The organism is Streptomyces sp. NPDC016459, assembly GCF_040632845.1.
Lineage (GTDB): Bacteria > Actinomycetota > Actinomycetes > Streptomycetales > Streptomycetaceae > Streptomyces.
Window position 1 is genome coordinate 1 of record NZ_JBEYCR010000019.1, and the last position, 57,671, is coordinate 57,671.

At 73.7% G+C, this 57,671-nt stretch carries 46 protein-coding genes and 2 pseudogenes (1 of these 48 running past the window's edge); 21 read left to right on the plus strand and 27 right to left on the minus strand.

Annotation, left to right across the window (positions count from 1 at the left end; translation table 11 throughout):
• The first annotated feature begins 246 nt into the window (after positions 1-246).
• Positions 247-1,200: a terpene synthase family protein gene (locus ABZ567_RS29010; RefSeq protein ID WP_360795294.1), complete on the plus strand. Its 954-nt coding sequence runs from the start codon at positions 247-249 to the stop codon at positions 1,198-1,200.
• Positions 1,201-1,630: 430 nt separating this feature from the next.
• On the opposite strand, the gene ABZ567_RS29015 is transcribed toward ABZ567_RS29010, so the two are convergent.
• On the minus strand, positions 1,631-2,467 hold the full coding sequence (locus ABZ567_RS29015) for an alpha/beta hydrolase (protein WP_360795297.1): 837 nt from the start codon (positions 2,465-2,467) through the stop codon (positions 1,631-1,633).
• Between the two features lie 607 nt (positions 2,468-3,074).
• Positions 3,075-3,998 carry an NADP-dependent oxidoreductase gene (locus tag ABZ567_RS29020; protein WP_360795300.1) on the minus strand — a complete coding sequence of 308 codons (924 nt, stop codon included), beginning with the start codon at positions 3,996-3,998 and terminating at the stop codon, positions 3,075-3,077.
• Between the two features lie 127 nt (positions 3,999-4,125).
• On the opposite strand from ABZ567_RS29020, the gene ABZ567_RS29025 reads away from it, so the two are divergent.
• Both ABZ567_RS29025 and ABZ567_RS29030 read left to right on the plus strand, forming a co-directional pair.
• Positions 4,126-5,175, plus strand: a complete 1,050-nt coding sequence (locus tag ABZ567_RS29025) for a helix-turn-helix domain-containing protein (RefSeq protein ID WP_360795303.1) — start codon at positions 4,126-4,128, stop codon at positions 5,173-5,175.
• Positions 5,176-5,204: 29 nt separating this feature from the next.
• Positions 5,205-6,344, plus strand: a complete 1,140-nt coding sequence (locus ABZ567_RS29030) for a YihY/virulence factor BrkB family protein (protein ID WP_360795306.1) — start codon at positions 5,205-5,207, stop codon at positions 6,342-6,344.
• Between the two features lie 479 nt (positions 6,345-6,823).
• On the opposite strand, the gene ABZ567_RS29035 is transcribed toward ABZ567_RS29030, so the two are convergent.
• The 3 genes from ABZ567_RS29035 to ABZ567_RS29045 all read right to left on the minus strand — a co-directional run bounded on the left by ABZ567_RS29035 (position 6,824) and on the right by ABZ567_RS29045 (position 9,727).
• The gene (locus ABZ567_RS29035; RefSeq protein WP_360795309.1) at positions 6,824-8,005 is read right to left on the minus strand and encodes a PP2C family protein-serine/threonine phosphatase; all 1,182 of its coding nucleotides are present in this window, start codon (positions 8,003-8,005) and stop codon (positions 6,824-6,826) included.
• 138 nt (positions 8,006-8,143) lie between these two features.
• Positions 8,144-8,284 carry a hypothetical protein gene (locus ABZ567_RS29040; RefSeq protein ID WP_360795312.1) on the minus strand — a complete coding sequence of 47 codons (141 nt, stop codon included), beginning with the start codon at positions 8,282-8,284 and terminating at the stop codon, positions 8,144-8,146.
• 234 nt (positions 8,285-8,518) lie between these two features.
• Positions 8,519-9,727 carry an aromatic acid exporter family protein gene (locus tag ABZ567_RS29045; RefSeq protein WP_360795315.1) on the minus strand — a complete coding sequence of 403 codons (1,209 nt, stop codon included), beginning with the start codon at positions 9,725-9,727 and terminating at the stop codon, positions 8,519-8,521.
• 303 nt (positions 9,728-10,030) lie between these two features.
• Between ABZ567_RS29045 and ABZ567_RS29050 the strand changes: the two genes are divergently transcribed.
• Both ABZ567_RS29050 and ABZ567_RS29055 read left to right on the plus strand, forming a co-directional pair.
• Positions 10,031-10,513, plus strand: coding sequence for a MarR family winged helix-turn-helix transcriptional regulator (locus ABZ567_RS29050; protein ID WP_360795318.1), 483 nt, complete (start codon positions 10,031-10,033; stop codon positions 10,511-10,513).
• Positions 10,514-10,673: 160 nt separating this feature from the next.
• Positions 10,674-12,272 carry a DHA2 family efflux MFS transporter permease subunit gene (locus ABZ567_RS29055; protein ID WP_360795321.1) on the plus strand — a complete coding sequence of 533 codons (1,599 nt, stop codon included), beginning with the start codon at positions 10,674-10,676 and terminating at the stop codon, positions 12,270-12,272.
• A 136-nt stretch (positions 12,273-12,408) separates the two neighbouring features.
• Here ABZ567_RS29055 and ABZ567_RS29060 read toward each other — a convergent pair whose 3' ends face one another.
• From ABZ567_RS29060 to ABZ567_RS29095, 8 genes are all read right to left on the minus strand, one after another.
• Positions 12,409-12,714: a hypothetical protein gene (locus tag ABZ567_RS29060; RefSeq protein ID WP_360795324.1), complete on the minus strand. Its 306-nt coding sequence runs from the start codon at positions 12,712-12,714 to the stop codon at positions 12,409-12,411.
• Complete coding sequence (locus tag ABZ567_RS29065; RefSeq protein ID WP_360795327.1) at positions 12,675-13,016, minus strand: squalene/phytoene synthase family protein; 342 nt, start codon at positions 13,014-13,016, stop codon at positions 12,675-12,677. Before ABZ567_RS29065 ends, ABZ567_RS29060 begins: the two co-directional genes overlap by 40 nt.
• Before the next feature lie 11 nt (positions 13,017-13,027).
• On the minus strand, positions 13,028-13,978 hold the full coding sequence (locus ABZ567_RS29070) for an FAD-dependent monooxygenase (RefSeq protein WP_360795330.1): 951 nt from the start codon (positions 13,976-13,978) through the stop codon (positions 13,028-13,030).
• Between the two features lie 4 nt (positions 13,979-13,982).
• Complete coding sequence (locus ABZ567_RS29075; protein ID WP_360795333.1) at positions 13,983-14,348, minus strand: hypothetical protein; 366 nt, start codon at positions 14,346-14,348, stop codon at positions 13,983-13,985.
• Positions 14,349-14,603: 255 nt separating this feature from the next.
• Positions 14,604-15,062 (minus strand): TIGR03618 family F420-dependent PPOX class oxidoreductase, encoded by a 459-nt coding sequence (locus ABZ567_RS29080; protein WP_360795336.1) that lies wholly within the window; start codon positions 15,060-15,062, stop codon positions 14,604-14,606.
• Between the two features lie 59 nt (positions 15,063-15,121).
• The gene (locus tag ABZ567_RS29085; protein ID WP_360795339.1) at positions 15,122-15,307 is read right to left on the minus strand and encodes a hypothetical protein; all 186 of its coding nucleotides are present in this window, start codon (positions 15,305-15,307) and stop codon (positions 15,122-15,124) included.
• Positions 15,308-15,466: 159 nt separating this feature from the next.
• Positions 15,467-15,703, minus strand: coding sequence for a hypothetical protein (locus tag ABZ567_RS29090; protein WP_360795342.1), 237 nt, complete (start codon positions 15,701-15,703; stop codon positions 15,467-15,469).
• A gap of 49 nt (positions 15,704-15,752) precedes the next feature.
• Positions 15,753-17,129 carry a DUF5685 family protein gene (locus ABZ567_RS29095; RefSeq protein WP_360795345.1) on the minus strand — a complete coding sequence of 459 codons (1,377 nt, stop codon included), beginning with the start codon at positions 17,127-17,129 and terminating at the stop codon, positions 15,753-15,755.
• A gap of 479 nt (positions 17,130-17,608) precedes the next feature.
• Between ABZ567_RS29095 and ABZ567_RS29100 the strand changes: the two genes are divergently transcribed.
• Positions 17,609-18,406, plus strand: coding sequence for a DeoR/GlpR family DNA-binding transcription regulator (locus tag ABZ567_RS29100; RefSeq protein WP_360795348.1), 798 nt, complete (start codon positions 17,609-17,611; stop codon positions 18,404-18,406).
• Positions 18,407-18,540: 134 nt separating this feature from the next.
• Here ABZ567_RS29100 and xylB read toward each other — a convergent pair whose 3' ends face one another.
• Positions 18,541-20,022: a xylulokinase gene (gene xylB / locus ABZ567_RS29105; RefSeq protein ID WP_360795478.1), complete on the minus strand. Its 1,482-nt coding sequence runs from the start codon at positions 20,020-20,022 to the stop codon at positions 18,541-18,543.
• A gap of 203 nt (positions 20,023-20,225) precedes the next feature.
• Between xylB and xylA the strand changes: the two genes are divergently transcribed.
• Together xylA and ABZ567_RS29115 are read left to right on the plus strand one after the other, a co-directional pair.
• Positions 20,226-21,395 (plus strand): xylose isomerase, encoded by a 1,170-nt coding sequence (xylA, locus tag ABZ567_RS29110; RefSeq protein ID WP_360795351.1) that lies wholly within the window; start codon positions 20,226-20,228, stop codon positions 21,393-21,395.
• Positions 21,396-21,528: 133 nt separating this feature from the next.
• On the plus strand, positions 21,529-22,743 hold the full coding sequence (locus ABZ567_RS29115; protein WP_360795353.1) for an ROK family transcriptional regulator: 1,215 nt from the start codon (positions 21,529-21,531) through the stop codon (positions 22,741-22,743).
• Positions 22,744-22,771: 28 nt separating this feature from the next.
• Here ABZ567_RS29115 and yicI read toward each other — a convergent pair whose 3' ends face one another.
• On the minus strand, positions 22,772-25,054 hold the full coding sequence (yicI, locus tag ABZ567_RS29120) for an alpha-xylosidase (RefSeq protein WP_360795355.1): 2,283 nt from the start codon (positions 25,052-25,054) through the stop codon (positions 22,772-22,774).
• A complete protein-coding gene (locus ABZ567_RS29125) occupies positions 25,051-27,912 on the minus strand; it encodes a glycoside hydrolase family 3 C-terminal domain-containing protein (protein ID WP_360795358.1) in 2,862 nt (953 codons plus the stop codon). Before ABZ567_RS29125 ends, yicI begins: the two co-directional genes overlap by 4 nt.
• Before the next feature lie 212 nt (positions 27,913-28,124).
• Here ABZ567_RS29125 and ABZ567_RS29130 point away from each other — a divergent pair, with 212 nt between their 5' ends.
• The 7 genes and pseudogenes from ABZ567_RS29130 to ABZ567_RS29160 all read left to right on the plus strand — a co-directional run.
• Entirely contained in the window at positions 28,125-30,110 is a 1,986-nt protein-coding gene (locus tag ABZ567_RS29130) for a beta-galactosidase (protein ID WP_360795361.1), read from the plus strand.
• A 266-nt stretch (positions 30,111-30,376) separates the two neighbouring features.
• Positions 30,377-31,093 carry a hypothetical protein gene (locus ABZ567_RS29135; protein WP_360795364.1) on the plus strand — a complete coding sequence of 239 codons (717 nt, stop codon included), beginning with the start codon at positions 30,377-30,379 and terminating at the stop codon, positions 31,091-31,093.
• Between the two features lie 440 nt (positions 31,094-31,533).
• Complete coding sequence (locus ABZ567_RS29140) at positions 31,534-31,785, plus strand: hypothetical protein (protein ID WP_360795367.1); 252 nt, start codon at positions 31,534-31,536, stop codon at positions 31,783-31,785.
• 119 nt (positions 31,786-31,904) lie between these two features.
• Positions 31,905-32,684 (plus strand): HlyD family efflux transporter periplasmic adaptor subunit, encoded by a 780-nt coding sequence (locus tag ABZ567_RS29145; RefSeq protein WP_360795370.1) that lies wholly within the window; start codon positions 31,905-31,907, stop codon positions 32,682-32,684.
• Entirely contained in the window at positions 32,681-34,954 is a 2,274-nt protein-coding gene (locus tag ABZ567_RS29150) for an NHLP family bacteriocin export ABC transporter peptidase/permease/ATPase subunit (protein WP_360795373.1), read from the plus strand. Before ABZ567_RS29145 ends, ABZ567_RS29150 begins: the two co-directional genes overlap by 4 nt.
• Before the next feature lies 1 nt (position 34,955).
• Positions 34,956-37,907 carry an NHLP bacteriocin export ABC transporter permease/ATPase subunit gene (locus ABZ567_RS29155; protein ID WP_360795376.1) on the plus strand — a complete coding sequence of 984 codons (2,952 nt, stop codon included), beginning with the start codon at positions 34,956-34,958 and terminating at the stop codon, positions 37,905-37,907.
• Positions 37,908-38,234: 327 nt separating this feature from the next.
• A pseudogene (locus tag ABZ567_RS29160) lies at positions 38,235-38,489 on the plus strand (ATP-binding protein); the annotation flags it as partial.
• Positions 38,490-38,508: 19 nt separating this feature from the next.
• Here ABZ567_RS29160 and ABZ567_RS29165 read toward each other — a convergent pair.
• From ABZ567_RS29165 to ABZ567_RS29205, 9 genes are all read right to left on the minus strand, one after another.
• Entirely contained in the window at positions 38,509-39,138 is a 630-nt protein-coding gene (locus ABZ567_RS29165) for an LUD domain-containing protein (RefSeq protein ID WP_360795379.1), read from the minus strand.
• Positions 39,135-40,871 carry a lactate utilization protein B gene (locus ABZ567_RS29170; protein WP_360795382.1) on the minus strand — a complete coding sequence of 579 codons (1,737 nt, stop codon included), beginning with the start codon at positions 40,869-40,871 and terminating at the stop codon, positions 39,135-39,137. Before ABZ567_RS29170 ends, ABZ567_RS29165 begins: the two co-directional genes overlap by 4 nt.
• Positions 40,868-41,635 carry a (Fe-S)-binding protein gene (locus ABZ567_RS29175; RefSeq protein WP_360795384.1) on the minus strand — a complete coding sequence of 256 codons (768 nt, stop codon included), beginning with the start codon at positions 41,633-41,635 and terminating at the stop codon, positions 40,868-40,870. Before ABZ567_RS29175 ends, ABZ567_RS29170 begins: the two co-directional genes overlap by 4 nt.
• A gap of 120 nt (positions 41,636-41,755) precedes the next feature.
• On the minus strand, positions 41,756-42,499 hold the full coding sequence (locus tag ABZ567_RS29180) for an FCD domain-containing protein (protein ID WP_360795387.1): 744 nt from the start codon (positions 42,497-42,499) through the stop codon (positions 41,756-41,758).
• Positions 42,500-42,630: 131 nt separating this feature from the next.
• A complete protein-coding gene (locus ABZ567_RS29185) occupies positions 42,631-43,281 on the minus strand; it encodes an SDR family oxidoreductase (RefSeq protein WP_360795390.1) in 651 nt (216 codons plus the stop codon).
• Entirely contained in the window at positions 43,272-44,558 is a 1,287-nt protein-coding gene (locus ABZ567_RS29190) for an NAD(P)/FAD-dependent oxidoreductase (protein WP_360795393.1), read from the minus strand. Before ABZ567_RS29190 ends, ABZ567_RS29185 begins: the two co-directional genes overlap by 10 nt.
• Positions 44,559-44,694: 136 nt before the next feature.
• On the minus strand, positions 44,695-46,251 hold the full coding sequence (locus ABZ567_RS29195; RefSeq protein WP_360795396.1) for an FAD-dependent oxidoreductase: 1,557 nt from the start codon (positions 46,249-46,251) through the stop codon (positions 44,695-44,697).
• Positions 46,248-46,967 carry a class I SAM-dependent methyltransferase gene (locus ABZ567_RS29200; RefSeq protein ID WP_360795400.1) on the minus strand — a complete coding sequence of 240 codons (720 nt, stop codon included), beginning with the start codon at positions 46,965-46,967 and terminating at the stop codon, positions 46,248-46,250. Before ABZ567_RS29200 ends, ABZ567_RS29195 begins: the two co-directional genes overlap by 4 nt.
• A gap of 60 nt (positions 46,968-47,027) precedes the next feature.
• Positions 47,028-48,224, minus strand: coding sequence for a lycopene cyclase family protein (locus tag ABZ567_RS29205; protein WP_360795403.1), 1,197 nt, complete (start codon positions 48,222-48,224; stop codon positions 47,028-47,030).
• Between the two features lie 218 nt (positions 48,225-48,442).
• Here ABZ567_RS29205 and ABZ567_RS29210 point away from each other — a divergent pair, with 218 nt between their 5' ends.
• The 5 genes and pseudogenes from ABZ567_RS29210 (at position 48,443) to ABZ567_RS29230 (ending at position 55,027) form a co-directional block, all read left to right on the plus strand.
• Positions 48,443-49,918, plus strand: coding sequence for a polyprenyl synthetase family protein (locus ABZ567_RS29210; protein ID WP_360795406.1), 1,476 nt, complete (start codon positions 48,443-48,445; stop codon positions 49,916-49,918).
• Positions 49,915-51,435 (plus strand): phytoene desaturase, encoded by a 1,521-nt coding sequence (locus tag ABZ567_RS29215; protein ID WP_360795408.1) that lies wholly within the window; start codon positions 49,915-49,917, stop codon positions 51,433-51,435. The genes ABZ567_RS29210 and ABZ567_RS29215 overlap by 4 nt, the downstream gene beginning before the upstream one ends.
• Positions 51,432-52,370, plus strand: a pseudogene (locus tag ABZ567_RS29220) (phytoene/squalene synthase family protein); the annotation flags it as partial. The gene ABZ567_RS29215 and the pseudogene ABZ567_RS29220, both read left to right, overlap by 4 nt.
• A 242-nt stretch (positions 52,371-52,612) precedes the next feature.
• Positions 52,613-53,626, plus strand: coding sequence for a DUF5914 domain-containing protein (locus tag ABZ567_RS29225; RefSeq protein ID WP_360795410.1), 1,014 nt, complete (start codon positions 52,613-52,615; stop codon positions 53,624-53,626).
• A gap of 126 nt (positions 53,627-53,752) precedes the next feature.
• Positions 53,753-55,027, plus strand: coding sequence for a cation:proton antiporter (locus ABZ567_RS29230; protein ID WP_360795481.1), 1,275 nt, complete (start codon positions 53,753-53,755; stop codon positions 55,025-55,027).
• Between the two features lie 71 nt (positions 55,028-55,098).
• Here ABZ567_RS29230 and ABZ567_RS29235 read toward each other — a convergent pair whose 3' ends face one another.
• The gene (locus tag ABZ567_RS29235; protein WP_360795413.1) at positions 55,099-55,677 is read right to left on the minus strand and encodes a fasciclin domain-containing protein; all 579 of its coding nucleotides are present in this window, start codon (positions 55,675-55,677) and stop codon (positions 55,099-55,101) included.
• A gap of 236 nt (positions 55,678-55,913) precedes the next feature.
• Here ABZ567_RS29235 and ABZ567_RS29240 point away from each other — a divergent pair, with 236 nt between their 5' ends.
• Positions 55,914-57,410, plus strand: a complete 1,497-nt coding sequence (locus ABZ567_RS29240) for a cryptochrome/photolyase family protein (protein WP_360795416.1) — start codon at positions 55,914-55,916, stop codon at positions 57,408-57,410.
• 47 nt (positions 57,411-57,457) lie between these two features.
• Here the strand turns inward: ABZ567_RS29240 and ABZ567_RS29245 are convergent, their stop codons facing one another.
• Positions 57,458-57,671 carry the 3' end of an SDR family oxidoreductase gene (locus ABZ567_RS29245; protein ID WP_360795419.1) on the minus strand. 728 nt of this gene lie beyond the right edge of the window, so the window shows 214 of its 942 coding nt (coding positions 729-942); the start codon falls outside the window, past its right edge; the stop codon is at positions 57,458-57,460.

Genomic DNA, 57,671 nt, shown 5'->3' on the forward strand with positions numbered 1-57,671 from the left:
GCCGGCCGGGAGGCCCTGGAGGGCGAGGGCGGCCTTGGTGGTCATGACGCCCTGGGTGGGCCCGGACTCCAGGAGTCCGGGCCCCGCCGTCGTGCCCCGATCCGTTTCCGAACACTCCCTCACACAGAGCCTGAAGTGCGCGGATCACTCCCACGCCGTCCCTGGCCGTGGATGATCAAGTCAAGTACGCTTCGGACGCGCCGGGGTGCGTTTGGGGATCACCCGGGTCGACGCCTGGGAGTTCCCATGTTCAACGCCGCGATGCTCGATCTTCCGTTTCCGCCGCGCAGCAATCCGCACCAGGGGTCCGTGGCGCCCCTCCACCGGGACTGGCTGCTCCGCCACGAGGGGCTGGTCGGAGTCGTCGACCGTACGGCCTACGCCCGTTGGGACGTGCCCCGGCTCGCCGCGTTCACCAGCCCCGACTGCGCCACCGACGACCTCGCCCTCGCCGCGGACCTGCTCAGTTTCTACTTCTTCTTCGACGACCGGTTCGACTCCGACCTCGGCCGGGCCCCCGCGCGCGTGGCGGAGGTCTGCGCGCGCCTGACGGCCCTCATGTACGGCGAAGGTCCCGCGCCGGATGCCCGTACCCCGGTCGAGCAGGCCTTCGCCGACCTGTGGGAGCGCAGCCTGCGCGGCATGTCCGCGCGATGGCGGGCCCGGTCCGCGTACAACTGGGAGTGGTACTTCGCCTGCCACCCCGCCGAGGCAGCCGGCCGGATCTCCGGCCGGCTGCCGGACCGGGAGGGCTATCTGGCGCTGCGCCGGGGCACGGCCGCCATGGAGACCCTCTTCGACATGGTCGAGCGGCTCAACCGGTTCGAGCTGCCGCAGGAGGTGCTGCACCACCCGGCCTTCCGCCGGATGCGTCAACTGGCGGCCGACATACCGTCGTTCACCAACGACGTGCACTCCTACGCCCAGGAACTCGCCCGCGGCGATGTCGCCAACCTCGTGATGATCGTCCGTGAGGAGCGGGGCGGCACCCCCGAGGAGGCGGCCGTGCAGGTGATGCGCGAGGCGCAGAAGATGGTCGACCGCTTCGTGGAGCTGTCGACCGAGGTGCCCGAGGTATGCGACCTCCTCGGCCTCGCCCCGACCGCCCGCGAGGCCGCCCACCGGTACGTCGACGGCCTCGCCGCCTGGATCGCCGGCTACCACCGCTGGGAGGTAGCCACCGGTCGCTACGGCCACTGAGCCGGCGGCGGCCGGCGCGTACGCGCCGCGGAGGGACGCACCGGTCGGCTCGTCGCCCGGATCCCCTCCCCGCGCCGTCGCGCGGACCCCGCGACATCCCGCAGGACCCTGGACCTGCCGATGCCCGCGACGCCTTCGAGACGTGCGATCCCGCCCTCCCCGAGGGCGAGCGCGTCCAGCTGCGTCGCGGCGAACACGAGTGCCGCCTCCCTTGCCGCGGACCGGCGTCGTCAGGGTGGCGGGGGTCCTCGGGGAGGAACCCGTCCTCGACCGTTTCCCGCTCGTTCCGCCCGCCGGGGCCGCACGGGACGGCAGTTCCGTCACGCGGGCGGTGCGGCGGAACAGTATGAGCCGTGGAGCGTCGGCCGGGCCGGGAGCCGGCCTCGGCCGACGGCGACCCGGCCCGGCCCGAAGGACGGACGGTGGGGCGTCACTTCGCCAGGAAGGCGAGGAGCGCGGTGTTGACCTCCTCCGCGTGGGTCCACAGCAGGCCGTGCGGGGCACCCTCGATCTCGACGTAGTCGGCGGCCGGGAGGGCCTTGCGGAAGGGACGGGCGGTGCCTTCGGCCGGCAGGATGCGGTCGGCGGTGCCGTGCAGGATCAGGGCGGGCACGTCGATGGCGGGGATGTCGGCGCGGAAGTCGGTGTACCAGGTCGCCGGTGCGGCGGAGGCGGCGAAGGAGCCGCCGGCCGCGGCGGTGTTCCAGCTGTTGCGGACGGCCTCCTCGCTGATGCGGCTGCCCAGGTTCTCGTCGAGGTTGTAGAAGTCGGCGAAGAAGTCGGTGTAGTAGGCGTAGCGGTCGGCCTTGACCGCGGCGACCACGCCGTCGAAGAACTCCTTCGGCGCGACCCCGTCCGGGTTGTCGTCGGACTTGAGCAGGCAGGGCTCGAGGGACGCCAGGAAGGCGACCTTGGCGACGCGGCCGGAGCCGTACGTGGAGACGTACCGGGCGACCTCCCCGGTGCCCATGGAGAACCCGACGAGGACGGCGTCGCGCAGGTCGAGGGTCTCCATCACGGTGTTCAGGTCGCCCGCGAAGGTGTCGTAGTCGTAGCCGGTCGTCGGCTGCGAGGACCGGCCGAAGCCGCGGCGGTCGTAAGTGATCACCCGGTGACCGGCGTCGAGCAGCGCGGCGCTCTGGCGCTCCCAGGAGTGGCCGTCGAGAGGGAAGCCGTGGATGAGGACGACCGGCCGGCCGGTGCCGTGGTCCTCGTAGTACAGCTCGATGGCGGTGGAGTTCTCCTGGCCCACGGTGATGTACGGCATGGGGTCGTCTCCTCGTTTCGGGTCGGCTGCTCCGCGCGTCCGCGCGGCACTTGACGTCCTCACCCTACGGTCGGCGCGGGTGTCGCCTCTTGTCGCGCCGTGACCGGACCCTGCCCGGGAACGCAGGTTGACGGGCGTGGCGGTGTGACGTGCCGGGCGCCGGGGACGCGTCCGCCGGATTCCGTCTCGGCATCGGCCTCCGCCAGGACGAGCCGGGTCGACTGGACCCCAGTTGACCGCGAGCTTGCGGACGACCGAGGCAAGGTGGGTGCCGACCGGGTCGGGCTGCGACCCGCCGACCGGTGCGGGGGCGGGCCGCGACCCGCCGACCGGTGCGGGGGCGCCGGTCCGACCACGACGCACGAAGGCCCCCGACCCCGGCGGGCCGGGGGCGGGGGCGGGGGCGGGGGCCGACAGGTCCCCGGGTCGGGTCGCGGGCCAGGACCCGGAACGTCGCGGTTACGGGCGCCAGAACCCGGAGGGTCGCGGTACGGGCGCCAGGACCCGGAGGGTCGCCGTACGGGCGCCAGAGGCCGGAAGGTCGCCTGTGCGGTCGGGCGACGAGGGCCGGAAGGTCGCGCCGGTGCGGGTGCCGGGACGGTGCGGGTCAGGCGACCGTCAGGACGATCTTGCCGGTCGTGCGGCCCAGCTCGCCGATCTCGTGCGCCTTCGCCGCGTCGGCGAGCGGCAGCACGGTGTCGACCACCGGCCTCAGCTCCCCGCGCTCCACCAGGGCCGCGATCTCGCGCAGGCCGAGGTGGTCGGGCTCGACCAGGACCCAGACCGCCCGCACACCGTCCTTGGCGGCCGGGACCTGGTCCGGGCCCGGCAGGGTGACCAGTCGGCCCCCGGCACCGAGCAGCTTCATGGAGCGCTCGGCGGTCTCCCCGCCGAGGCCGTCGAGCACGACGTCGACGACGGAGACGACGTCCTCGAAGCGGGCCGCACGGTAGTCGACCACCTCGTCCGCGCCGAGTTCGCGCACCAGGTCGTGCTTGGGTCCGCTCGCCGTGCCGATGACGTACGCGCCCCTGGCCTTGGCGATCTGCACGGCGAGGTGTCCCACACCTCCGGCGGCCGCGTGCACGAGGACACGCTCCCCGGGACGGACGTCCGCCGTGTCGACGAGGGCCTGCCAGGCGGTGAGGGCGGCGAGCGGCAGCGCCGCCGCCTCGACGTGCGTCAGGGAGGCCGGCTTCGGCGCGAGGTGGCGGGCCGGTGCCACCACGTACTCGGCGTAGGCGCCCGCCTGGCGCGGGAACAGCGGCATGCCGAAGACCTCGTCACCGGGCCTGAGGTTCCCCACGCCGGGGCCGACGGCCTCCACCGTGCCGGACACGTCCCAGCCGACGACGGGAACGGCGTCCCAGCCGATGAGGGCACCGCTCGCGCGGGTCTTCCAGTCCACGGGGTTCACGCCGGCCGCGTGGACCCGCACCAGGACCTCGTTCAGGCCGGGCTCGGGGCGCTCCATCTCACGCTCGACCATGTTTCCGGGTCCGCCCCACTGCTCCACGACCATCGCACGCATACCGTCAGCCTCTTTCGTCTCTCAGTGGCGTGCCGCCGGATCCCTGCCGACGGCGACCACTTCACGATCGGGCATGCCGTCCCGTCCCGGCATTGGCCGCCAGGCCACTATGTGACAGGATCTGGCCATGAGTACTTCCTGTGGGACGGCCGTACGGGACGAGCGCGCGGGACGCCCGGAGAGGCCCCACCGCGTCGCCGTGCTGGCCCTCCCCGGCGTGCCCCCCTTCGAGCTCGGCATCCCCTCCCGTGTCTTCGGCAGCGTCACGGACGCCGAGGGCCGCGCCCTGTACGAGATCACCGTCTGCACCGCCGACGGCGGCCCCGTCCTCAGCGACGCCGGGTTCACCGTGCAGCCCGTCGCCGGACCCGAGGCGCTCGCCGAGGCCGACACGGTGGTGCTCCCGCCGACGCACGCCATGCCCGAGCTCGGCCGGGGCGGCCCCCTGCCGCCGGAGGTCGGCGCCGCCATCGCCGGTATCCGGCCCGGCACCCGGCTGGTGTCGATCTGCTCCGGGTCGTACGTGCTGGCCGCCGCCGGGCTCCTCGACGGTCGGCCCGCCACCACGCACTGGAACCTGGCGCCTGAGTTCCGCCGGGCCTACCCCCGGGTCAAGGTCGACGAGGAGGTGCTCTTCGTCGACGACGGCGACGTCCTGACCTCCGCGGGCGTGGCCGCGGGTGTCGACCTGTGTCTCCACATCATCCGCCGCGACCACGGTGCCGCGGCCGCGAACCGTGCCGCCCGCGTCTGCGTCGTCCCCCCGTGGCGGGACGGCGGTCAGGCCCAGTTCATCGACCGCCCGGTCCCCGAGCCGTCCCTGGCGAGTACCACCGCCACCCGCGCCTGGGCCCTCGAACACCTCGCGGAACCCCTCACCCTCGCCCGCCTCGCCGAACACGCCCGGATGAGCCTGCGGTCCTTCACCCGCCGGTTCCGCGACGAGGTCGGCATGACGCCCGTGCAGTGGCTCACGGCGCAGCGGCTCGAACTCGCCAAGCAGCTCCTGGAGACCACCGATCTGTCGATCGACCTGGTCGCGCACCGCGCCGGGCTGGGCTCGGGGAACTCGCTGCGCGCCCACATGCGGACGGCGTTCGGCGTCTCGCCCGCCGCCTACCGGCGCGCCTTCGGCACGGGCGCCCCGGCGGCACGGGCGGATGCCGCCCGCGCGTAGGACCGGCCCCCGCGGGTAACCGCGACGACATGGCCGATCGGAGCGCCCCCCATGACCGCCGTACGGAGCCCGACGCGCAACACCGTACCGAGCCCGACGCGCAACACCGTTCGGAGCCCGCCGCCACCCGCCGTACGGACGCCACCTCCGCCCATGACGGACCTTCGGCGGTGCCGGAACCACAGGACGTCGGGCCCGGCCCGGAGGTCGAGGAGCGCGCCCCCGACTCGCCGACCGAGCTGTCGCGACGCTCCTGGCTCCTGGTCCTCAAGGGCTCGATGCGCGAGTTCGTGGCCGACGAGCTGACCGACCGCGCCGCCGCCCTCACGTACTACGGCGTGCTCGCCCTCTTCCCCGGGTTGCTCGTCCTCGTCTCGATGCTCGGCGTCAGCGGACCGTCGACGACGGACAAGGTCCTCGACACCCTGCGCGAGCTCACGCCCGGCCCGGCCCGGGACGTGCTCGGCCGTGCCGTGGAGAACGTGCAGGGCGGCACGGGCACCGGAGCCGCCATGGCGGTGGTCGGCCTCGCACTCGCCCTGTGGTCGGCCTCCGGGTACGTCGGGGCGTTCATGCGCGCCGCGAACCGGATCTACGAGATGCCCGAGGGCCGCCCGGTCTGGAAGGTCCTGCCGATCCGGCTCGGAATGACCGCGGCGCTCATGGTGATGGCCGCGGCGAGCGCCCTGATCGTCGTGTTCACCGGCGACGTGGCGCGCCGGGCGGGGGACGTGCTCGGACTCGGCGACACCGCGCTGGCCGTGTGGTCGATCGCGAAGTGGCCGGTGCTGGTCTTCCTCGTGACGATGATGATCGCGCTCCTGTACTGGGCGGCGCCGAACGCCAGGGGCGGGGGCTGGCGGTGGATCACCCCGGGCAGCGCCCTCGCCCTGCTGATCTGGATGGCCGCGTCCGCGGGATTCGCCCTGTACGTGGCGGAGTTCGCGTCGTACAACAAGACCTACGGCACCATGGCCGGTGTCATCGTCTTCCTGGTCTGGCTGTGGATCAGCAACCTGGCCGTGCTCCTGGGTCTGGAGTTCGACGCCGAGGCACTGCGTCAGCGGGCGGTCGCCGGTGGCATGCCGCCGGACACGGAGCCGTACGTGGAGCCCCGCGACACCCGTTCGTGGAGCGAGAAGGACGTCCGGTCACTGCGCGACCGGTGAGAGGGCCCTCACGGCCTTCCCGGCGAGCGCACCGGGACGTATGTACGGCGGCGGCGGACCATCAGGTCCGCCGCCGCCGTACATGCGGGCGCCGTCGCTCACCCGGACCGGGGCGGCCGTACGGGCCTCCGGGCCAGGTGGTCCGCTCAGGTCACGGGCTCCGGTCCGGGTCCCGGCGGGGGCAGCGGGCCGGGCTGCGGGAACGGCTCCGGCGGCGGGCCGGGCGAGGGCGGATCCGGCTCGGGCTGGGGCGGCGCGGGCGGAACGGGGTCCGGGCCGCCAGGCTCGGGAACCGGCCCCGGGAGCGGCCCCGGAGCGGGGCCGGGCCCTGGTCCTGGCGGAGGCGTGGGGCTCGGCGGGACGGGATCGTTCGGGGGCGTGCTCATGGAACCTCCTGACGGGTCTCCGTGGTCTCGCTGTCGCAGCGACGCCTACCCGCGTACGTCACGGGCACTCGCGTCCGTGATCCGCCCGTGGGTCTACGCGCCGAGGCCGCCCGGGTGCCACTCGGTGAGCAGGATGGTGGCGTCGTCGCGGAGCCTGTGGTCCTGGTGCTGACGCAGGCCCTGGACCAGGCGCCGCAGGGCCTCGGGCGCGGGGTCGCCCGCGGCGATGGCACGGATGACGTTGTCGGCCAGCCGCTCCTCGCCGTACAGGTCTCCCCCGGGTGAGCGGGCCTCGGTGACGCCGTCGCTGTAGAGCAGGATCCGGTCACCGGGCTGGAGCCGCTCGGAGTGCTCGGTCGGCGGTGTGTCGGCGAGGAAGCCCCACCCGAGCGGCAGGTCGGGCTCCCGGGCGAGCACCTGCGGGAGGACCCTGCCGTCGCGGATCAGCAGGGGCGGCGGGTGCCCGCAGTTGATCCAGGTCAGGCGTCCGTCCGAGGTGTCGAGATGGGCGACGACGGCGGTCATGAGCCGGTCGGTGAACCAGGCGTCGAGGATCCGGTCGATCGAGGTGACGATGTCGGTCAGGGAACCGCCGGAACGGCGGGTGGCGCGGCAGGCGGCGAGCCCCGCGGCGCTGGCTCCGCCCGAGGCGAGGTCGTGGCCCATGGAGTCGATGACGGTGAGGTGCAGGCCGCTGTCGTCCAGGGTGTGGTCGAAGGTGTCACCGCCGATGTCGTACGCCGGCTCCAGCACCGCCGAGGAGGTGACGTCCGCCGTGCCGATGGTCCGCGGCGGCAGGAAGGCCCACAGCAGCTCGGCCTGCACCGTCATCGCCCGCGAGCGCTCGGCCTCGACGAGCAGGTCGCTGTGGGAGGACTTCGACACGACGAGGAGGGCGGCCACGTCGGCGAGCCCCACGGCCCGCCCGAGCACGGCGCCGTCGAGAGCGGGCGCCGTCACCATCAGGACCCCGAGGCGCTCGACTCCGTCGATCACCGGCAGCCAGGCGGTGCTGCCGTCCCTCGACCGCTGCACCCGCTGCGTGCGGTAGGCCAGGCCCGCCAGCGACGTGTCGACGTCGAGCACCGGCTGTGCCACGGCGTCGAGCTGGGGCAGGGCGACCAGCCGGATCTGCTGGAGGTCCGCCACGTACAGGGCCGTCCCCCGCAGGCCCATGCGCCGGCCCGCGTCCTGGACGAGGCCCGCGAGTTCCCGCCCCGACAGCAGATGGGAGCGGGCCAGCAGCCCGGCCAGGACATCCTCGTACGTCGTCACACGACCTCCGCGGCTCTCCTCGAAGGCGTCGCGCGACGCGACGGCTCGGCGCGGCGCCCCTCGGGGGGTGGCATTCAGGCTACGCAGCCTCGCCGGGGATCGCCTCCCCACGCCCCGCGCGTCACCGGACGAGAGGGCTCACCGGGCGTGGGGTGCCCGGCGCATCATCCGTCGGACCGCCCGTCGCGCGCCCCACATCGCCACGCCCAGGAGCACGCGGCGGACGAGGACGGGGGGCGTCCAGCGGACGAGGGACCGGCTGCGCCTGAAGGCGGACATCACGGGCACCTCCTGATGCCGGAAGCGGGCTCAGGCGGCCTGCCGCCTGCGTCGGCGCGGAGGCGAGGGCTTGCCGACATCGGGTGTGTCCTCATCGGGCGTATCCCCATCAGGCTCGTCCTCGTCGGGCTCGTCCTCCTCTTCCACATCTTCCTCCTCGTCAGGCTCTTCGTCCTCGTCAGGCTCCTCCGCTCCGGTGGACCGGACGCGCGGACCGAGCGGGCCGCCCCGCGGTCAGGCGTCCACGGGAGCGCGCCGGTAGCGGGGCCTCAGTCGGCGCTCGCGGCGCTCGCGGGTGTGACGGTCGAGTTCCTCCATGAGCCGGCGGCCCCGGTGCTCGGGGTCCAGTTCGTCGAGGACGCGGTCGATCTCGGTGAGCAGGGCGCCGTAGAGCTGCCAGCGTTCGGGCTCCTTCAGGGCGAGGGCGAGCAGCAGGTCCGCGGCCCCGCCGCGGCAGGCGCGGGCCGCTCGCAGTTCGCCCGCGAGACGGGTCTCGGCGGCCTCGGCCGCCTCGCTGCCGGGAGCCGTGACGAGCACGGCGAAGCTGACGAAGGCGTCGGCGGTGTGCTGCGCCGTCTCCTGGAGGGCGAGAGCGGTCGGCCGGGGCAGCAGCGTTTCGCCGTCCCGTTCCTTCGCGAGGTCGGTGAGGGTACGGGTGAGGACGCGCAGGACGACGGCGCAGATCTCCAGGGTGTCGAGCCCGGTGCGCAGCACGATGCGGTGCAGCAGGCCTTCCTTGACGCGCGGGTTGAGGCGCAGGCTGTCCTCGGCCGTGCGCAGTGCGCCGTCCACGTCCGCCACGTCGTTGTCGAGCCGTCGTGCCTCGTGCAGCCGGGCCGCCGCCCGCTCGACGTGGGGCGCCCCCGCGAACTCCTCGGCCACGTCGAGCAGCAGCCGCCGCATCCGCCGGGCGAGGTCCTCGATCGACTCCCCCGCCGTGTCCACCCATACGGGCGGGGCGAGCACCAGGTTGAAGAGCATCCCGACGACGGCGCCGATCAAGGTCTCGAGGACGCGGTCCCATGCCGTGTGGGCGACCTGGGTGACGCCGAGCACCAGCATGGCGCTGATGGCGACCTCGGGGACGAACTCCTCCACTTTCACGAGCCGCCCCACGAGGAGCGAGGCGAGGATGATCAGGGCGAGGCTCCACCAGGTGAGTCCGACGAGGACGCTGAACCCGATGGCGATGAGGACGCCGACGACGACGGAGTTGACCCGGCGCAGACTCGTGGTGAGGGTCGAGTAGAGCGTGACCTGTACGACGAGGAGCGCGGTGAGCGGTGCGGTCAGGGGTGCCGCCTCGCTGCTGAGCCAGAGCGCGACGACGTACGACAGGGTCGCCGCCGCCGTGGACCGTACCGTCTGTACGACGAACGGGTCCCGCCTCAACCGTCGCCCGAGCAGGGCGTACCGGGCGCTCCGCTTGCTGCGTTGCGTCACGTGCTACCTCGCTTCGCTCACGGTGTCCCGCTCCACCCGAGCGTGCCACCCCTCCCCCCGCCGCCGGGCCCCGGCACACCGTGCTCCGCCCACGGGCCTTCGTACGGGGGCTTACCGGACTGCGCCTGCCCAGGCGTACGGAAGCCACGCCATGATCTTGGTCCGCCACCCGGGTCGCCGGGGCGGGCGCGTCACAGCGCGGACGCCACCGCCTGACGCGGCCACGACCACGGGTTCCCCACCGGCGCCGGGAGCGCATTAAGTATGTTGACATAGCTATCGAGACATACGTAAGGTACCGGCGTGCCCGAGAACAGTGCGTCCGACGAGGAGATCCGCCGCGTGGCCTCCGGGCTCGTGGCGTGCCTCCCGGCGCTCTCCCGGGCCGTCGAGCGGCGCGTGGACCTGGACGACACGTACCCCAAGCCCGCCAAGCCGTCCGAGGCGCAACTCGCGCTGCTGCGGCATGTCGGGTCGTGCGACGGCATCACCGTCCGTGATGCCGCCGAGGCCCTCCTCATGAAGCCGAACAACGTCAGCGCGCTGGTCAGGCAGCTGACCGAGCAGGGGCTGCTCGAACGACGGCAGGACCCGGCCGACAAGCGCGTCGCGCACCTGCACCTGACCGCGACCGCCCGGCGAGAGATCGCCCAGGTAGAGCACGTCATGGGCACCCATGTGGCACGGGCGCTGCGCGCCCTGAGCGACGGGGAGCTGGACGCCCTCGGCTCCGCGCTCGGTGCCCTCGGCTCACTCAACCGCCGGCTTCACCGCCCGGCGCGCTGATCGGATACGCCGGGCCCTGACGGCCCGGCATCCTCGCGCTCTCCCGGGCACCGCTGCGACGGCGTCGCACCGCCGACCGCTGCCGCCGCTGCTACCGCAGCTCCGGTCACCCCGAGACATCCCTGACCCACCCCTCACCTACGTAAGGAATGGCTCCGCCATGCCCTCCGCACCCTCAGCCGCTCCGCCGACGCACGCCCCGACCCGGGCCGCGACCCCGGCCGGCGGCCCTCGCTCCAACCCGTGGTTCACCCTGGTCGCCGTCGCGTTCGGCCTGTTCATGGTCGGCCTCGACGGCTCCGTCGTCGCCATCGCCAACCCGGAGATCGGCCGTGACCTCGGCGCGTCCACGGCCGACCTGCAGTGGGTCACCAACTCCTATCTGCTGGCGCTCGCCGCCGCGCTGATCCTCGGCGGCAAGCTGGGAGACCGGTTCGGCCGCCGCACCTTCTACCTCATCGGCGTCGCCGGGTTCACCCTCGCCTCCGTCGCCATCGGTTTGGCCGGGTCCATCGAGGGCGTCATCGCCTTCCGCGCCGTCCAGGGCTTCTTCGGAGCCCTGCTCATGCCGAACACCCTCGGACTGCTCCGGGCCGTCTTCCCTCCGAAGAAGTTCGGCATGGCCGTCGGGATCTGGGCCATGGTCTCCTCCGTGTCCACCGCGCTCGGGCCGATCGTCGGCGGTCTGCTCGTCGAGCACGTGACCTGGGAATCCGTCTTCTACATCAACGCCCCCATCGGCGTGATGGCGCTTCTCTTCAGCATGGCCGTCCTGCCGCAGAGCCGGAACGCCTCCGCCACGCGGGAGAAGTTCGACCTGGCCGGTGTCGTCCTCCTCGCCGCGGGTCTGCTCGCCGTCGTGTTCGGCGTCGTCAAGGGCGAGAGCTGGGGCTGGACTTCGGCCGGCACCCTCGGCTCCATCATCTTCGGCGCGGCGGTCCTGGCGGTCTTCGCCCGGCACGAGACGCGGGTCGCCTCCCCGCTGCTGCCCATGCGACTGTTCCGCAACCGCGCGCTCGCCATCGGCACGGTCATCACGGGCCTCAACTTCTTCGTCCTGCTCGGCGTGATCTTCTTCGTCATGATCTACCTGCAGAACGTCCGCGGCCTCTCCCCCGTGGAGGCGGGCGTGCGGACGCTGCCGCTGAGCCTGGCGTCCGTCGTCGCGTCCCCGCTGGGCGCGGTGCTCACCGAGCGCTTCGGCCCCCGCCTCACCATGCCGCTCGGCATGGTCCTGCAGGCGGCCGCCTGCTTCGCGATGCTCGGCTGGAGCCCGGAGTCCTCCCCCGCCGTGATGTGGCCGCCGTTCATCGCGCTCGGTCTCGGCGTCGGCATGGTGATGGCGTCCTCCTCCGACGCCATCGTGGGAAACGCGCCCGTCAAGGACGGCGGCGTCGCCGGCGGCCTCCAGGCCACCGCCCTCCAGATCGGTGGAGCGCTCGGCACCTCCGTACTCGTCTCCCTGATCGGCAGCCGCGTCGGCACGACGCTGTCCGGCGAACTCGGCTCCGCCGGGGTCCCCTCGCCGGTGGCCGCGGGCCTGCAGGAGGCCAAGGACGCCGTCGCCATGGGCGTCGCCCCCGTGACCGCCGACATGCCCGACGCCCTCAGGGCCGCCGTCACCGAGGGCAGCCACCAGGCCTTCATGAACGGCGTGCACACCTCGGTACTCGTCGCGGGCACCCTGTGCGCCCTCGGCGCCCTGCTCGCCGTCATCGGGGTACGCCGCCGTGCCCCCGAGGCCGCCGATCTGGGGTGACCCCAGGTGAGCGACGGGGCGCGCGAGCATGGGTGCTGCGGACGCTCGTCGTTCGTCACGGCTCGCGAACCTGCCGTTCCCCTGGGCGGGGGTCGACCCCACGTGGACAGGCCGCGAAGGAGTCGGTCCTGGACCGTCAGACCGTGCCGGGCCAGGGCCTGGTCCGAGACACCGACCCTGCCCTCCTGGACGTCCCCCGCCAGGTCTTCCAGGAGTCGAGGCGCTGCCGGCCCGCGATGAGCGCCAGACAGGCACGCTCGAACCCTGCAGACGCGGCCTCGCCCGGCGGTGCAAGCAGGGTCATGGACAGCATCAGCGCGGGCAGCGAGTACTGCTCGACCTCGGCCTCCGAGCCGAACCGCTCCCAGGCCACCTCGTGGACGGCTCCGTCGAGGAACGCCCCTACGCGCTCACGCAGCGCGGGGTGGCGACGGATGTCCACGCGAGGGCCTGGAGCACCGGGTGGGAGGACCCGCCGGTGGTCAGGGCCTCGTCCACGAGCATGTGCCAGTGCTGCAAGGCCTCTTCACGCGCCTGCCGGTCGCCGCGGTCGATCCGGTCGTCGGTCTCGTGCATGAAGGCGACCAGGACGACGACGTCGGGCTGGAGCGGCGCCGGCAGCAGCAGCCGTGCCGCCATGTACTCGGCGGGTGCGAACCGGCGTACCGCCCGCCGTTGTGCCGTGTATCCCCGGCGGACCTCCGGCTCACCGATGCCCGCCCGGTCGAGAACGCGCCCCCACACGGTCGATCCTCTCAGCCGGAGATGAGCACGCGCGCGGCCCGAACGAGGAGCCGGACGTCGGTCAGTGCCTTCGGCGGCAGCTGCATGTTCACGACTCCCATGTACCGCTCGTTCACGACGGGATCGAGAACGGAGGCTTCGGTGAGCTTGTCGGCGACCCACTTCTGCACGCGGTAGCCGCGGGGGTACGGGCCGGTGACATGGGGCTGCGCGAGGTCGGCTGCCGTGGAGAGCTGCCAGGCTCCGTCCACGACGGCTTCGGCGAGGCGGAAGTAGTCCCACGCCGGCCCCTGCGGGGAAGGAGCGGATCGGAGGTGGGCCCCGAGGGCGTTGGCCGTCAATGCCGAAAGCGTCAGGCCCTGGCCGTAGACCGGGTTGACGCTGGCCAGAGCATCTCCGACGACGACGAGGCCGCCGGGGAAGCGGCTCAGGCGGGAGTGCACCCGGCGGCGACTTTCGACGAAGCGGTACGTCCTGACGTCGCCGATCATCTCGGACGTGTCCGCCACCGTCCTGATCGGGGCGACGCAGCGGCGCATCCGCCGGAGGAACTCCTCGCGGTCGGGTCCCGGGCGGTGGTCGGCGTAGCCGGCCAGGACGACCGACCAGCGGCCGCCCTCCACGGCGGCAAGGGCACCGGGCTCCGTCAGCGTGGGCTGGTAGCCGCTCGCGGGCCCCGGGCTGGAGTGGGCGATGACGGTGCTGCCCAGCTCATCCCCGCGGTGGAACGCGGCGGTGGCGTATCCGAGGTCGACCCGCATGCTGTCGACGGGTGCCTTGTCCCAGCCGTGCCGGACGAGCCAGTCCTCCAGGGGGCTGTTGCGTCCCATCGCGTCGACCACGAGGTCGGCGTCGAACGTCTCGCCGGCGCCACCGCCGCTCTCGGGGGCGGCCGTGGCCACGCCGACCGCGCGGCCGTCCCGGAGCACGAGGTCGGTGACCTGCGCCTGGCTGAACCGCACGTTCTCACAGGTCTGCGACCCGGCGGCGCAGGTGGCTCTCCAGGAACGGCCGGGTGGCCCCGAGCATGCGCGCCCTCGCCACCGGGGCCTTCAGGCGACCGTCCAGGTAGAACTGCACGTCATCGCCCTCGCCGAGGCGAGCGCCGCCCGCCACCAGGTCGTCGGTGATCCCGGGGAACCAGCGCTCCAACTGCGTGTGCCCCATGGACAGCAGAGCGTGGAGCTGGTGCCGCTGGGGAGTGCGCCGGCCGAACCCGTCGTCCCCCATGACGTCGGGCTCCACCACCACGACGTCCTCGGCGTAGTCGCTCAGCACCCGGGCGGCGAACAGCCCCGCGTAGCTCCCACCCATGACGATCGCCCGCCTCATATGAACCCCCCACCTCGGCGCAACGGCCGAGTGCTCGACTGCGGTTGGCGACGCCGTCTCCACGTCGGCCGATCAGGACATTACTGATGCGCGCCGACGATGGCGGAGTCCGCAGAGACGTCCTGGTCAAGTCGGTCACCACGCAGGCTGCTGACCCGACCCGCGAGAACGCCCGCAACTGTTCCCCACCGGCTTCGCTGGGAGCACACGTCAACGCCTCGCGCACCGAGCAGTCAGTCGATCGACCGGACAGGCCTAGCCGGCGATGTCGAGGGCCGTGCCGTACAGACGGTCCACCTTCAGTCGGATGACCACGCGCCGCTCGGCCGTCTGCCCAGCCAGCCAGCTCTCCTCGTCCTCGGGCCTCGCCGCCTCGGGGATCATCCCGAGGAGTTCCCGGCCGACCGCGTCGCCGGGTGCCGTCGTCGGCCCGGACACCTCCGCCTCGCCCTCGGCGACGGCGAACGACCAGACGTCGTCGCCGCGCACATGCAGCGCCGCATGCGGGTCGCGCCGCAGGTGAGTGACCTTGACGCGGTCCGCGGTCGTCGAGAACCGTGCGACGCGGGCCTCGGGGTCCCAGCTGTACAGCATCGTGGTCAGATGGGGGTGACCGCTCCGCTTGACGGTGGCGAGCGTGCCGAACTGCTGCCTGCCGAGGAGGTCGGAGAGAGCTTCGTCGGACAGGGGGCGCGGCGCGGGTCCTTGAGTCATACCGACGCCAACTCCCTTGTCCCCGGGAACATTCCGCGCCGCTCACGCCGCCTTCGCGGTCAGGGGGACGGGGGAACGGACACGGGCGCCGTACACCGGCCGCGGAGGCTCGGAGTCCGCATGCGGTCGCGCAGGAGGCCGGCGTTGTCGACGAGGGGGTCGAGCCGGGCGAAGGCGTCCAGGGCGGTGGCCTTCTCCGTGGTGGCGGGCGCGATGGTCCAGTTGCACGGCGGCATCGCGATCACGTGGGAGCACGTCGCCCGCCGCTACTTCACGCGCACGCACGGCTCGTCCCCGCTCTTCGGGCCGCCGGCCTGGCACCGCGCCCGTCTGGCGGCCGGCCTGGGCCCGCGCCCGTCTGGCGGCCGGCCTGGGCCCGCATCCGGAATGACAGGCCGCGACTCCTACGGGTTCCCCTGAGGAGCGTCCTGCCGCGCCGCGTCGCGCAGCGCCGTCACGACGGCCGTGGTCGTGGGATTCGCGCTCTCGGTGCGGCGGGTCGCGGCGAACAGGAGACGCCGGACCGGGCCGTCCTCGATGGGCGTCGTGCGGATTCCTGGTGTGCTCGGGTCGATGGCCGTCCGGGGGACGAGCGCGGCGGCCAGGCCGGCCCGTGCCAGGGCGAGCTGGCCCACCGCCACGGAGAGGCCGGACGCGCCCTCTCAGCCGCGCAGGGCCACGGCGTCAGTCTCAGCAGTCACAGCAGCAGTTGCAGGGATTGCAGCAACCGTCACGCGAGCCACCGCCTGAACCACCCGACCCACCGGAACCACCGGAACCACCGGAGCCGCCTGAGCCGCGGCCGCCTCCGCCCGAACCGCCCGAGTAGCCGCCCGAGTTGCCACCGCCCTGACCGCCCCCGTTGCCGCCGCCCTGGCCGCCGAACCAGCCGTCGCCGCCGGAACCCCCCTGGTTCGAGCCGCCGCCGGGCGGCAGCGGCTCGCCGTCCATGCCGGCGTCACAGGTGCAGCAGTTGTAGCACCACCGGCAGCCGCGGCACAGCGGACGGTACTGGTCACACCGTCCGCACCGCCCCTCGGACGGGCGGCCCGAAGCCGTCGGGGCGGCGCCCGGAGCCGCGAGCGCTCCGACGCCGCACGCCGGGCCCGTCTCCGTGCCCTCCTCCAGGGGTGTGTCCTTCGCCGTACGGCGGCCCAGCCAGGGCAGCATGCGCGGGCCGGGGGCTTGGGGGCGGTGCCGGTGGTGGCCCGGGCGGGGGACGAAGGCCCGGTCGACGGCGTGCTCCAACTCCCCACCCAGAAGCGCCCTCACCAGCCGACCGTCGACGAACTCGACCTCGACCAGCGCGAGTCGTATCCCGTGGACTGCGTCGTCGCAGAGCCGGCGCACCTCGGCGCGGTCCGCGCCGGTCACGGCGATCGGGTTCCACGCGCCGGACGCCGCGTCCGCGTCCTGGTCCTCCACCGCGTCCAGCAGATGCGCCAGCCGGCCGAACAGACGGCCCGCCTCCGCCAGCGGTTCGGCGTTGCCCGGGCGGCCCGCGAGCACGGCGGTGTGCGCGAAGGCGGCGGCGGTCGCGGTCTCCGTCGGCTCCGTCACCGTCAGCAGCGAGCCGCGGGGGCCGGTCGCCCGCTCGATGTCCTGCTGGCGTTCGACCGCGTCCATCAGTACCGCGGTGTCGAAACCGAGCCGGTCGCCGCCCGCGGCTCCCGCACGGTCCCAGCCCTGGGCGATCCGGCGGGCCGCGAGGGTCATCGGGCGGCGTCCCCACAGGCCGTCGCCGTCGGCCGCATGGTCACGTATCTTCGCCGCGGCGAGCACCAGCGACACCGTCGCCGCCAGCCGCGCGCCCTCGCCCCGCGCCACGTCCGCCGACCGCATCCCGCGCAGGGGGCACGGGCCGGCGCCACGCCGCCACTCACCGGTGCGCTCCGACTGCGCCTCGGTCAGCACCGAGACGACGAGCCCGTCGTAATTGGTGGCCACCCGCGCGAACTGCCCGTACTCGCCACGCAACGCGAGGCACAGCCCGCACAGATGCGCCATCCACTCGGTACGCATGGTCCCGCCCAGGCGGTGGCGGCATGGCCTGATGATTCCGAACACCGAAGTTCTCCCCCGTAGACACAGTGAACGCGCGAAGCGTCAACCCCAGGTGACGACGTGCGGCCGACATCCTAGGGGGTCGTCCGGGGGACTCGGTCGGCCCTCCCGCGAAGGACCGCACCGAGTATGTGGTCGTGCTCCCGGAGCGTCGGTCCCCAGCAGGTCCGCATCGTTCCCGTCGACGGGGGGCACGCGCGAGAGCCACCCCGATGATCAAATATGCGCGCCAACCACGCTTACCAAGCAATTTTTTAGCAGACCATGTGAGCGGGGTGTCACGAGCGGAGGCCATTTCGTCCAGAACCCGGCGGCTCCGGTCGGGGCCGCGCGCGATGCGCCCCAGCTGCGCGGTGCGCGATCCCCGGCGTTACGATCAGCTCCGCGCAGGTCTCTCGAGGGACCGGTCGGCCGGTCACCAGGCGGTCCTCACCCCCTCGGCCCGCGACATCGGAGTTCCGGGGCACGAGGGGAAGCGGCACATGTCCAAGCAGGAACGATGGAGCAGGCTGCTGGAGCTGCTCGCGGTCGACGGCAGGCTCGAGGTCGAGGCCGCGGCCGCCACGATGACGGTGTCACCGGCGACGATCCGGCGCGACCTCGACGAACTGGCCGAACAGCAGCTGCTCGTCCGTACGCGCGGCGGAGCCATCGCGCACGGCGTCTCGTACGAACTCCCGCTGCGGTACAAGTCCTCACGGCAGGTCTCGGAGAAGCAGCGCATCGCGAGCGCCGTGGCGGATCTGCTGACCCCCGGGGATGTCGTGGGGCTCAACGGCGGCACCACCACCACGGAGGTGGCGCGGGCCCTGACGCTCCGGGCGGGCGGCCCGACGGAGCGCGGGGAGCACTCCGCACCGCCGAGGTTCACGGTCGTCACGAACGCGTTGAACATCGCGAGCGAACTGGCGGTCCGACCGCAGTTCAAGATCGTGGTGACCGGCGGCGTGGCACGGCCCCAGACCTACGAGCTGGTGGGCCCGCTGACGCAGGGAGTCCTGAACCAGGTGGTGCTCGACGTCGCCGTCCTCGGCGTCGACGGCGTGGACCCGCACCTCGGCGTGATGACGCACCACGAGGACGAGGCCGGCATCAGCAGGCTCCTGGCGCAGCGTGCCCGTCAGGTGATCCTCGCGACGGACTCGTCCAAGATGGGCAAGCGCGCCTTCGCCAGGATCTGCGGTCTCGACCGGATCGACGTGCTCGTCACCGACTCCGGCCTCGCTCCCGACATGGCGGCGCGGCTCACCGACGCGGGCATCGAGGTCATCACCGTCTGACCGAGGACGTCAGCGCCCAAGGGCGTCCCCGTTCGGCGCGCCGCCCCTTCTCTGGTGCCCCGACGGCACGGCCCTTGACGACGCGCGCCGTGGCCCCTGCCCCCGTCCTCCCCACCCTCGGCACAAGCGCCTCTTCAGCCTCTCCCCGCCGTGAGCAGCCCCGAGACCTCCCCGAAGGCGGCCTCGATGCGCCGCCAGGCGGTGACGTCCCTTCGCACCGCGGGCAGTTCCCTGCCGCGCCCGGCGCCCCACCGGTTCGCCACCGCGACCGGGTCGTCGCCCCAGGCGGCGCCCGCCGCGAGTGCGGCGGCTCCCACGGCGACCAGTTCCTCGCCGACCGGGATCACGACGGGACGTCCGGAGAGTCTGCGGACGGTCTCGATCCACGCGGTCCCTTTCGCGCCGCCCCCGATCAGCCGGAGGGGCCGTTCGCGCACGTCGGACGACTCGGGGTCGTGACCCGTGGCCGCGAACAGGTCGTCCAGGACCCGCAGCAGCGTGAACACCGCGCCTTCGTACGCCGCTCCGAGGATCTGCCGGGAGCCGGTCGCGTGCCGGAGGCCCGTGAGCAGACCGGAGGCGTGCGGCAGATCGGGGGAGCGCTCTCCGTCGAGATACGGGAGCACGACCACGTCCCCTCCGGGCTCGGCGTCCTCCCGTCCGAGGCCCAGGAGGTTCGCGATCTTGTCGATCGCCTGGGTGCAGTTGAGGGTGCATCCGAGCGGCAGGTACACCCCGTCCGTGGACGCGAATCCGGCGAGCCCGGCGGCGGTCGGCCGGGTGCGGGTGGCGGTGAAGACGGTGCCGGACGTCCCCAGGCTGACCACGGGGTGGTCGAGCAGCCCCGCTCCTCCGAGGCCGAGTCCGACCGCCGCCGCCATGTTGTCGCCGGTCCCGGCGGCGACGGGGATGCCGGGACGCAGACCCAGGAAGGCCGCGGCGGCCTTCGTCAGGGAGCCCGCACGTTCGCCGCCGCCCGTGGCGACCACCGGCAACAGCGCGGGGTCGAGCCCGACGAGTTCCATCAGCGCCGGGTCGTAGGAGTTCGTGCGGGTGTCGTACCAGCAGGTGCCCGAGGCGTCGCCGGGATCGGTGACCGCCACCCCGCAGAGGCGCTCCGTGAGGAAGTCGTGCGGCAGGCGCACCCCGGCGGTCTTCTCGGCCACGGCCGGCTCGTGCTCGCGCAGCCACTGCCATGTGGTGGCGGTCATGGAGGCGACGGGTACGGAACCGGTGCGGTCCAGCCAGGCGTCGGGGCCGCCCAGGGCCCGTGTCAGGGCCGCGGCCTGGGGCGCCGACCGCGTGTCGTTCCAGAGGAGCGCGGGGCGCAGCGGGCGGCCCGCGGCGTCGAGCACGACCAGGCCGTGCTGCTGCCCGGCGACCGCGAGGCCGGCCACGGCCGCCGGGGAGACGCCGGAGGTGTCGAGGGCCGCGGCCAGGGAGGAGCGGAGCGCCGCCCACCAGATCTCCGGGTCCGTCTCGCGGGCTCCCGACTCGCCCGTGACGGTGTGGGGGGCGCGGCCGACACCCAGGATCCCGCCGCTCCCGGCGTCGATGACGACGGTCTTCGTGGACTGCGTGGAGCTGTCCACGCCGATGACGACGGGGGCTGTCAGCACGGCGCACCTCGTACGGGAAGACGAATTTTGGAAAACCGATGAACAAATTAGAGGTCGCCCCGTACCCGCACGTCAAGCGGCAGAACGGGACGATCGAGAAGAGGCGAGCAGGAAGGGAGGCTTGCTCCGGGACCCCGCGTGGGCTATTAGTTTTGAGGTCAAACAAATTGGTTCCTGTTGCAGCCCAGAGGAGCGACCCCATGTCCGAGCGTTTCTCCCCCACCCCCGGCGACCGCTTCACCTTCGGTCTGTGGACCGTCGGCTGGCAGGGCCGTGACCCCTTCGGGGAGGCCACCCGCCCCGCTCTCGACCCGGTGGAGGCGGTCGAGCGGCTCGCGGCGCTCGGCGCGTACGGCGTCACGTTCCACGACGACGACCTCATCCCCTTCGGCGCCGCCGAGGCCGAGCGCGACGCGGCCGTGAAGCGGTTCAGGACCGCCCTCGACCGCACGGGCCTCACGGTGCCGATGGCGACCACGAACCTCTTCACCCACCCGGTCTTCAAGGACGGCGGCTTCACCGCCAACGACCGGGACGTCCGCCGCTTCGCCCTCCGCAAGACCCTCCGCAACATCGACCTCGCCGTCGAACTCGGCGCCACCGTGTACGTCGCCTGGGGGGGCCGGGAGGGCGCCGAGTCCGGGGCGGCGAAGGACGTGCGGGTCGCGCTCGACCGCATGAAGGAGGCCTTCGACCTGCTCGGCCAGTACGTCACCGAGCAGGGCTACGACCTCCGGTTCGCGATCGAGCCCAAGCCGAACGAGCCGCGCGGCGACATCCTGCTGCCCACCATCGGGCACGCCCTGGCCTTCATCGAGCGCCTGGAGCGCCCGGAGCTGGTCGGCGTGAACCCGGAGACGGGCCACGAGCAGATGGCCGGTCTCAACTTCCCGCACGGCATCGCCCAGGCGCTGTGGGCGGGCAAGCTGTTCCACATCGACCTCAACGGACAGTCGGGCATCAAGTACGACCAGGACTTCCGCTTCGGCGCGGGCGATCTGCGTCAGGCCTTCTGGCTGGTGGACCTGCTGGAGACGGCCGGGTACGACGGCCCGCGCCACTTCGACTTCAAGCCGGTACGGACGGACGGCGCCGACGGCGTCTGGGAGTCCGCCAAGAACTGCATGCGCAACTACCTGATCCTGAAGGAGCGCGCGGCGGCGTTCCGTGCCGACCCCGACGTCGTCGCGGCCCTCGCCGCCTCCCGGCTCCCCGAGCTGGCCGTCCCCACGGCCGCGGACGGCCTCGCCGGACTGCTCGCCGACCCCACGGCGTACGAGAGCTTCGACCCGGACGCCGCAGCGGCGAGGTCCATGGCCTTCGAGCACCTCGACCAGCTGGCCCTGGAGCACCTGCTCGGGGTGCGCTGACCGGTCGGGGTCGTCCGGGCCGCGGCCGGTCGACAGGGCATGATCGGCCGCAGTGACGAGTCCGTTTCCGCAGCCAGGGAGTCTCCACGTGTCCTCAAGTGCCGACAGGCCGACCCGCGCCCAGGGGAGTCCGATGGACCAGGTGTCGGTGCGGCGTGCCAACCTCGCCCTGGTCCTGGCCGAGGTCCGCTCCTCCGGTCCGGCGTCCCGGGCGACCGTGGCCAGGAGCACCGGTCTCACCCGGGCGACCGTCTCCAGCCTGGTGGGCGAGCTGATCGAGCACGGGCTCGTACGGGAGGCGGACTTCCAGCAGGACGGCTCGGTCGGCCGCCCGGGGCGGCACCTGGAGCTCGACGGACGTACGGTGGGCGCCCTGGGCCTGGAGATCAACTCCCGCTACCTCGCCGCCTGCTCGGTGGATCTGGCCGGGCGGACCCTCCAGGAGCGTCGCCTCGTGCACGACGCGACGACGCGGGGCGCCGAGGAGACGATCCGCGCCCTCGCCTCACTCGCCGGGGAACTGGTCGAGCACGCCGGACGCGCGGGCGTCCGGGTGGCGGGCGTGGGGGTGGCCGTGCCGGGGCCCGTGGCCGTGGCCACCGGCCGGGTCCGCTCCGCGCCCAACCTCCACTGGGACGACGTCCCGGTCGCCGAGCTGCTGCGGACCATGGCGGCGCTGCCCGACGACCTGGACGTCGTCGTCGACAACGAGGCCAACCTGGCCGCGCTCGCCGAGTGGGACCACTCCCACGCCGGTGTCACGGACCTCGTGTACGTCACGGGCGAGGCGGGCATGGGCGCGGGCATCGTCTCCGGCGGACGGCTGCTGCGCGGCGCCTCCGGCTTCAGCGGCGAACTCGGGCACGTACAGATCGACCCGGCGGGGGCGCGGTGCGCCTGCGGGCGTACCGGCTGTCTCGAGACGAAGGTGGCGCTTCCCGCGGCGCTCCGTACCGCCGCGCCCGATCTGACCCTCGCGGCGGGCGAGGCGGGCGGGGCGGCGTGGGATCCCCAGGAGCAGGCGGCGGAGCTGATGCGGCGGGCCGCTTCCGGCGACCCGCGGACGCTGGCGGGCCTGGACGAGATCGGCCGCTGGCTCGGCACGGGTCTTGCGATCCCGGTGAACCTCCTCAACCCCGAAGTGATCGTCCTGGGCGGTTACTTCGCCTCGGTCGCTCCCTACCTCCTGCCCGCGGCCATGAGGGAGCTGCGGGCGCAGGTGGTGGCCGGTGACGCGGCGCTCTGCCGCGTCACCGGGTCCGCGTTCGGCTTCGCGGCCGCGGTCCGGGGCGCCGCGGGCGTCATCGTCGAGGAGGTCTTCGCCGATCCGGGTCGTGTCGGCCGCTGACGTACGCCTCGCCGGCGCCGCCCCCGGTTCAGCCCGGGTAGGGGAGGTCCGCCTCCGGGGTGTCGGCGGGCCGGGAGTGGAGGACGCCGTCGGGGCCGCCGACCCGGAGGTGCCAGGGGTGCCGGCTGTCGGTGCTCACCCGGAGGCGGTCTCCCTGACGGCGCAGGCGGAAGCGGGCCGCCTCGTCGGGGCCGTCGGTGTCCGGGATCACGAGGGTCCGCTCGGCGCCGTCGGCGAAGGCGTGCACGCGCAGTTCGACTCCGTCCGGCCAGTTCGAGACGGGGTGCTGGTCGTCGGCGCCGAGCGGGATGACGGAGTCGGGGCGGGCCAGGAGCGGCAGGGTGTGGAAGTCGTGCCGCTCGCGGACCCAGCGGGGGCCGGTGGTCACGGCGCCGGTGAGGACGTTCGTCCACGGTCCTTCGGGCACGTAGTACTCGACCGTGCCGTCGTCGGTGAAGACCGGGGCGACGAGCAGGTCGTCGCCGAGCATGTACTGCCGGTCGAGCGTCGCGGCGGCCGGATCGTCGGGGAACTCCAGGACCATGGCCCGCATGACGGGGGTGCCGCTGGTGTGCGCCTGTCGGGCGGCGCGCTGGAGGTAGGGGGCGAGGCGGTGTTTGAGCAGGGTGAACGCGCGGGTGACCTCGACGGCCTCCTCCCCGTAGTCCCACGGGACGCGGTAGGACGTGCTGCCGTGCAGGCGGCTGTGCGAGGAGAGGAGGCCGAACTGCACCCAGCGTTTGAAGACGGTGGGGGTCGGGGTGCCCTCGAAGCCGCCGATGTCGTGGCTCCAGAAGCCGAAGCCGGACAGGCCGAGGGAGAGTCCGCCGCGCAGTGACTCCGCCATCGCGTTGAAGTGCGACTCGCAGTCGCCGCCCCAGTGCACCGGGTACTGCTGGCCGCCGGCGGTGGCGGAGCGGGCGAAGAGGAGGGCCTCGCCCTCCCCGCGTACCTCGCGCAGCAGCTCGAAGACGGTCCGGTTGTACAGCTGGGTGTAGTAGTTGTGCATCCGCTCCGGGTCGGAGCCGTCGTGCCAGACGACGTCGGTGGGGATCCGTTCGCCGAAGTCGGTCTTGAAGCAGTCCACGCCCTGGTCGAGCAGGGTGCGCAGCTTGCCGGCGTACCAGTCGCGGGCGGCGGGGTCGGTGAAGTCCACCAGGGCCATGCCGGGCTGCCACAGGTCCCACTGCCATACGCTGCCGTCCGGGCGGCGCACGAGGTGTCCTTCCCGCATGCCCTCCTCGAACAGAGCCGACTTCTGCGCGATGTACGGGTTGATCCAGGCGCTGATCCGCAGTCCCCGTTCCTTGAGCCGGGCCAGCATGCCGACCGGGTCGGGGAACGTGTCGGCGTCCCAGGTGAAGTCGCACCACTGGTGGGCGCGCATCCAGAAGCAGTCGAGGTGGAAGACGCTCAGGGGGATGCCTCGCTCGGCCATGCCGCCGACGAAGCGGTTGACGGTGGCCTCGTCGTAGTCGGTGGTGAAGGAGGTGGTCAGCCAGAGTCCGAGCGCCCAGGCCGGGGGCAGGGCGGGGCGTCCGGTGAGGGCCGTGTACCGCTCCAGGACGCGTTTCGGGGTCGGGCCGTGGACGACGAAGTACTCGAGGGACTGGTCCTCGACGCTGAACTGCACCTGGCCCACCGCTTCGGAGCCGACTTCGTAGCTGACCTTGCCGGGGTGGTTGACGAAGACGCCGTAGCCCCGGTTGGTCAGGTGGAAGGGGACGTTCTTGTACGCCTGTTCGCTGCTGGTGCCGCCGTCGGCCTGCCAGATGTCCACCGTCTGCCCGTTCCGGACCAACGGGGTGAACCGCTCCCCCAGCCCGTAGACCGACTCGCCCACGCCGAGGGAGAGCTGCCCGAGCATGAAGTGCCGGCCGTCGCCGTCGGTGACGAAGCCGGTGCCGCGCGCCCCCGCGGAGGTCAGCACCCGTCCGTCGGCGGTGAAGTCGAGGCGCCACGGTTCGGCGGTGTCCACCCGCAACGCCAGCTCACCGGAGCGGAGTTCGACGACCTCGCCGTCCCTGCGGACCGTGCCGGCGCCCTGCTCCGCCCCGGGCAGCGCGAACTCCGGCCCGCGCCGTGGTGAACCCGCGTGGTGGGTGGTGCGCACCCCGATCACGCCCTCGGCCGGCGACCAGCACTCGACGGTGAGCAGCGGACTGTTGAGGGTGTCGCCGCGGCCGCGCACCCGTTTCACCGGCGCGTAGAGCGTCAACCGGTGCTCCTCGGCCGTGACGTCCGCGACCTCGGCGGCGTAGCGGGCGGTGTGGCCGGGGCGCGTCAGCCAGTACCCGTCGGTGAACTTCATCGGGTGCCTGCCGGGGCGTCGAAGCGGAAGGCGGCGACGCGGAAGGCGCCGTGCAGGGTCAGTCGCAGGTCGTGGACACCGTCCGGCGGAGCGGTGAGCGGCGCCGTGCCGGTCGTCCAGGTGTGGCGGTCGCCCGTGACCGGCACCGTGATCTCCGCCAGGAGCTGTTCACCGGCGTGGAGTTCGAGGCGCGCCTCCCCCTGCCCCTCGTCCTCGCGGGCGGTCTCGACCTCCACGCGTACGGCTCCGGTGAGGTCGACGTCGCGGAAGAGGAGGGTCGCGGGCCGCGTCGGGTCGGCCGGTGTGACGGCGTCGCCGCTGGTGCGGGTGGCGTCGACGAGGACGGTGTGGGCGTGGTCGTCGAAGTCGACGGCCCGGAGCCGGCGGCCGACGGCCGCGCGGGGCCCGGGGGCGGGCCCGGTCACGGTGAGCGGTGCGGTGAGGACGGGGTGCCCGGCGGAGCGGGCGACGACGATCTCGTATCCGCCGGGGTCGACGGTGAAGGCCCCGGTGGAGACGTCCCAGTGGGCGAGCCGTTCGGCGGGCAGCCGGTACGTCACCTCCCGGCTCTCCCCGGGTTCGAGGCGGACCTTGCGGAAGTCGACGAGGCGCAGCCGGGGGGCGTCGTAGCGGGCGTCCAGGGCCCGGACGTAGAGCTGGACCACGTCGCTGCCGGGCCGCGGGCCGGTGTCGGTGACGGTGACCGCGACGTCGACCGTGCCGTCCTGGGTGATCGAGGGACGCGAAAGGCGCAGGTCGGAGTAGGAGAAGTCGGTGTAGGACAGCCCGTGGCCGAAGGGGTAGAGGGGGGCGGCCCGGTGGTACTGGTAGGTCCAGCCGCTCTTGATGACGTCGTAGTCGAGCGGGTCCGGCAGCGGGTCGTCCCCCCGGAACCAGGTCTGCGGCAGGCGGCCCCCGGGCTCGGCCCGGCCGAGCAGCACCGCCGCCAGCGCGTGGCCGGTCTCCTGCCCGCCGTGGGACGTCCACACCACCGCGGGCAGGTGCCGGTCGGCCCAGTCGACGGCGTACGGGTAGCTGCTCATCACGAGCAGGGCCGTCTCCGGGCGGACGGCCGCGACCGTGCGCAGCAGTTCCTGTTGTGTCTCCGGCAGGTCGATGCCCGCCCGGTCCTCGGTCTCCCGGCCGTTGATCAGCGGATGGTTGCCGAGGACGACGATCGCCGCGTCGGCCGCTTCGGCGGCCGTCCGCGCCTCGGCCGCGCCGTCGCGGAGCAGTTCCCGTCGCCAGGGTTCGGCTGCGTCCGGGGTCTCGGCGGTGACGGTCACCCGGCCGTCCGCCGGGTCCACGGTGGCGTAGCGGCCGGTGAGGACGGAGCGCAGCCGGAGGTCGCCGTCGTCCGCCGGTTCCAGACGGAAGGTCTCGTGGATCTCCCAGCTCTTGAGCCGTTCCTGGTCGGCCGCGAGGGAGGCGTCGTCCTTGAGGGTCAGGTGGCGGCCGGTGTCGGCCGCGCGCAGCGTCAGTACGCCGTGGCCCCAGTCGACGACGTCGAAGGGGGTCTTGCACAGGAGTTCGCCGGTGGTGCGGGAACGCAGGGCGATCCGGTCCGAGCCGTCCGCACGGATGACCTCGCCGCCGTGGGCGTCGAGGGCCGCGGCGAGTCCGGTGGCGATGCCGACCTGGTACGGCATGGTGCCGCTGTACCAGTCCTCGCAGAGCGTGTCGGCGAGCGGGCCGACGACGGCGATCCGCGGTGTCCGTGCCGGGTCGAGCGGCAGCAGCCCGTCGTTCTTGAGCAGGACGACCGTTTCGGTGGCGGCGCGCCGCGCCAGGGCGCGGTGCGCGGAGCAGTCGATCACCTCGGGCCCGATGCCGGCGTAGGGGTCGAGGTCCGGGTCGAACTCGCCGAGTCGGAAGCGGAGTTCGAGCTGCCGCCGGACCGCGCGGTCGATGTCCGTCTCGTCGATCAGGCCGCGTTCCCGCGCCTCGCGCAGTCGGCTCACCGGTGTGGCGCTGTCCTCGCCGTGGTCGGTGAAGCTGTCGATGCCGGCCTTGAGCGCCGCCGCGTGGGACTCGACGTGGTCGTCGTAGTAGTGCTCGGGGTCGACGAGGTTGGACGGGGCCTCGGCGTCGCTGACCACGAACAGTTCGTGGCCGGTGGGCAGCGCCCAGCGGCGGAGTTCGTCCTCGATGAGCGGACTGACATGGCAGGGGCGGCCGTTGACCAGGTTGTACGCGGCCATGGCGCCGGTCGCGACGCCGGCGGCAACGACGGGGCGGAAGGCGGCGAGGTCGTACTCGTGCAGCACGCGCGGACGCAGCCCCGAGGAAGTGGTGCAGCGTTCGTCCTCGTTGTTGTAGGCGAGGAAGTGCTTGAGCACCGGGGCCGCGCGGAGGTAGGTCGGGTGGTCGCCGGACAGGCCCCGGCAGTAGGCCTCGCCGAGACGGGCGGTGTGCGTCGGGTCCTCGGAGTAGCCCTCCTCGTTGCGCCCCCAGCGCGGGTCGCGCAGCAGGTTGAGGACGGGGGCCCAGGCCTGGAGGCTGGTGGGGGCGCGGTCGGGGGCGGTCACCGGAGGGCGGTGGCGGTGGAAGGCGCGCAGTTCGACCGAGACCGCCTCGGCGACCCGGTGCACCAGGCCCTCGTCCCAGCCGGCGCCGAGGCCGACGGCCTGCGGGAAGACCGTCGCCTCTCCCAGCCAGGCGACGCCGTGGAGCGCCTCGCTGCCGGTACGGAAGGAGGCGACGCCGAGGCGCGGGACGGCCGGCGCGTACTGGTGGAGCATCGCGAGCCGTTCGTCGGGGGTGAGCCGTGCGAGCAGGTCGTCGACGCGTCGGCGCAGCGGCAGCGCGGGATCGCGGAAGGGCGGCGGATCGGCCGCGGACGCGGACAGGGAACTCACGTGGGCAACCCCTCGGCAGGCTGGGTGGAACGACTCTTCGTCGAAGCGCTTCGACGCTGACAGGATCCGGTGGCACTGTCAACCACTGCTGCTCCAGGGCTTTTTGGTTGTGCCGGGACTCTTGTCGAACGGGAAGGGCGTCACTAGCCTCGCCCCGGCGTCCAAGCGCTTCGACGCATCGATGTCGACGACTCCAGAGGGATGTGGCTCCTATGACGACGCGCCGCCTGACCGACCGGCTCGAGGGTCTCGCCTTCGGCGGGGACTACAACCCGGAGCAGTGGGACGCGGAGGTGTGGAAGGAGGACGACGAGCTGATGCGCCGGGCCCGGGTCAACCTGACCACCGTGGGCGTCTTCTCCTGGGCCCTGCTCGAACCCGAGGAGGGCCGCTACGACTTCGGCTGGCTCGACTCCCACCTCGACCGGCTGCACGCGGCCGGTGTCGCCGTCGACCTCGCCACCCCGACCGCCTCCCCGCCGCCCTGGTTCACCCTCGCCCACCCCGACGCCCTGCCGGTCTCCCCCGACGGCACCCGGCTCACCCACGGCAGCCGGGACACGTACTGCCTCGCCGCGCCCGCCTACCGCCGGGCCGCGCTCCGCGTGGCGCGCGCGCTCGCCGGACGCTACGGCGACCATCCCGCGCTCGCCCTGTGGCACGTCCACAACGAGTACGCGACGCTCTGCTGGTGCGGGCACACCGCGGCCGCGTTCCGGGTCTGGCTGCGGGCCCGGCACGGCTCCCTCGACGCCCTCAACGAGGCCTGGGGGACGGCGTTCTGGAGCCAGCGGTACACCGCGTGGGAACAGGTCCTGCCGCCCCGCGCCACCCAGTGGCACAAGAACCCCGGTCAGGCCCTGGACTTCCGCCGCTTCTGGTCGGACGAGGCCCTCACCGCGTACCGCGAGCAGCGTGACGCGATCCGGGCCCACAGCGACCGGCCGGTGACGACCAACCTCATGCTGCCCGCCTACCAGAACCTGGACCTGTGGGCCTTCGGCCGCGAGGTCGACCTGGTGGCCGTCGACCACTACCCGGCGGCGCCCGGGATCGACGCCGCCGCCGACACCGCCTTCGGCGCCGACCGGGCCCGCTCGTTCGGCGGCGGCGCGCCCTGGCTGCTGATGGAGCAGGGCACGAACACCGTGTACGGGGGCGACCGCGTCCTCGGCAAGGAGCCGGGCGACATCCGCCGCCACACCCTCGGCCACATCGCCCGCGGCTCGGAGGGCGCGATGTTCTTCCAGTGGCGCCAGTCCCGGGCGGGCTCCGAGCAGTGGCACTCCGCGATGGTCCCGCACGCGGGGCCGGACAGCCGCCTCTTCCGCGAGGTCTCGGCCGTCGGCGAGGAGGTGGGCCGCCTCGGCGAGCTCGCCGGTTCCACGGTCCGCGCCGAGGTCGCCGTCCTGCACGACTCCGACGCGTGGTGGGCCCTCGACGTCGACGGGCTGCCGTCGGCCGAACTCGACTACCACGGCACGCTGCGCCGCGCCCACCGGGCGCTGTGGGACGCCGGGGTGACGGTGGACTTCGCCCACCCCGAGCACGACCTGAGCCGCTATCGGCTCGTCCTCGCCCCGGCCCTGTTCCTGCTCGGTGACGCGGGCGCCGCGAACCTGCGCCGCCATGTCGCCGACGGGGGGACGCTGCTCGTCCAGCATTACGGCGGCGCCGTCGACGAGCGCCTCCACGCCCGCCTCGGCGGCTACCCGGCCGCGCCGCTCCGTGAGGCGCTGGGCATCCGGATCGAGGAGTACCGCCCGCTGCGGCGGGGCGAGGAGATCGTCCTCTCCGACGGCTCGCACGGCACCGCCTGGAGCGAGTCCCTGCGTACGGAGGGCGCCGAGGCCCTCGCCACGTACACCGGGGGCATGCTCGCCGGCGGCCCGGCCCTCACCCGCCACGGGTTCGGGGCCGGAGCCGGCTGGTACCTCTCCACCCGTCTCGACGACACCGGCTACGCGGCCCTGGTCTCCCGGCTGCTCGACGAAGCCGGGGTGGCCGCGGAGCTGCCGGGCCTGCCGTCCGGTGTCGAGGCCGTCACCCGTCACGCGGATGACGGCCGCCGCTGGCACGTCCTCGTGAACCACCGTGCCGACACCGTGCAGCTGCCGGACCCGGCCCACGACCTGCTGACGGGCGGCCCCGCACACCTGCTCCCGCCCGGCGGCTGCGCGGTGCTGCGCGCCCGCTGAACCCGGCGGCTCCCCCCTCGACAGGACGAGCGGATACGGCCAAGGACAGGGGCGCGCTCCGACCGCGCGGCCGGCCGTCCCCGCTCGCCTCCCCCTATCCCCATCTGCCGGGCGCGCCGGAGGGCACCGGGTTCTCCGCGTACCAGGCGACGGCGGGCATCCGCACCTTCCACGTCTCCACCGCCGACGGTGTCAGCTGGCTGACCAGGGCCAACCAGTTCGGCGAGCCCGACGAGTGGGGCCCGGCCTTCGAGGGCGCCTACGCGATGGTCCGGCCGAAGCGCCACGAGGCCGGCCGGACGTACCGGGAGACGTTCACCCCGGGCGTCTTCGGCCCGCTGCTCGGCGAGGACATGGGCGTCTTCCGCACCGCGCCCGACCCCGTCACCGGCGAGCAGCGACTCGTCGGCTCCCTTCCGTTGTTCGCCGACGGGGCGGGGCACGCGGGTCTCACACCGCACACCTCGGCCACCACGACGCTGTACCGCGACGGCGTCAAGGTCGCCGAGAACGACGACCCGCTGACCGGCGCGCGGCCCTTCCCGGTCGACGCCGCCGACGCCGAGTACCGGCTGACGACGTCCGTGGAGCGCTCGGCGGACATCGCCGCCGCCTCCACCCGTGTCGACGCCGGCTTCACGTTCCGTTCGAAGCAGGTCACGGCCACCACGGCGCTGCCCGTGTCCACGGTCCGCTTCGCGCGCCCCGTCGACCTGGCCTCGCGCGCCCCGGCGGGCCTGTCCGTCCTGGTCCCGGTGACCGAGCAGGGCGCGGCGGCCGGGCGGAACCGCGGGTCGCTGGCCGTGTCCGTCTCCGTGAGCTACGACGACGGGAGGACCTGGCGGCCCGTGACGGTCACGAACGGCAGGATCTCCGTGAAGAGCCCGGCGAAGGACCGGGGCATCTCGCTCTCCGCCCAGGTCACGGACAAGCAGGACAACACGTCGACGCTGACGATCCACAACGGGTGGTACGGCAGGTGACGGTGCTCCGCTGACCGCTCGCGTCCGACGCGGCGCCACCACGTGGGGTGGTGGCGCCGCACGGTCGTCTTCCGGAAACCTGCACATGGTGTGCGTGACGCGGGCACAGCCTCCTCCCGGGCTCCCCGGAACGGCCGGACGGCCGCGCCTTCTTGCCCCTGTTCCGCCCGCTTCGTCCCGCCCGCGTCCCGCATCGCGCGAATCTGTTACCCGGTCCTGCGGAGAATTTGTCGGCGTTCGGTGAAACAAGCTGCACGCCCGCCTCCCGGGCGTCACATCCGGATCCGAAAGGGCGTCAACCGAGTTAGCTCGGCCACCCGTTCGCGTGCTTTGATCGGGCACGCCGCAGCGAAGCGGAGGAATGGCTTCCCCCACCTGTCCGCCACCCTCCGGGCAGCCGCGGCAATGGATTCCCCCCATGGACACGAAAGGTGCGCCCCATGCGTAACGACATCGAGACCCGCGAGATCGACGACACCGAGCTCGACGCCGTCTCCGGCGGTCTCGTCAGCGTCAACGGCGGTCTCGCCGGCGCCGCGACCGGCGACGTCACCAACCTGCTCGGCACCGTCGGCAACCTGCAGACCGTGCAGGGCGTCGAGGGCCTCGTCGGCGGCGTCCCCGGCCTGGCCCAGGGCATCACCGGCGTGTCGGTGAACACCGGCGCCGTCACCGGTCTCGCCGGTCTCTGAGTGAGCCCTCCGCCGTGAATCCCGGAATCTTCATCCCGTTCCGGGATTCACGGCGGAATCGCCCATGCGGTGCGCGCACGCGGTGAAACGAATGCAGGCGAAGGAACAGTCAGCAGCCCATGCAATTCCGCCAGAAGGCCCTTTCCAAGCTGCAGTCACCCGAGGAACTCGAACTGCCCGTGCGCTTCGCGCGCCCGCAGGGACGGCTCGTCCTGGCGGTCACCGCACTCGTCGTGGCCGCCGCGTGCTTCTGGGCCTTCACCGGCACCGTCACCGACCGGCTTTCCGCCCCCGGCGTCCTCACCCACGCCCAGGGCAGGTACCTGCTGCAGAGCCCCGTCGCCGGGCAGGTGACCCAGGTCCTCGTCACCGAGGGCGCGCGGGTCGCCGCCGGCGCACCGCTCGTCGTCGTCCGCACGGCACAGGGCGACCGGCCCGTGCGCGCGGTCGCCGCGGGCCGTCTGACGGCGCTCCTCGCCCGCACCGGCGCGGTCGTGACGACGGGCGCCGACATCGCCACCGTCGAACGGGTCACGGACCCGCACGATCCGCTCATGGCCGTCCTCTACGTCCAGGGCGGCGACACCGCCTCCCTCCGCGTCGGCGCCCCCGTGGACGTCGGCGTCCGCTCGGCGGCGCGGAGCACGAACGGCACCCTGCGCGGCCGCATCGCCTCCGTGGGCGGCGCACCCCAGACCCCGGCGCAGATCGCCGCCTTCCTCGGAGACGACCGGCTCGCCGCCGAGTTCACCCGCGAGGGCGCCCCGGTGGCCGTCCTCGTCTCCCTGGAACGCCCGTCCGCCACCGACGGCCCCCCGGGCGCCGCCGCCTCGGGTACGCCGGTCACCGGCGCCGTCCACCTCTCCGCACACCGCCCCGTCGACTGGCTGCTCCCGTGAACCGCGCCGCTCCGCACGACCGCCGTACCCGGCCCGTCACCCGTACCCGCGCCGCCGCGCGGACCCCGGCGCACGCCCCGCGGAACCGCCGCCGCGCGGCCGCGCCCCGGGGCAGAACCCCGCGCCCCGTCCGTACCCCCACCGTCCTCCAGATGGAGGCCGTGGAGTGCGGAGCGGCCGCCCTCGCCATGGTGCTCGCCCACTACGGCCGGTTCGTGCCGCTGGAGGAGCTCCGCATCGCCTGCGGCGTCTCGCGCGACGGCTCGCGGGCGAGCAACCTGCTGAAGGCGGCACGGAGTTACGGCCTCCGGGCCAAGGGCATGCAGATGGACCTCGCCGCCCTCGCGGGCGTCGCCGCTCCGGCCGTGCTGTTCTGGGAGTTCAACCACTACGTCGTCTACGACGGCATGACCCGTCGCCCCGGCCGCCGGGGCGTGCACGTCAACGACCCCGGCAAGGGCCGCCGGTTCGTACCCATGGAGGAGTTCGACACCGCCTTCACCGGCATCGTCCTCGTCCTCGAACCCGGCCCCGACTTCCGGCGCGGGGGCCGCAGGCCCGGGCTCCTCGGCGCCGTGCCGGGCCGGCTGCGCGGCATGTCCGGCACCATGGCCGCCGCCGTCCTCGCCAGCCTCCTCCTGGTCGTCGTCGGCGCGTGGGTCCCCGCCCTGAGCCGTACGTACATCGACATGTTCCTCATCGGCGGGCGGTCCTCCCTCGTGGGCGTGCTGCTCGCCGGCATGGCCGTCGCGCTGGTGCTCACCGCCACGCTCACCGCCCTCCAGCAGGCCAACCTCCTGCGCGGGCGGATCGTCTCCTCGACCCTGACCGGCGCCCGCTTCCTGCGGCACCTGCTCCGCCTACCCGTCTCCTTCTACGCCCAGCGCGGCCCGGCCGACCTGGTCCAGCGGCTGCGGTCCAACGACACCGTCGCCGAGACCCTCGCCCGCGACCTGTCGGCGGCCGGCGTCGACGCCCTCGTCGTCCTGCTGTACGCCGTCCTGCTGTGGACGTACGACCCCCAGCTCACGGTCGTCGGCGTCGGCGTGGCCCTCCTGAACATGGTGGCGATGCGGATCACGGTCCTCGTGCGGGCCACGGGCGCCGGGAAGCTGCGCGCCGAGAGCGCCCGCCTCGCGAACACCTCGTACGGCGGGCTCCAGCTCATCGAGACCATCAAGGCGACGGGCGGCGAGGACGGCTTCTTCCGCCGCTGGGCGGGCCAGCACGCCGTCACCCTCGACGTACAGCAGCGCCTCGGCGTGCCCACCGCCTTCCTCGCGGTCGTCGCGCCGACGCTCGCCGCCGCCAACAGCGCCCTGATCCTGATGATCGGCGGACTGCGGGCCGTCGAGGGTCATCTGACGGTCGGTCTGCTCGTCGCCTTCCAGGCCCTGGTGACGGCCTTCACCGCGCCGATCGCCCGTCTGGGCGGCGTCGTCGGCCGCGCGCAGGACTTCGCCGTCGACGTCGCCCGCCTCAGGGACGTCGAGAGCTTCCCGGTCGATCCGGTCCACACCCGCCGCGAGCCCCCCGGTCCAGCCCGCCGCCTCGTCGGTCACGTCCGGCTCGACCACGTCACCTTCGGCTACAGCCCCCTGGACGCGCCCCTGCTCAAGGACTTCTCGATGACGGTCGGACCCGGGCAGCAGGTCGCGCTCGTCGGCGGCTCCGGCAGCGGCAAGTCCACCGTCTCCCGACTCATCGCGGGCCTGTACGCCCCCTGGGAAGGCACCCTGCGCATCGACGGGATGCCGCTCGCGGACATCCCGCGCGGCGCCCTCGCCGCCTCGGTCTCCTTCGTCGACCAGGACGTCTTCCTCTTCGAGGGAACCGTCCGCGACAACGTCGCCCTGTGGGACCCGTCCGTCCCCGACGAGGCCGTCGTCGCGGCGCTCGCCGACGCCGCCGTCCTCGACGTCGTGTCCCGGCGGCCCGGCGGCATCCACAGCCGGGTCGAGCAGGACGGCCGGAACTTCTCCGGCGGCCAGCGTCAGCGCCTGGAACTCGCCCGGGCCCTCGTCCGCGACCCCGCCGTCCTCGTCCTCGACGAGGTGACCAGCGCCCTCGACGCGGACACCGAGCGGGCCGTCATCGACAATCTGCGGCGCCGGGGCTGCGCGTGCGTGGTGATCGCCCACCGGCTCAGCACGGTCCGCGACAGTGACGAGATCCTCGTACTCGACCGGGGCACGGTGGTGGAGCGCGGGCCGCACGCGTATCTGCTCACCGCGGGCGGCCGGTACGCGGACCTGGTGAAGGAGGCTTGAGGTGACGTCCCCCCGCCCCGCCACCACGACCGCCTCCGCTGCCGACGCGGACCCGGTGGTCACCGCCCTGGGCGCGCTCGGCAGGCCCGTCGACGGCACGGGCCTGCGCAGCCTGCCCCTGGAGGGGCCGTGGGTGCTGTGGCTCGTCGTCCACGGCCGTCTGGACCTCTTCGCCGTCGACGTGGCGGGGCTCGGTCCCTGGCACTTCCTGGGCCGCCTCGACGCGGGCGCGCTGCTCCTCGGCCCGGCCGAGGGCCCCGGCCACACCCTCGTCGGCCGCCCGTCCCAGGAGTGCCTGCTGCGCCGGATCGAACTGCGCGAGGCGGCCACCCCTCCGTACCCGGACGAACGGCAGCCCGGCGGCTGGTACGACGGACAGGAGCACGGATACGGGGGCGGGGACGGCCGCACGTACGGATACGGGCACGGGCACCCGTACGGCCACGGGTACGGGGGCGGTGCCGTCGGGACGCCGGTCCTGAGCCCGCTGAAGGAGGCCTTCGCCCGTGGCATCGGCCGTGGCCTGCGCGTCCTGTACGAGGCTCCGCTCGACGGCCGCGCCGACCCCGGGCAGGGCGCGGAGGACGACGAGATCGTGTGGATGCCGGTCGCCCCGGGGAGCGTCGGCTACGGCTCCGCCTCCGCGTCGCACCCGGCCGGCACACTCCTCGTCGACGCGGCGATGTGGCAGGGCATGGTGGATCAGCAGCACCGGCTCCTGTACGCCCTCGACGACCGGATCGAGCAGCGCCGGCGCGACCACGAGGACCGTGCGGCCGCCGGTCTCGCGGCGGGCCGGGCGGCGGACAGCGAGGGGGACCGCGCGCTCCTGGCCGCCCTCGGCCGCTCCGGCCGCGGCGCCCGGCGCGGCGGCTCATCGGACGCGACCCGGGCCGTTTGCCGTCTGGTCTTCGCGGACGCCCGCATCACGCTCGCCGACCCGTCCGGCACGGGAGGGGCGTCGGAATCGACGACGGACCCCGGGCGGAACGACCCGGTCGAACGCCTCGCCCGCGCCTCCCGGGTCCGCACCCGCACCGTCGGGCTGCGCGGCCGCTGGTGGCGGGAGAACTGCGGCCCCCTGCTCGGCCGGCGCGAGCCGGACGGCACGCCCGTCGCCCTGCTGTGGCGGCGCGGCGGCTACATTGCGGCCGACCCCGGTGGCAGGCGGGAGCGGATCGGCGCGGACAACGAAGCCGGATTCGAGCGACGGGCCGTCATGTTCTACCGCCCCCTGCCCGAGGGACGGCCGGGTCTGCCGCGACTCCTTCGCTTCAGCCTGGGCGGCAGCCGCCAGGATCTGCGCGGCCTCCTCCTGGCCGGGCTCGTCTCCGTCGTCCTCGGCGCGACGGTGCCGGTGGCCACCGGCCGGATCCTCGGGCAGTACGTACCACAGGGGCGCGGCGACCTCGTCGTCGTCACGGCGATCGCCCTGCTCGCGGCCACGGCCGTCGGGGCCGCGTCGCTGCTGGCGCAGAACATCGCCCTGCTGCGGATGGAGGGCCGGATCGAGGCCACCCTCCAGCCCGCCGTCTGGGACCGGCTGCTGCGGCTGCCGGCCACCTTCTTCACCGGCCGCTCGACGGGCGAGCTGGCCAACGCGGCCATGGGTATCAGCGCCGTACGCCGCATGCTGTCCGGCATCGCCCCCGTCTGCCTGCAGGCCGGCACCGTCGGCACGGTGAACCTGGTCCTGCTCCTCGTCCACAGCGTGGAACTGGCGCTTGTGGCCCTCGCGCTCGTCCTCGTGGTCGCCGCGGTCCTCCTCACCCTGGGGCTGTGGCAGCTGCGTCATCAGCGGCGCCTGACCGAGCTCGGCAACCGGCTCGACAACCAGACCTTCCAGACCCTGCGGGGCCTGCCCAAGCTGCGCGTCGCGGCGGCCGAGAGCTTCGCCTACGCCGCGTGGGCGCGGGAGTTCGCCCGTACCCGGGTGCTCCAGCAGCGCGTCGGCCGGATCCAGAACGCCCTCACGGTCCTGGGTGCCGTGTGCCTGCCGCTCTGCACCCTGGTGATGTTCGCGCTGCTCGCCGGGCCCGCGCGCGGCACGATGTCCGCCGCCGCGTTCCTCACGTTCTCCACCGCCCTGACGCTGCTGCTCTCCTCGGTCACGCAGGCGACCGGCGCGCTCCTCTCGGTCGCCGCCGTCCTGCCCGTCTTCGAACAGGTCGTGCCGATCCTGAAGGCCGCGCCCGAGGTACGCGCCGGAGCCGCCCTCCCCGGCACGCTCACCGGCGCCGTCGAGGCGCGCGGCCTCTCGTACCGCTACAGCCCCGACGGCCCCCTCGTCCTCGACGGCGTCGACCTCCGGGTCCGGCCCGGCGAGTTCGTCGCGATCGTCGGCCCCAGCGGCTGCGGCAAGTCGACCCTCCTGCGTCTGCTCATCGGCTTCGACCGGCCCACCGAGGGCAGCGTCCTGTACGACGGCCAGGACCTCGCCGCACTCGACCTGGCAGCCGTACGGCGCCAGTGCGGGGTCGTCCTGCAGAACGCCCAGCCCCTGACCGGCTCCCTCCTCGAATGCGTCCGGGGCGCCGAGGACCACACCCTGGAGGAGGTTGAGCGGGCCGTCACGCTCGCGGGGCTCGCCGACGACGTCCGGGCCATGCCGATGGGCCTGCACACCATGCTGTCCGACGGCGGCGCCACCCTCTCCGGGGGCCAGCGCCAGCGCCTCATGATCGCCCAGGCCCTCGTCCGCTCGCCCAGGATCCTGTACCTCGACGAGGCGACCAGTGCCCTCGACAACGAGACCCAGCGCCAGGTGATCGACGCCACCCGTGCCCTGCGCACCACCCGCGTGGTCATCGCCCACCGCCTGTCCACGATCATGGGCGCCGACCGCGTGCTCGTCATGGCGGACGGCCGCGTCGTCCAGCAGGGCGCCCCCGCCGACCTGCTCGCCGACCCCACCGGCCTCTTCCACATGCTGGTCCGCCGCCAACTGGGCTGACGCCCCTCCGACGTGCCGTGCGGCGCGGACGGGAGCATCCTGGAGAGCAGCAGCGGCCCACAGGACCCGATACCCGTGCCCATGCCCCATCGCCATCGGCGGGAGGTGTCCCATGCGTCTGCGCCTGTCGGCCCGGCCCGGGTGGACGTGCTCACGGCGCGCTCCGACACCGCGCGGGGCGGAACCCTCGTCGTGACGGGCCGCCGCGACGGCCCGGCGGGCTGGGACCAGGACACCGCCTTCGCCCGCGCCGTCCTGAGCCAGGACGGCATCGCCGTCGCCGAACTCGACATGGACCTGCGGGTCGTCCGCGCCAACGCCGCTTACGACGCCCTGCGCCACGCCGGCGGTCCCATCGTCCTGCGCCTGATCCGCGACCGCGTCCTGGTCTGCGAGGTGTCCGACCCCAGCAACACCCAGCCCCGACTGCGCCGCGCGCTGAACACCGAGGAGGAGGGCCGTGGCCTCTTCCTCGTCGCCCAGCTGTCGACCCGCTGGGGCTGCCGCTACGGGCCGCGCGGCAAGACGATCTGGACGGAGCAGGCCCTCGCCCCGTCACTCCCGCCCCGCCCCGGCCCCTGACCCCCCGGAGCCGCCCCCGTCATGACTCCGTGCGGACGACCACCACGAGCGTGCGCGGGCCGTGAACGCCCTCCACCCGCTCCAGTTCGATGTCCGACGTCGCGGACGGCCCGCTGATCAGGGTCGTCGGCCGTTCGGGGACCAGCCGGGCCAGGGCCTCGGGGACCCCGACGGCGACGGAGGAGAGGTCGACCACGCACACGTGGACGTCGGGGACGAGGGACAGCGCCCGGCGCCCCTGGTCGGCCGAGCCGTCGAGGAAGATCGTCCCGGTCTCGGCGCAGCTCACCGCCGAGGACGTCACCACCGCGTCGAGCATGGCCAGGTCCGGCGCGGGCACGTCGGCGCCGTCCTCCTCCACGACGCCGTCCCAGTCCGCGAGCCAGGACCGGTCGAGGCCCGCGGGCACGCCGACGCGCCGGGCGCCGAGACCGGCGAGGACGTCCGCGAGGGCCGCCGCGGTCTCCGCCGCCTTACAGGTCCTCACTCGCGCCCTGTAGTCGACGAGCCGGTCCGTGAACAGCGCGAGCCGCTCGGCGTCCGGGAGGTCACGGCCCCGCCGGTAGGCACGATCCACCGTGGCCACAGGCTGCGGGGCGAGCGCCAGCGCGTCACGCACGCGGCCTAGCACGGTCTCGCGGGCGGTCATCGGTCCTCCTGGGAATTGCCGCCGCGGCGCCTCGGGGCGGAGTCGGTACTGGGGGCGTGGCCGGTACTCGGAGCGGGGTCGATACTCGGGGCGGCGTCCGCACTGGGGGCGGAGTCGGCGCCGGGGGCGGGGGCGGGGGCTGGGGCGGCGCCGGGGATTGCGTCCGTACGCGTACTCGGGTCCGTACGCGTACTCGGGTCCGTACGCGTACTCGGGTCCGCGCCGGTACTCGGGGCCGCGTCGGCGAGGGCGCGCCGGCCTTCCTCGGAGGCGTACCACTCGCGGAAGGTCTGCCGGGGCGGGGCCGGGGTGTCGCGGCTGTCGCTCCAGCCCCGCAGGGGTGGCGGAAGGTGCGAGATCGTGCCGTCCCGTCCGGCGGCGATCCGGCCGAGCCGCGCGGCCTTCTGCGCGGCCGTGTACAGCTTCGGGCGGCCCATGACGGCGGCTGCGGCCCGCATGGCGAGCCGCTCGGCGCTCCGGCCGGTCTGCTCGGTGTCCTGGTGGCGCAGCTCCACGAGGAGCGACGGGATGTCGATCTTCACGGGGCAGGCGTCGTAGCAGGCGCCGCAGAGCGTGGAGGCGTAGGGCAGCGAGGAGTTGGGATCGTTCTTCGCGGCGTGCATGCCGGCGAGCTGCGGAGTGAGCACGGCGCCGATCGGGCCGGGGTAGGTCGACCCGTAGGCGTGGCCGCCGACCCGCTCGTACACCGGGCAGACGTTCAGGCAGGCGGAGCAGCGGATGCAGTTCAGGGCCTGTCGGCCGACGGCGTCGGCGAGTGCGGCGGTGCGTCCGTTGTCGAGCAGGACCAGGTGGAACTCCTGCGGGCCGTCGCCCGGTGTGACGCCCGTCCACAGCGAGGTGTAGGGGTTCATGCGTTCCCCGGTGGAGGAGCGCGGCAGCAGTTGGAGGAAGACCTCCAGGTCGGCGTAGCGCGGCAGGACCTTCTCGATGCCCATGACGGTGATCAGGATGCGCGGCAGGGTCAGGCACATCCGGCCGTTGCCCTCGGACTCGACGACGCAGAGCGTGCCCGTCTCGGCGATCCCGAAGTTGGCGCCGGAGACGGCGACGGGGACGGTCAGGAACTTCTCGCGGAGGTAGGCGCGGGCGGCGGCGGCCAGTTCCGCGGGCACGGAGCTCAGATCCGGGTCGACGCCCGGGATCTTCGTGAGGAAGATCCGGCGGATCTCCTCGCGGTTGCGGTGGATCGCGGGCACCAGGATGTGCGAGGGCCGGTCGTCGGCGAGCTGCACGATCAACTCGGCGAGGTCGGTCTCGTGGGCGGTGACGCCGTGGCTCTCCAGGTGTTCGTTGAGGCCGATCTCCTGCGTCGCCATCGACTTGACCTTGATGACCTCGCGGTTTCCGGTGGCGGTGACGAGCCGGGTGACGATCTCGTTCGCCTCCGCCGCGTCCCGGGCCCAGTGCACCGTGCCGCCGGCCTCGGTGACCTTCGCCTCCAGCTGTTCGAGCAGTTCGGGCAGCCGGTTCATGGTGTCGGTCTTGATCGCCGCGCCGGCGGAGCGCAGCTCCTCCCAGTCGGGCACCTCCGCGGTGACGGCCAGGCGCTTGGCGCGGATGGTGTGCGTCGCCTTGTGGAGGTTGGAGCGCAGCTGAGCGTTGCCCAGTTCGGCGGCGGCCGCCTTCGGGAACGCCAGATCGCCCCTCAGGTTGCCTTCGCCGTACGGGGATCGGGGCGGGACGGCGGGCATGCCCAGGAACGTGCTGCTCATCGGGCGGCCTCCGTCAGGGGGAGCGGTGAGGTGCGGGTGGCGGCCAGGATCTGGGCCAGGTGCAGCGTGCGGGTCCCGGACCGGATGCGGGACAGACCGCCGCCGATGTGCATCAGGCACGAGGAGTCCCCGGCGGTGCAGACGGCGGCGCCGGTGGAGGCCACGTTGCCGAGCTTGTCGGCGAGCATGGCGGAGGAGGTCGCGGCGTTCTTGACGGCGAAGGTCCCGCCGAAGCCGCAGCAGGCGTCCGCCTCGGGCAGTTCGACCAGGTCGATGCCCTCGACGGCCCGCAGGAGGCGCAGCGGTTTGTCGTCCACGCGGAGCATCCGCAGCGAGTGGCAGGTCGGGTGGTAGGTGACGCGGTGCGGGAAGTGGGCGCCGACGTCCACGGTGCCGGTGACGTCGACCAGGAACTCGGACAGTTCGTACGTCTTGTCCTTCACCGCTGCGACACCGGCGCGCAGGGCGGGGTCGCCGTACCGAGCCGCGACGGTCGCGTGCTGGTGGCGCACGCTTCCGGCGCACGAACCGGAGGGCATGACGACGGCTTCGACGTGAGGGTCGCCGAACTGCTCGGCGAAGGCGCGGACCAGGGGGACCGGTTCGCGCTGGTAGCCGGTGTTGATGTGCATCTGGCCGCAGCAGGTCTGGCCGGGCGGGAACACCAGCTCGTGGCCGAGTCGGGTGAGCAGCAGGGCCGTCGCCCGCACCGCGTCGGGGAAGAGCGTGTCTCCCAGACAGGTGGCGAAGAGTCCGATGCGCATGGGGGGACCTCCACGGTCGAAGTATGGTCCGACCTTACTCGGGACGTCGCTACCCCTCAACCTCTGCCCACCATATGGTCAGACCTTAGAAGGTGATGCGGACGGAAGGACGTCCGCCGGTCATTCGCCGGGCGTCACGGGCTTCCGCCCACCGACGACCGCGCCGTGGAACCCGCGGATGTGCCGCTCCACCAGGTCGGCCGCCGCGGCGCCCTCGCCGGCCCGGACGAGGCGGAGCAGCTCGACGTGCTCGTCATGGAGCCGGTCCGCGGTCGCGGCCCAGTCCTCGGCCGCCTCCTCCGCCTCCAGGATCAGCGCGCGCACGGACTCCCGTACGGCGGAGGTCAGGGTCGAGACGAGGGGGTTGCCCGAACTGCGGGCGATCAGCACGTGGAAGGCGGTGTCCAGGTCGTTGTACGTGACGACGTCCGCACCGGCGTCCCGCATCCGGGTGAGCAACGCCTCCGCCTCGGCCAGGTCAGCGTCGGACGCCGACCGGGAGGCCGCCTCGAAACTGGAGCGCTCCAGCACGACACGCGCTTCGAGCACGTCGTCGACGCCGTAGCTGCCGAGGGCGAGGTGGAGTCGCAGCACCCGGCCGAGGGCGTCGTCCGGGTTGCGTACGATCCGCGCGCCCGCGTCGGGCCCGCGTCCCACGTTCGCGACCAGCGCGCCGATGGTCTCCAGGACCCGCAGCGCCTCCCGCAGTGCGGACCGGCTCACGCCCAGCTCCAGGGCCAGTTCCCGCTCGGGCGGCAGGCGGTCGCCCGCCTTGAGCTCACCGGCGAGCACCTGCCGCTCGATGCTCTCCAGCACGAGTTCGTGCGTCCGCGACTGCCGCACGGGTCGCCACTGGGCCGTCACGGGTACCTCCCCTGTCGATGAACGGGCACGGCGCGGAGGGACCGCGCCCCGATCAGGCCATCCTAACTTTGGTCCGACCACAGCCCGGGGGCCGGCGACCCGGCTCCGCCGACCGTCAGGGCGACGGAGCGTCAGCGCGTCAGCGCGTCCAGGATCAGGTCCACCGCCTCGTCGACGGTCCGTCCACGCGGCAGCGTCGGTGGGGCTCCGCAGACGGCGCGTTCCGCGAAGCCCGATTCCACATGGGGCAACCGGATGTCCAGGACGGCCGTGCCCGCGCGCCGCCGTTCACGGCGGACCGAGGTCAGCCACGTCGCGAGGGCGGCCTTCGAAGCGGCGTAGTCCGCCATGCCGGCCGGCGCGGCGTCCACGACGACGCCGGTCACCGCGGCGAGCACACCGCCCGCCGGGACGGCGCCGAGGGCCGCGCGGAGGACGGCCATGGGAGCCAGCGCGTTGACCGTCAGGAGGTGCTCGGCGACCGCGTCGCCGACCGCCTCGGCCGGACCGAATCCCGCGACCCCGACGCAGACCACGACCGCGTCCAGGCCCCCGAGTTCGCCGACCGCCCAGGGGACCGTCCGGGCGCATCCGTCCAGGTCGTAGGCGTCGAGGCGGCGGACCGGCGCGTCGCCGCAGGCGGCGGAGACCCGGGCCAGGGAGTCGGGGTCGCGGCCCGCCACGGCGACCCGGGCCCCGAGTCCGTGCAGCCGCACGGCCAGGGCGGACCCGATGGCACCGGTGCCGCCGGGCACGAGGACACGCGCGCCGTTCACGTCCACGACGCGCCTCCCGTCCCGTCGCGCGGGACGCCGGTGCCGCGCCGCAGGTCGCGCAGCACCTCGCGGGCCGCCCGCGCGCCGGAGGCGAGCGCGCCCTGGACGGAGCCGGTGGCGCGGTGGTCGCCGCACACGTACCGGCCGGGCGCCACTCGCGTGGTGCGGGTCAGCGGCTGCGGCGGCGGCATGGCGGGGAGGGCGTCCTCGACGGTACGGACGGTCAGCAGGTCCCAGCCGCCGGTACCGGTTCCGTACGCCTCGCCGAGCGCGGCCCGCACCTCCCGCTCACGGCCCTGCGTGTCCCGGCCGAGGACCGAGGTCGCGACGAGGGCGTGGCCGGGCGGGGCGTAGGAGGGCACGACGTCGCTGAGGACACAGGTGTTGAGGAAGCGGCGCCGGGTGTCGACGAGCAGCGTCGGCTCATCGAGGGGAGAGCGCGGGGCGACGTGGTAGTACGTCGTCACGATCCGGTATCCGGGCAGGTCGACGCCGGGAAGCAGGGTCATGACGGGCCCGGGGCCGGTGGCGACGACGACGGCGCGTGCGGGGATCTCCCGGCCCCCGGCCGTCAGCGCGCCCTCGTCCGTGAGCCCCGCCACAGGACTCTCCAGGGAGACGGCGCCGTGGGGCAGGGCGGCGGCGAGCGCCCGCGGGACCGCTCCGACACCTGAGGTGGGCAGGCACAGGGTGCCGCGCAGCATGCTCCGCCACACCAGGTGGAACACACGGGCGGAGGTCTCCAGGTCCTCTTCGAGGAAGACCCCCGACAGGAAGGGGCGGAAGAACCTCTCGACGAACGCGTCGGAGATCCCCGCGTCCGCGAGCGCGGTGCGGGTGGTGGTGTCCGCGCGCCGCTTGCGGCGACCGGGAGGCGCCAGCATGTCCCGGGCGGACAGCACGGCGAGGGCGGCCAGGTCGCGGGTCCCGGCGAGGCGGCCCGGCAGCAGGTCGGGCAGCGTGCGCGGGCGGCGGGTCGGGTCGCTGAAGCGGAGTCGGCCCGCCGGGCCGTGGATGAGGACACCGGGGGTGAAGGGCCGCAGTCGCAGGTCCCTGAGGGCCAGGCGGCGCCTGACCTGGGGGTAGGACGTGTTGAAGACCTGGAACCCCCGGTCCACCACGAAGCCCTCGACCCGGTCCGAGCGCATGCGGCCGCCGACCTCGTCACCGGCTTCCACCACGCGTACGTCGAGACCGGCGGCCAGCAGGTCCCGGGCGCAGGCGAGTCCCGCGACACCGGCCCCGACCACCAGCACGTCCGTCACGCCCTGGGCTGCGGACACATGACCACCTCTCCCGTCCGTCGGTACGGCTCGCCGCTCGTTCCCGTGTTCTCCGCGTCGCCCGGCCCCGGATGCGGCACCGCCCGCCCCGTGGAGCGCCGCCCGTCCCCCTGGGCACCGCGTGCGGCGTCGGGCCTCAGCGTCCCGCCCACGCGGCCGCCTTCCGCAGGACGGCGGCACGGCCCCGGTCCGGCACCGTCCACAGGGTCTGTCCGCGTACGCCCCACCGTTCCAGGAGCGCGTTCGCGGCCAGGAAGCCGGTCGTGGCCGCCCGTTCCATCAGTGCGACCGGCAGGTCGGTGCGCACGACGTCACCCGCCACCACCAGGCCGGGGTCCGGGGTGCGTACGGTGGGCCGGTCGGCATACCCGCCCACGGGGAACAGCGGGCAGTCCTCCCGCCACTCGTGGCGGACGTCGACGACCGTGGCCGTACGGGTCTCCGGGTAGACGCGGTGGAGCTGTTCGACGAGGCGCCGCTGTTCCGTGGCGTGGTCCGCGCGCGGGTCGACGGCGTAGGCGTGGAGTTCGACGACGGATCCTCCGGTGCGCGCCGCCCAGCGGGCCGCCTCGTCCTCCCAGCGGTCCAGGACGCTGATGTTGTCGAGGCCGCCGAAGCCGCTGGTGCCGAGGAAGCCGGGGCGGTCGGAGGTGACCGGCCGGTCCAGCCACAGCCGGGTGACCAGGAAGGGCGGTGCCGTGCGCAGGCGCGCGACGCGCTCCCGCCAGCCCGGGTCTCCCAGCCGCTCCGAGCGGGAGACGAGGGACCGCAGGCCTGCCGCGTCCAGGGCGAGGACCACCGCGTCGTACCGGCGCTCGCCGTGATCCCCGGCGATCTCGAACCCACCGTCCCGTGCGGGGGCGACGTGCTCGACGGGGCTCTCGGTGCGCACCTCGGCGGAGTGCTCCCGCAGGTACCCGACGAGGGGGTCCCACAGGGCCGTCGGGAAGGGGGAGCGGGGCACGTCGAACAGCAGGCCCTCGGCGGAGCCGAGGAAGTAGATGTGGAACATCAGCGCCATCTCGGCCGCCGAAAGCTGCCGCGGGTCGGCGAAGAAGCTCCGGGAGAAGACCTCGAAGGCCAGGTGTCGGGCGCGTTCCGGGAAGCGGACGGCTTCCAGGAAGTCGTAGGCGCTGAGGGAGTCGAGGCGGTGGTACACCTCGGGCACGCGGACGTCGAGCAGCGGCAGAGCCGCGACCGGGTCCATGGCGCGCAGGTCCCGTACCCCGAAGGAGGGGCTGAGCGCGACGAAGCCCAGCGCGCTCCACGGCGGGGTGCGCGGCACGTGCCGGAAGCTGTCGCGCAGCCCGTCGGCGTGCAGCAGCGGGTAGTCGGGCAGTCCCCGGAGACGGGCCAGGGCGGGGTCGGTTCGGCGCAGCAGACCCCGCAGGTTGTAGTACTGCCGGAAGAACGCGTGGAAGCCGCGGCTCATGGTCACGGCGCTGCCGTCACGCAGCCGGGTGCCCCAGCCGCCCACCCGGCCGCCGACGTAGGGCTCCCGCTCGTACACCGTCACCGTCACGCCCCGCTCGGCCAGCGCGGTGGCGGCGGCGAGTCCGGCGATCCCGGCGCCGACCACGGCTGCCGAGGGCCGGCCGTGGGCACGGACCGCGCCCGGCCGCGCAGGCAGGACACGGGCGCGGCGGTCCCGGCCGCGGCGCGCGGCGGGCACGGGGTGCGCGGGGACGGTCATCGGTGGTCCTCCCCGCGCGCGGCCACGAACGTGTGGGTGATGCCCGTCTGCCAGCCCGGCAGGGGCAGGGTCCTGACCCGGTCGAAGCCCGCCTGGCGGAGCCGGCCCGCGAACCGGTCGGCCGTGTCGAAGTCGACGACGCTGCGCCACAGGTGGCGGTAGAGCGGCCCGTCGCCCAGAAGGGTGGCGGCGGGCTGAACGACGCCTCGGCACACCATCGTCCACACGGCCCGGTCGGCGCGGCGACCGCCGAGGCTGTACTCGTGCACGCCGAGGCGTCCGCCCGGTCGCAGTACGGCGCGGACCGTGCCGAGGACGGCGTCGGGATCGGAGACGTTACGGAACAGGTAGGCGGCGAACACCGCGTCGAACGGCTCGTCGACCCCCACGTCCGCCAGGCGCTCGGCCGGCGCGTGGACGAACCGCACGCCGTCCGCCCACGGCTTGGCGGCGGCCCGCCCCAGCATGCCCGCCGAGGCGTCGACGGCGGTGACGGCGGCGGCCGGGAGGACGGACCGGATCGCGGCCGTCGACGCTCCGGTGCCGCAGCCGAGGTCCAGCACGCGCAGGCCCTCTCCCCTTCCGGGCAGGCCGAGGCGGCGCACCGAGCGTCGCAGGTGCGCGTGGTAGCCGGGATTCGCGGCGACCAGCGTGTCGTAACTGCGGGACGCGTGGTCGAAGGCGGCGGCGAGGTCCTCGTCGCGCAGCAGGGTCATACGGTCTCCAGAGCGGGTGGGAACGGGCGGGGTGGCCGAGGGAAGTGCGGGAACGGCGGGTCAGCCGAAGGGGCGTCGTGGCAGTCCGGGCAGCTCGACGACGGTGCGCAGCATGGGGCCGACCGGGGTGTGCCGGCCGACGGAGAGGTCCTCGAAGAGGTTCGTGCGCCCGTCGAGGAAGCGCAGCAGCCGACCCGTCGGGACGCGGGCGAACAGCCGGGTGAACAGGGCGGGGCCGTCGACGCGGCCGCTGTCGAGGGCGCGCAGGAGTACGGCGTCCATGGCGCGGGCCCGCGGGGAGTGGGCGGCCGGCGGCACCGGTACGCGCCCTTGCCGCAGCGCGGTGGCGACTGACCGGGTCTGGCGCTGGAGTGCGGCGAAGGCGTATCCGGTGGACGGGCGGGTCGCACCGCCCGCGGCGCCGATCCTGAACACCGAGGCGCCGACCCGTCGCGGCATCGGGGCGTCCGTCATGGGGATCACGCCGGTCTCCGTCGCGACGGTCTCCAGGTCACCGAGGCCCAGGACGTCGTCGGCGTAGTGCCGTACCGCCGCCTCGTAGCCGATCGCCGTCAGGAGGCGCGGGGAGAACTCCGTGTACTCCACGAGGGCTTCGCGCGGGCCGGTGGGCAGGACGTAGCCGAAGGAGAGCCCGTCGGCGGGCTGGGGGGTGCGGAAGTCCATCAGTTCCGCGGTCCCGGCGTCGAAGACGGGTCGCTCGGTGCGCACGAACCAGCCGTGGAAGTGCTGGAGCAGGGTGGTGCGGGCGGCCGGGAGGCTGCCGAGGGGCCGCGAGTCGAACACCCAGCGGGCCTCCAGGGCGTGGGGACGGCCGTCGGGCCGGGTCATCAGCACACGGGCCCCGGAGGGAAACTCCTCCACGGTGTCCACGGTCGCCTCCAGGCGACGGACGTTGGGGCCGCGAGCGAGGTCCCGGGCGACCAGGGACTCGAAGTCGTCGGAGCGGATCATCTTGTACCGCAGGGGCGCGATGTCCCCCTCGATCGGCCGGCCGACCGGCGGCCGCACCCGCAGGCGGTGCCATTCCGCTCGCACCGCGGCGTCGAAGCGGCCGTGTCCCGTCTCCCAGAAGCACCAGGTGCGCGGGGGCGGCCGCAGCGGGCCGGGCGGGGCGTCGACGAGGACCACCGACGGAGTCCTGGCTCCGGGCAGGTGTCCGTTCAGCCGGTGGGCCAGGGACAACCCGGCGGCTCCCGCTCCGATGACCGCCACGTCCACCACATCAGCCTTCAGCACGCGGCTTCCTCCCTCCCGGATCTGCTGTCCACCACCCGTAGGGGTTCCCCCGTCGGCGTGGATCCGGATGCGGTCAGGGAAGGCCGCCACTCGGACAGGTGCGTCCACATGAGGGCATTACCGCTCATTTCGGGTACCCGATCCGCACCGCATCCGTATCACGGGAAGGGACGGAAGACGCGCAAAGAACGATCGATGCCACGACGAGAGGAACCGGGATGCGCCCGACCCAGGCGAAGGACCACCCCGCGGCCACGCCGTCGCCCCTCCCCCGCCTGGTGGCCCCGTCGGGGTCCTCGCCGCGGCGAAGGCGTCCGGGCCGTGCGGTCGCCGGCGGGGCCCACAGCACGGATCCCCCGCACGGCGTCGCCGTCCAGGAGGTCGAACCCGCCGCCGTCGACGCGGACGTGGCCGCGGCGGTCGGGCACGTCCTCGATCAGGTGCTCGCCGACCGGCTCACCCGGGCCGGCGCCCTGGACACCCTCTTCGCGCGGGACCTGGCCGAGCGGGTCACCCGCTTCACCCAGGACGGCGGCAAGCGCACCCGGTCGCAGCTCGTCTGGTGGTCGATGCGCGCCTGCGGCGGAGTCGACGGGCCGAAGGCCACGGCGGCCCTGCGCGTCGGGGCGGCGCTCGAACTGCTCCAGACCTGCGCCCTCGTCCACGACGACGTGATGGACGGCTCGACGCTGCGTCGCGGACGTCCGGCGCTGCACACGGACGTGCGCGACCGCTACGACGGTGCCGCGTCGCCCGCCCGCGTCGCCCGCTTCGGGGAGGCGGCCGCGATCCTGGCCGGGGATCTGGCGCTCGTATGGGCGGACGACGTGGTGGCCGAGACGCCGCTCGACCGGTGGACGGCGACCGTGGTGCGCCGACTGTGGAGCGACATGCGCACGGAGATGGTGGCGGGTCAGTTCCTCGACCTCCACGGCCAGCTGACCGGGTCGCGCTCCCAGCCGCGTGCCCTGCGCGCCGCGTGCCTCAAGAGCGCGCTGTACTCGGTCGAGCGCCCCCTCGCGCTCGGCGCGGCGGTGGCGGGCGCGGACGGCCGCACCATACGGGCACTGTGCGCGGCGGGACGCCGGGTGGGCATGGCCTTCCAACTGCGCGACGACCTCGACGACGTCTTCGGCGACCCCCGGCGCACCGGCAAGAGCTGCGGCGGGGACATCCGCGAGGGAAAGCCGACGTACCTGGTCGCCCTTGCGGTGGCACGCGCCGAGGCCACGGGCGACCGGCCCGCCCTGACGGTGCTCGAACGGGCGCTCGGCGACGAGGGCCTGACTCCGGCCGGGCTCGACGAGGTACGGGACGTCCTGGCGCGTACGGGCGCCAGGGCGGCGGTCGAGTCGAAGATCGACCGCCTGTCGGCGCAGGGACTGCGCCACTTCGACGGCACCGCCCTCGACCCGGAGGCCAGGGGCCGGCTGCGCGGACTGCTGACCGAGGCGACCGCGCCCCGCGCCGCGGACGGCCCGTTTGGAGCGACCGCCTCCCGCACCACGCACGGCCCGCCCGGAGCAACGGCCTCCCGCACCACGGACGGCCCGCCCGAGGCGACCACCTTCCAGACTGCGGACGGCCCGCCCGAAGCGACCGCGTCCCGCGCCGCGGACGGCCCGCTTGAAGCGACCGTCGGTTCCGGCGCGTCCGTGCCCCTGGCCGCCCGAGCGACGGAGGTCCGTCGATGACGCGCACGCTGTCCGGCCGTACGGACCATGTGGTGGTCGTCGGAGCGGGTCTCGCCGGTCTGTCGGCGGCCCTCCATCTGCTGGGATCGGGGCGTCGGGTCACGGTCGTCGAGCGGGACGCCCTGCCCGGCGGCCGGGCGGGACGGCTGCAGCTGGGCGGGTACCTGATCGACACCGGCCCGACCGTGCTGACGATGCCCGACATCGCCGACGAGGCCTTCGCGGCCGTCGGCGACAGTCTGTACAAGCGGGTCGACCTGATCCCGCTGCACCCGGCCTACCGGGCGTCGTTCGCGGACGGCAGCACCTTGGACGTGCACACCGAGGGCGAGGCGATGGCCGCGGAGGTGGAGCGGTTCGCCGGGGCCCGTGAGGCGGCGGGCTACCGGCGGCTGCGGGCCTGGCTGGAGCAGCTCTACCGGGCCCAGATGAACCGCTTCATCGACGCGAACTTCGACTCCCCCCTCGACCTGCTGACCGGAGACCTGGCCCGCCTCGCGGCGCTCGGCGGCTTCGGACGCCTCGACCGCCGCATCCGCGCCTTCTTGAAGGACGAGCGCCTGCAACGGGTCTTCTCCTTCCAGGCCCTGTACGCGGGTGTGCCGCCGGCCCGCGCGCTCGCCGCCTACGCGGTCATCGCGTACATGGACACGGTCGCCGGGGTGTACTTCCCGCGCGGCGGCATGCACGCCCTGCCGCAGGCCATGGCCGACGCCGCCGAGGACGCGGGCGCGGAGCTGCGGTTCGGCGAGCGGGTGACCCGGCTGGAACGGTCGGGCGGGCGCGTCACCGCCGTCGTCACCGCGCGCGACCGCATCCCCTGCGACGCGGTCGTCCTCACGCCGGACCTGCCCGTCACCTACCGGCTCCTCGGCCGCACCCCCCGCCGGCCGGTCAGGCTGCGGCACTCCCCCTCCGCCGTCGTGCTGCACGCCGGCACGGACCGCACCTGGCCGCAGCTGGCCCATCACACGATCTCGTTCGGCGCCGCCTGGCGGACCACGTTCGACGAACTCACCCGCCAGGGGCGGCTGATGAGCGACCCGTCCCTGCTCATCACCCGGCCCACCGCGACCGACCCCGGCCTCGCCCCACCGGGCCGTCATCTGCACTACATCCTCGCTCCCTGCCCCAACACCGACATCGGACCGGGCGCCTCCGCCTGGGGCGAGCTCGGCCCGCGCTACCGGGCGGAGCTGTTGCGCGAGTTGGAGCGGCGCGGTCTCGACGGCATCGAGGCGGCCATCGAGGACGAGTCCCTCGTCACCCCGGCCGATTGGCTGGGCCAGGGTCACGCGGCGGGCACCCCCTTCTCGGTGGCCCACACCTTTCCGCAGACGGGTCCGTTCCGGCCCCGCAACCTCGTACGGGGCACGGAGAACGCCGTCCTTGCCGGCTGCGGCACCACCCCCGGCGTGGGCGTCCCGACCGCGCTGGTGTCGGGGAAGCTGGCGGCGGCCCGGATCACCGGCGGCGCCCGGCGGCTCTCCGCCCGCACCGGGGGGGCGGCACGATGACCGCACGCGAACTCGACGCCGCGGGCATCACCGACCCGGTGCTGCGGGCGGCGTACCGCCGGTGCCGTGAGCTGAACGCGGCGCACGGGAAGACGTACTTCCTGGCCACCCGTCTGCTGCCGGCCGACCGCAGGCCCGCCGTGCACGCCCTGTACGGGTTCGCCCGGTGGGCCGACGACATCGTCGACACGCCGGAACCGGGCACGGACGACGGCCTGCGCGGTGCGCGGCTCGCGGCGCTCCAGCGGCGCCTCGACGACGGGCTGCGGCAGGAGAGTGGTGACGAACCGGTGGTGCTGGCCCTGGCCGACACCGCGCGCCGCTACGCCATCGAGCACGCCCACTTCCAGGACTTCATGACAGCGATGAGGTCCGACCTGGACGTCACGGACTACCCCACCTACGCGGACCTGCGCGCCTACATGCACGGCTCGGCCGCCGTGATCGGTCTGCAGATGCTGCCGGTCCTCGGCACGGTGGTGCCGCGCGAGGAGGCCGAGCCGCACGCGGCGGACCTCGGGGTGGCGTTCCAGCTGACCAACTTCCTGCGGGACGTCGGCGAGGACCTCGACCGGGGGCGGATCTACCTGCCCGCCGACCTGCTGGCCGGGCACGGTGTCGACAGGGAGGTGTTGCGCCGGTGCCGTGACACGGGCCGCGAGGACCGGCGCGTCCTGGCCGCGCTGCGGGAGTTCGAGGCACTGACCCGCCGTGTCTACCGCGAGGCGGAACCCGGACTCGCCATGCTCGATCCCGTGTCCCGCCCCTGCGTCCGCACCGCGTTCATCCTGTACGGGCGCATCCTCGACGCCGTCGCGAGGGACGGCTACGCCGTGCTGCACCGCCGCGCCGTGGTGCCCCGCCGGGAGCGTGCGGCGGTCGCGGCGGACGGCCTCGTCCGGGTGCTCGCGGCCAGACTGCGCCACCGGAGCCGGTCCGCCCCGCCAGGGACGCCCACCCGCCCGACGCCCCCCGAACCGGCGACGGTAGGTACGCCCACCCGCCCAACGCCCCCCGAATCCACGGCGGTACGTACGTCCACACGCCCGACACCGCCCGAACCGGCGACGGTACGTACACCTGCGCGGCCCACACCGCCCGAACCCGCGCCGGTTCGGCCTCCGGCCCGCCCCGCATCGCCCGCCACACCGGCCCGGCCGGTCTCCGAGGAGGTCGTGTGAAGCGCGAACCGTCCGCACGACGACGCCCCCGCCTTCCCCTGTCGCTGCGCCGCGGGCCCGTCCCGTGGGACCGGCAGCGCCCCACCTGGCGGGACGCCAGGCCGGGCCTCATCGCGGAGGCGCTGAAGCGTGCGCAGGCCAGGCCGTCCGGAAACTGGTACGTCGTGGGGGCCTCGGCCGCCCTGCGCGGCGACCGGCCCCTGGCCCGGACGGTCGCGGGCCGCGAGGTGGTGGTCTGGCGCGGCGCCGACGGACGGCTGCTCGCCGGGCCGGGGGTCTGCCCCCACCTCGGGGCGCCGTTGGCGGACAGCCCGGTCCGCTGCGGGACGCTGGTGTGCCACTGGCACGGACTGGCTCTCGACGGGGCCTCGTTCGCGGGCTGGGACCCCCTGCCCGCCCACGACGACGGTGTCCTCGTCTGGGTGCGGCTCGACGAGGTCGGCGGGGAGGAGCCCCTGGACGCCCCGGTCGTACCGGTCCGTCCGACGCCCGCGCGCGGGGTGACGGCCGTGTACGAGGGGACCGGCGTCTGCGAACCCGAGGACGTCGTGGCCAATCGTCTGGACCCGTGGCACGGGGCGTGGTTCCACCCGTACTCGTTCGTGGACCTGACGGTGGTCGGCTCACCGGACGACCACGACACCGACGACCGCTTCACCGTCGACGTCTCCTTCAAGGTGGTGGGGCGGTTCGTGGTGCCCGTCCGGGCCGAGTTCACCGCCCCCGAGCCGCGCACGGTCGTCATGCGCATCACCGAGGGGGAGGGCGTGGGCTCGGTGGTGGAGACCCATGCGACCCCCCTCGGGCCTGACGACCGGGGCCGTCCGCGCACGGCGGTGACCGAGGCCGTGGTGGCCGCGTCCGACCGCCCCGGTTTCGGGTTCGTACGCCGGGCCGCCCCGCTCCTGCGCCCGGTGATGCGTACGGCGGCGGCCCGGCTGTGGCGGGACGACCTGGCGTATGCCGAACGGCGCTGGCAGCTGCGTTCGGCGGGCCGGTTCCCGGGGTGAGCCCGGCGGGCCGGCGGCGGCACGACCGGCCGGCCGACGGAAGCGAGGGGGCGGACGGCCGATCGGCTCCACCCGCCGGGCGCGGCGACGACCGTCGCACGCATGGAAGCGACCTTTTCGGACAGGATGGGCCGAGTGATCCTCTCCGACACCGTCTACCTCGCTGTGGGCCTGGGAGCGCTCGGCGCGGCCGTCGTGCCGAGGCTCGTGTTCAAGCGGCCCTTCTCCACGCCGATGGTCTTCCTCGCCGCCGGCGTCCTCGTGGCGGCGCTGCCCCTGCCCGTGCCCACGGTGGACCCGGTGCGCGACCGGCTCTGGGTCGAGCACGTGACCGAACTGTGCGTGATCGTGTCGCTGATGGGAGCCGGCCTCGCTCTCAACCGGCCTTTCGGGCTCCGCGCGTGGGGCGGACCCTGGCGCCTGCTCGGCCTCAGCCTGCCGCTGACCATCGCCGGGACGGCGCTTCTCGCCGCACTCCTGCTGGACTGGCCGCCCGCGCTCGCCCTGCTCGTCGCCGCGGTGCTCGCGCCGACGGATCCCGTGCTGGCGGCGGAGGTGCGCGTGGGAGAGCCCACGGACGCGGAGAACGACGAGGACGAGGTCCGCTTCACCCTCACCGCGGAAGCCGGGCTGAACGACGGACTGGCCTTCCCGTTCGTCCTGGCCGCCCTCGCGCTCGCGACGGCGGCCGGCGACGGATGGTCGGCGGACTGGATCGGACGATGGCTGCTCGTCGACGTCCTGGGCAAGATCGCGGTCGGCGTGGCGATGGGGCTCGTGGCCGGACGTCTGCTGGGCATGATGTTCTTCCGCGCGCAGTCGAACGCGCTGCGTCTATCGGAACACATGGAGGGGTTCGTCGCCCTGGGCGCGACGTTCGTGGCGTACGGAGCGGCCGAGCTTCTCCACGGCTACGGCTTCCTCGCCGTGTTCGTGACGGCCTGCACCATCCGCGCGGCCGAACGGAGCCACGGCTACCACCGGGTGCTGCACGAGTTCACCGAACAGATCGAGCGGCTCCTGACCGTGTGTCTGCTCTTCCTCCTCGGGGGCTACCTCGTCGCCTCCGGCCTGCAGGCCCTGACCTGGCAGGGAGCCCTCGTCGGCGTCCTGCTCGTCCTCGTCGTCAGGCCGGCCGCGGGGTGGCTCGGCCTGATCGGTTTCGCGGCGGGGCCGAGGGAGAAGGCGGTCACCGCCTTCTTCGGCATCCGTGGCATCGGCTCGCTGTTCTACCTCGCGTACGCCCTCGGGCACACCGAGGCCTTCGAGGCGCACGCGCGGCAGCTCTGGTCCGTGGTGGCCTTCACCGTACTGCTGTCCGTGGTCGTCCACGGGGCCGCCGCGACGCCGATCATCCGACGACTCGACCGGCTGCGCCGCTCCTCGCCCTCCCCACCCTGAGGCCCTGGACGGGGCCGAAGCCGGGTCCCGGGCCGGGTGGGTTCCGCATGCCCTGCGTGCCCTCCGTGTGCTCACTTCGGCATGAGCACCGTGTCGATGACGTGCACAGTCGCGTTGGAGGTGTGCACGTCACCGCAGACGATGGCGGCGGAGTCGTTCACCTTGTACGCGTCCCCGGACCCGGCAGTCGTCAGCGTCCCGCCCTGAAGGGTCTTGAAGGACCCGTCCGCGAGGTCCGCCTTGTCCACCGGCTGGTCGACCACGTGGTAGGTGAGGATCTTGGTGAGCATCTCCTTGTCGGCGAGGACCTTGTCCAGGTCCGCCTTCGGGATCTTCGCAAAGGCCTCGTTCGTCGGCGCGAAGACGGTGATGTCCTTCGCGTTGTTCAGGGTGTCCACAAGACCGGCCTTCTCGACGGCGGTGACCAGGGTGGACAGCGCCGGGTTGTTCGAGGCGGCCGTGGCGACCGGGTCGTCCGCCATGCCGGAGAGCGAGCCCTCGCCCTCCTTCGGCACGGAGGCGCACCCGGGGCCGAACGGGCTACCGCCCTCGTCGGCCGACGCCTGCGGGGCGAGCGCTCCGAGCGAGACCGCGAGGGCCGCCGCGGCCAGGGCGGCCGGGACACGACGTGGGGTCAGCGTGGTGTTCATGACGTGCTCCTTGCATCGGCCGGATGCCCGACGCCCGACGTCGAGCGGCTGCGGCCGTGGTTCGGTTGTCCTCTCATGGAGTCATTCCGTGTCGGACGGGTCCGCGGATGGGATCCGCGGCACATTTCTTCACGACCCGGGGATACGCGGGGAGCCGCATCCGCCGGACGCCCGACCACGGAAGTCCAGAGGGCGCGGCCACAGGCCCCGCGGGAACGCAACGGATCGAGACCGGTATGACAGGCACGCACTGGCTCTTCGGCGACCAGCTGGGCCCGGGCTTCCTCGTGGCGGGCGACGGTGTCTCCCGCGACGCCCCCGTGGTGATGATCGAATCGCGGGCCGTCTTCCGCCGTCGGCGCTTCCACCGGGCGAAGGCCCATCTGGTGCTCTCCGCGATGCGGCACCGCGCGGCGGAACTCGGTGACCGGGTGACGTACGTGAAGGCCGACACCTACCGTGAGGGGCTCGCGCGGGCCGTGGGCGACGGACCGGTGACGGTGCACCACCCCACGTCCCGGGCGGCGCTGGCCCTCGTACGGTCCCTTGCGAACGTCACCGTCCTGCCGCCGCGCGGGTTCCTGGTCCGGCACGAGGACTTCGCCGCATGGGCGCGGGGGCAGCGCGGGCTCCGGATGGAGGGCTTCTACCGGGCCGTGCGGCGCGACCACGATCTCCTGATGGAGGGCGGGAGTCCGGCGGGCGGCACCTGGAACCTCGACCACGAGAACAGGGAGCCGCCTCCTCGTGGGGCCCGGACCCTGGGCGCTCCGGCGCCCTACCGGCCCCGGGAGGACGCCGTCGACGAGGAGGTCCGCCGCGACCTGGACCGGTGGGAACGCGACGGAGACGTCTCCTTCGTCGGCCGTGACGGCCCCCGCCTGTTCCCCGCCCACCGTCGCGAAGCCCTCGCCGCGCTGCGCCGCTTCCTCCGCCACCGGCTGGCCGGATTCGGCGCGCACGAGGACACGATGCTCGCCGCCGACGACACCATGAGCCACAGTCTGCTGTCCTCGTCGCTCAATCTGGGGCTGCTCGACCCGGCCGAGTGCGTGGAGCCGGCGGAGGCCGCCTGGCGGGCGGGCGAGGCACCCCTGAACTCGGTCGAGGGGTTCGTCCGGCAGATCGCGGGATGGCGCGAGTACGTCTGGCAGCTCTACTGGTACTTCGGTGAGGACTACCGGACGTCGAACACCCTCCGTCACACCACTCCCCTGCCCGACTGGTGGGACGAGCTCGACGCGGACGCCGTGTCCGCCCGCTGTCTGTCGACGGTGCTCCGCCAGGTCAGGGACACGGGCTGGACCCATCACATCCCGCGCCTCATGGTCCTCGGGAGCTACGCGCTCCAGCACGGCTGGGATCCGGCGGCCGTGACCGACTGGTTCCACCGCAGCTTCGTCGACGGCTACGACTGGGTGATGCTGCCCAACGTGGTCGGCATGTCGCAGTACGCGGACGGCGGCCGGATGACCACCAAGCCGTACACCTCCGGCGGCGCCTACATCAATCGCATGAGCGACCTGTGCGCGCCCTGCCCCTACCGTCCGGACCGGCGGGTCGGCGCGGACGCCTGCCCGTACACGGCCGGTTACTGGAACTTCCTGCACCGCCACCGCGGCACGCTCCAGCACAACGTCCGGATCTCCCGGGCGGTGAACGGCCTCGACCGGCTGAAGGACCTGCCGGCGCTCCTCGCTCAGGAGCGGGACAGGGGCGCGGGGCCGCCCTGACGGGCGTACGGCACGTGACGGCGTACCGGGGGCGCGCTCGGCCGCCCTCAGCCGCCTGTCCCCCGGTCGTCCCGCCCGTCACCGCCGTCTCCGGCGCCGGCCCCGGTCCCGGAGACGCCCAGCGAGCGTTCCTCCAGGCGACCTCCGTGTCCCAGTAGGCCGGTCTGGTCGAGCGAGTACTCCCGCATGAGCCGTGGCAGGTCCCATCGCGACATCAGGTCGACCAGGAGGGGGAAGACGGGACGCCCGGCCTGGGCGAGG

Coding starts and splice junctions, on each gene's coding strand:
- ABZ567_RS29215 (WP_360795408.1), top strand. CDS start 49,915: ATGACGCGCACGCTGTCCGGCCGTACGGACCATGTGGTGGTCGTCGGA.
- ABZ567_RS29240 (WP_360795416.1), top strand. CDS start 55,914: ATGACAGGCACGCACTGGCTCTTCGGCGACCAGCTGGGCCCGGGCTTC.
- ABZ567_RS29130 (WP_360795361.1), top strand. CDS start 28,125: ATGACGACGCGCCGCCTGACCGACCGGCTCGAGGGTCTCGCCTTCGGC.
- ABZ567_RS29195 (WP_360795396.1), bottom strand. CDS start 46,251: ATGACCGTCCCCGCGCACCCCGTGCCCGCCGCGCGCCGCGGCCGGGAC.
- ABZ567_RS29140 (WP_360795367.1), top strand. CDS start 31,534: ATGCGTAACGACATCGAGACCCGCGAGATCGACGACACCGAGCTCGAC.
- ABZ567_RS29210 (WP_360795406.1), top strand. CDS start 48,443: ATGCGCCCGACCCAGGCGAAGGACCACCCCGCGGCCACGCCGTCGCCC.
- ABZ567_RS29145 (WP_360795370.1), top strand. CDS start 31,905: ATGCAATTCCGCCAGAAGGCCCTTTCCAAGCTGCAGTCACCCGAGGAA.
- xylA (WP_360795351.1), top strand. CDS start 20,226: ATGTCCGAGCGTTTCTCCCCCACCCCCGGCGACCGCTTCACCTTCGGT.
- ABZ567_RS29165 (WP_360795379.1), bottom strand. CDS start 39,138: ATGACCGCCCGCGAGACCGTGCTAGGCCGCGTGCGTGACGCGCTGGCG.
- ABZ567_RS29040 (WP_360795312.1), bottom strand. CDS start 8,284: ATGTCCGCCTTCAGGCGCAGCCGGTCCCTCGTCCGCTGGACGCCCCCC.
- ABZ567_RS29200 (WP_360795400.1), bottom strand. CDS start 46,967: ATGACCCTGCTGCGCGACGAGGACCTCGCCGCCGCCTTCGACCACGCG.
- ABZ567_RS29235 (WP_360795413.1), bottom strand. CDS start 55,677: ATGAACACCACGCTGACCCCACGTCGTGTCCCGGCCGCCCTGGCCGCG.
- ABZ567_RS29135 (WP_360795364.1), top strand. CDS start 30,377: ATGGTCCGGCCGAAGCGCCACGAGGCCGGCCGGACGTACCGGGAGACG.
- ABZ567_RS29055 (WP_360795321.1), top strand. CDS start 10,674: ATGCCCTCCGCACCCTCAGCCGCTCCGCCGACGCACGCCCCGACCCGG.
- yicI (WP_360795355.1), bottom strand. CDS start 25,054: ATGAAGTTCACCGACGGGTACTGGCTGACGCGCCCCGGCCACACCGCC.
- ABZ567_RS29115 (WP_360795353.1), top strand. CDS start 21,529: ATGGACCAGGTGTCGGTGCGGCGTGCCAACCTCGCCCTGGTCCTGGCC.
- ABZ567_RS29020 (WP_360795300.1), bottom strand. CDS start 3,998: ATGCGTGCGATGGTCGTGGAGCAGTGGGGCGGACCCGGAAACATGGTC.
- ABZ567_RS29100 (WP_360795348.1), top strand. CDS start 17,609: ATGTCCAAGCAGGAACGATGGAGCAGGCTGCTGGAGCTGCTCGCGGTC.
- ABZ567_RS29015 (WP_360795297.1), bottom strand. CDS start 2,467: ATGCCGTACATCACCGTGGGCCAGGAGAACTCCACCGCCATCGAGCTG.
- ABZ567_RS29075 (WP_360795333.1), bottom strand. CDS start 14,348: ATGAGGCGGGCGATCGTCATGGGTGGGAGCTACGCGGGGCTGTTCGCC.
- ABZ567_RS29025 (WP_360795303.1), top strand. CDS start 4,126: ATGAGTACTTCCTGTGGGACGGCCGTACGGGACGAGCGCGCGGGACGC.
- ABZ567_RS29010 (WP_360795294.1), top strand. CDS start 247: ATGTTCAACGCCGCGATGCTCGATCTTCCGTTTCCGCCGCGCAGCAAT.
- ABZ567_RS29175 (WP_360795384.1), bottom strand. CDS start 41,635: ATGCGCATCGGACTCTTCGCCACCTGTCTGGGAGACACGCTCTTCCCC.
- ABZ567_RS29030 (WP_360795306.1), top strand. CDS start 5,205: ATGGCCGATCGGAGCGCCCCCCATGACCGCCGTACGGAGCCCGACGCG.
- ABZ567_RS29230 (WP_360795481.1), top strand. CDS start 53,753: ATGGGCCGAGTGATCCTCTCCGACACCGTCTACCTCGCTGTGGGCCTG.
- ABZ567_RS29080 (WP_360795336.1), bottom strand. CDS start 15,062: ATGACTCAAGGACCCGCGCCGCGCCCCCTGTCCGACGAAGCTCTCTCC.
- ABZ567_RS29170 (WP_360795382.1), bottom strand. CDS start 40,871: ATGAGCAGCACGTTCCTGGGCATGCCCGCCGTCCCGCCCCGATCCCCG.